This is a genomic window from Gilliamella sp. B2969 (assembly GCF_026536195.1).
In the GTDB taxonomy this organism is placed as follows: domain Bacteria; phylum Pseudomonadota; class Gammaproteobacteria; order Enterobacterales; family Orbaceae; genus Gilliamella.
Genome location: NZ_JAFNOP010000015.1, coordinates 1 through 44,034 on the forward strand (window position 1 = coordinate 1; position 44,034 = coordinate 44,034).

The 44,034-nt window shown below is 37.1% G+C and carries 36 protein-coding genes and 1 pseudogene; 11 read left to right on the forward strand and 26 right to left on the reverse strand.

Annotated elements, in window-relative coordinates:
- The 4 genes from J3U66_RS11975 to rpsL all read right to left on the reverse strand — a co-directional run.
- Nucleotides 1-85, reverse strand: an 85-nt coding sequence (locus J3U66_RS11975; protein ID WP_010312103.1) for a GTP-binding protein, incomplete at its 3' end; no start/stop codon positions are given.
- A 68-nt stretch (nt 86-153) separates the two neighbouring features.
- A complete protein-coding gene (fusA, locus tag J3U66_RS11980) occupies nt 154-2,256 on the reverse strand; it encodes an elongation factor G (RefSeq protein WP_065633264.1) in 2,103 nt (700 codons plus the stop codon).
- Nucleotides 2,257-2,364: 108 nt separating this feature from the next.
- Entirely contained in the window at nt 2,365-2,835 is a 471-nt protein-coding gene (rpsG, locus tag J3U66_RS11985; protein WP_065633265.1) for a 30S ribosomal protein S7, read from the reverse strand.
- A gap of 99 nt (nt 2,836-2,934) precedes the next feature.
- Nucleotides 2,935-3,309 (reverse strand): 30S ribosomal protein S12, encoded by a 375-nt coding sequence (gene rpsL / locus J3U66_RS11990; protein ID WP_034883792.1) that lies wholly within the window; start codon nt 3,307-3,309, stop codon nt 2,935-2,937.
- 432 nt (nt 3,310-3,741) lie between these two features.
- On the opposite strand from rpsL, the gene J3U66_RS11995 reads away from it, so the two are divergent.
- Nucleotides 3,742-4,926, forward strand: coding sequence for a XylR family transcriptional regulator (locus J3U66_RS11995; protein ID WP_267349125.1), 1,185 nt, complete (start codon nt 3,742-3,744; stop codon nt 4,924-4,926).
- Nucleotides 4,927-5,013: 87 nt separating this feature from the next.
- On the opposite strand, the gene J3U66_RS12000 is transcribed toward J3U66_RS11995, so the two are convergent.
- The 12 genes from J3U66_RS12000 to parE form a co-directional block, all read right to left on the reverse strand.
- Nucleotides 5,014-6,252: an MFS transporter gene (locus tag J3U66_RS12000; protein WP_416379745.1), complete on the reverse strand. Its 1,239-nt coding sequence runs from the start codon at nt 6,250-6,252 to the stop codon at nt 5,014-5,016.
- 15 nt (nt 6,253-6,267) lie between these two features.
- Nucleotides 6,268-7,914, reverse strand: a complete 1,647-nt coding sequence (locus J3U66_RS12005) for a family 43 glycosylhydrolase (protein WP_267334520.1) — start codon at nt 7,912-7,914, stop codon at nt 6,268-6,270.
- Nucleotides 7,915-8,320: 406 nt separating this feature from the next.
- Nucleotides 8,321-9,778: a xylulokinase gene (gene xylB, locus J3U66_RS12010; RefSeq protein WP_267334522.1), complete on the reverse strand. Its 1,458-nt coding sequence runs from the start codon at nt 9,776-9,778 to the stop codon at nt 8,321-8,323.
- Between the two features lie 70 nt (nt 9,779-9,848).
- A complete protein-coding gene (gene xylA / locus J3U66_RS12015; RefSeq protein WP_267334524.1) occupies nt 9,849-11,168 on the reverse strand; it encodes a xylose isomerase in 1,320 nt (439 codons plus the stop codon).
- A 317-nt stretch (nt 11,169-11,485) separates the two neighbouring features.
- A complete protein-coding gene (locus tag J3U66_RS12020) occupies nt 11,486-12,796 on the reverse strand; it encodes an NCS2 family permease (protein ID WP_267334526.1) in 1,311 nt (436 codons plus the stop codon).
- A gap of 178 nt (nt 12,797-12,974) precedes the next feature.
- Nucleotides 12,975-14,774: a YbaL family putative K(+) efflux transporter gene (gene ybaL, locus J3U66_RS12025; protein ID WP_416379744.1), complete on the reverse strand. Its 1,800-nt coding sequence runs from the start codon at nt 14,772-14,774 to the stop codon at nt 12,975-12,977.
- Nucleotides 14,775-15,312: 538 nt separating this feature from the next.
- Nucleotides 15,313-15,468: a hypothetical protein gene (locus J3U66_RS12030; RefSeq protein ID WP_267349128.1), complete on the reverse strand. Its 156-nt coding sequence runs from the start codon at nt 15,466-15,468 to the stop codon at nt 15,313-15,315.
- A gap of 59 nt (nt 15,469-15,527) precedes the next feature.
- Nucleotides 15,528-17,090 (reverse strand): TerC family protein, encoded by a 1,563-nt coding sequence (locus J3U66_RS12035; protein WP_416379618.1) that lies wholly within the window; start codon nt 17,088-17,090, stop codon nt 15,528-15,530.
- Between the two features lie 1,134 nt (nt 17,091-18,224).
- Nucleotides 18,225-19,670, reverse strand: a complete 1,446-nt coding sequence (locus J3U66_RS12040) for a TrkH family potassium uptake protein (protein ID WP_267334564.1) — start codon at nt 19,668-19,670, stop codon at nt 18,225-18,227.
- A gap of 14 nt (nt 19,671-19,684) precedes the next feature.
- Nucleotides 19,685-20,539, reverse strand: coding sequence for a co-chaperone DjlA (djlA, locus tag J3U66_RS12045; RefSeq protein WP_267334530.1), 855 nt, complete (start codon nt 20,537-20,539; stop codon nt 19,685-19,687).
- 1 nt (nt 20,540) lies between these two features.
- Nucleotides 20,541-22,769 (reverse strand): DNA topoisomerase IV subunit A, encoded by a 2,229-nt coding sequence (parC, locus tag J3U66_RS12050; RefSeq protein ID WP_267334532.1) that lies wholly within the window; start codon nt 22,767-22,769, stop codon nt 20,541-20,543.
- Nucleotides 22,770-22,796: 27 nt separating this feature from the next.
- Nucleotides 22,797-24,686 carry a DNA topoisomerase IV subunit B gene (gene parE / locus J3U66_RS12055; RefSeq protein WP_267349129.1) on the reverse strand — a complete coding sequence of 630 codons (1,890 nt, stop codon included), beginning with the start codon at nt 24,684-24,686 and terminating at the stop codon, nt 22,797-22,799.
- 234 nt (nt 24,687-24,920) lie between these two features.
- On the opposite strand from parE, the gene J3U66_RS12060 reads away from it, so the two are divergent.
- From J3U66_RS12060 to ubiA, 5 genes are all read left to right on the forward strand, one after another.
- Complete coding sequence (locus tag J3U66_RS12060) at nt 24,921-27,371, forward strand: DMSO/selenate family reductase complex A subunit (protein ID WP_267349130.1); 2,451 nt, start codon at nt 24,921-24,923, stop codon at nt 27,369-27,371.
- 20 nt (nt 27,372-27,391) lie between these two features.
- Complete coding sequence (locus J3U66_RS12065) at nt 27,392-28,006, forward strand: DMSO/selenate family reductase complex B subunit (protein WP_416379621.1); 615 nt, start codon at nt 27,392-27,394, stop codon at nt 28,004-28,006.
- A 1-nt stretch (nt 28,007) separates the two neighbouring features.
- A complete protein-coding gene (locus J3U66_RS12070) occupies nt 28,008-28,847 on the forward strand; it encodes a dimethyl sulfoxide reductase anchor subunit family protein (protein WP_267349132.1) in 840 nt (279 codons plus the stop codon).
- A gap of 68 nt (nt 28,848-28,915) precedes the next feature.
- Nucleotides 28,916-29,482, forward strand: coding sequence for a molecular chaperone TorD family protein (locus tag J3U66_RS12075; protein WP_267349133.1), 567 nt, complete (start codon nt 28,916-28,918; stop codon nt 29,480-29,482).
- 121 nt (nt 29,483-29,603) lie between these two features.
- Nucleotides 29,604-30,443: a 4-hydroxybenzoate octaprenyltransferase gene (gene ubiA, locus J3U66_RS12080; RefSeq protein WP_267334543.1), complete on the forward strand. Its 840-nt coding sequence runs from the start codon at nt 29,604-29,606 to the stop codon at nt 30,441-30,443.
- A gap of 203 nt (nt 30,444-30,646) precedes the next feature.
- On the opposite strand, the gene folP is transcribed toward ubiA, so the two are convergent.
- The 3 genes from folP to rlmE all read right to left on the reverse strand — a co-directional run bounded on the left by folP (nt 30,647) and on the right by rlmE (nt 34,250).
- Nucleotides 30,647-31,483: a dihydropteroate synthase gene (folP, locus tag J3U66_RS12085; RefSeq protein ID WP_267334545.1), complete on the reverse strand. Its 837-nt coding sequence runs from the start codon at nt 31,481-31,483 to the stop codon at nt 30,647-30,649.
- A 182-nt stretch (nt 31,484-31,665) separates the two neighbouring features.
- Nucleotides 31,666-33,546 carry an ATP-dependent zinc metalloprotease FtsH gene (gene ftsH / locus J3U66_RS12090; protein WP_416379619.1) on the reverse strand — a complete coding sequence of 627 codons (1,881 nt, stop codon included), beginning with the start codon at nt 33,544-33,546 and terminating at the stop codon, nt 31,666-31,668.
- Nucleotides 33,547-33,623: 77 nt separating this feature from the next.
- Nucleotides 33,624-34,250, reverse strand: coding sequence for a 23S rRNA (uridine(2552)-2'-O)-methyltransferase RlmE (gene rlmE, locus J3U66_RS12095; protein ID WP_065633282.1), 627 nt, complete (start codon nt 34,248-34,250; stop codon nt 33,624-33,626).
- A 98-nt stretch (nt 34,251-34,348) separates the two neighbouring features.
- On the opposite strand from rlmE, the gene yhbY reads away from it, so the two are divergent.
- Nucleotides 34,349-34,642 carry a ribosome assembly RNA-binding protein YhbY gene (yhbY, locus tag J3U66_RS12100; RefSeq protein WP_065633283.1) on the forward strand — a complete coding sequence of 98 codons (294 nt, stop codon included), beginning with the start codon at nt 34,349-34,351 and terminating at the stop codon, nt 34,640-34,642.
- A 57-nt stretch (nt 34,643-34,699) separates the two neighbouring features.
- Here the strand turns inward: yhbY and greA are convergent, their stop codons facing one another.
- On the reverse strand, nt 34,700-35,176 hold the full coding sequence (gene greA, locus J3U66_RS12105) for a transcription elongation factor GreA (RefSeq protein ID WP_065559646.1): 477 nt from the start codon (nt 35,174-35,176) through the stop codon (nt 34,700-34,702).
- A 247-nt stretch (nt 35,177-35,423) separates the two neighbouring features.
- Here greA and J3U66_RS12110 point away from each other — a divergent pair, with 247 nt between their 5' ends.
- The 3 genes from J3U66_RS12110 to hslO all read left to right on the forward strand — a co-directional run bounded on the left by J3U66_RS12110 (nt 35,424) and on the right by hslO (nt 38,382).
- Nucleotides 35,424-37,013, forward strand: coding sequence for a hypothetical protein (locus J3U66_RS12110; RefSeq protein ID WP_267349134.1), 1,590 nt, complete (start codon nt 35,424-35,426; stop codon nt 37,011-37,013).
- A gap of 105 nt (nt 37,014-37,118) precedes the next feature.
- Nucleotides 37,119-37,517: a ribosome-associated heat shock protein Hsp15 gene (hslR, locus tag J3U66_RS12115; protein WP_141671509.1), complete on the forward strand. Its 399-nt coding sequence runs from the start codon at nt 37,119-37,121 to the stop codon at nt 37,515-37,517.
- A complete protein-coding gene (gene hslO, locus J3U66_RS12120) occupies nt 37,510-38,382 on the forward strand; it encodes an Hsp33 family molecular chaperone HslO (protein WP_267349138.1) in 873 nt (290 codons plus the stop codon). The genes hslR and hslO overlap by 8 nt, the downstream gene beginning before the upstream one ends.
- Before the next feature lie 294 nt (nt 38,383-38,676).
- Here the strand turns inward: hslO and tsaA are convergent, their stop codons facing one another.
- The 4 genes from tsaA to metN all read right to left on the reverse strand — a co-directional run bounded on the left by tsaA (nt 38,677) and on the right by metN (nt 42,220).
- A complete protein-coding gene (gene tsaA, locus J3U66_RS12125) occupies nt 38,677-39,396 on the reverse strand; it encodes a tRNA (N6-threonylcarbamoyladenosine(37)-N6)-methyltransferase TrmO (protein WP_267349135.1) in 720 nt (239 codons plus the stop codon).
- A 124-nt stretch (nt 39,397-39,520) separates the two neighbouring features.
- The gene (locus J3U66_RS12130; RefSeq protein ID WP_267349136.1) at nt 39,521-40,420 is read right to left on the reverse strand and encodes a MetQ/NlpA family lipoprotein; all 900 of its coding nucleotides are present in this window, start codon (nt 40,418-40,420) and stop codon (nt 39,521-39,523) included.
- A gap of 14 nt (nt 40,421-40,434) precedes the next feature.
- Nucleotides 40,435-41,076 (reverse strand): methionine ABC transporter permease, encoded by a 642-nt coding sequence (locus J3U66_RS12135; RefSeq protein WP_416379622.1) that lies wholly within the window; start codon nt 41,074-41,076, stop codon nt 40,435-40,437.
- A gap of 112 nt (nt 41,077-41,188) precedes the next feature.
- Nucleotides 41,189-42,220, reverse strand: a complete 1,032-nt coding sequence (metN, locus tag J3U66_RS12140) for a methionine ABC transporter ATP-binding protein MetN (protein WP_267334560.1) — start codon at nt 42,218-42,220, stop codon at nt 41,189-41,191.
- 115 nt (nt 42,221-42,335) lie between these two features.
- On the opposite strand from metN, the gene gmhB reads away from it, so the two are divergent.
- Nucleotides 42,336-42,872 carry a D-glycero-beta-D-manno-heptose 1,7-bisphosphate 7-phosphatase gene (gene gmhB, locus J3U66_RS12145; RefSeq protein ID WP_267349137.1) on the forward strand — a complete coding sequence of 179 codons (537 nt, stop codon included), beginning with the start codon at nt 42,336-42,338 and terminating at the stop codon, nt 42,870-42,872.
- Nucleotides 42,873-43,166: 294 nt separating this feature from the next.
- Here gmhB and J3U66_RS12945 read toward each other — a convergent pair.
- Nucleotides 43,167-43,340 (reverse strand): annotated as a pseudogene (locus tag J3U66_RS12945) (DUF4184 family protein); the annotation flags it as partial.
- 104 nt (nt 43,341-43,444) lie between these two features.
- A complete protein-coding gene (locus J3U66_RS12950) occupies nt 43,445-43,636 on the reverse strand; it encodes a DUF4184 family protein (RefSeq protein WP_416379746.1) in 192 nt (63 codons plus the stop codon).
- Nucleotides 43,637-44,034: the final 398 nt, after the last annotated feature.

The window sequence follows — 44,034 nt, forward strand, 5'->3', positions numbered from 1 at the left end:
TTAAAGTTGTTTTACCATGGTCAACGTGGCCGATTGTACCAACGTTAACGTGGGGTTTTGTACGTTCAAATTTTTCTTTAGACATCTTAATGTTCCTTTATTTAACCACTTCCCTAATTCAATAGGGAAGTGTTACTTTATTTATATAAATAATTATTTCGCTTTACGAGCTTCAATAATTGCGGTTGCAATATTTGTTGGTGCTTCATTGTACTTCAAGAACTCCATTGAGTAAGAAGCACGACCTTGTGTTTGTGAACGAAGGTCTGTTGCATAACCAAACATTTCTGAAAGTGGAACTTGTGCTTTAACTGTTTTACCAGTTGCAGTATCTTCCATACCTTCGATCATACCACGACGACGGTTTAAGTCACCGATAACGTCACCCATATAATCTTCAGGGGTTTCAACTTCTACTTTCATAATCGGTTCTAAAAGCACAGGTTTAGCTTTCATGAAGCCTTCTTTAAATGCCATTGAACCGGCAATTTTAAATGCCATTTCTGATGAGTCGACATCATGGTAAGAACCATCAAAGATAGTGACTTCAACATCAACAATTGGGTAACCAGCAAGAACACCGTTTTTCATTTGTTCTTGACAGCCTTTATCAACTGCTGGGATGTATTCTTTAGGAACCACACCACCAACAATTTCGTTGTTGAATTTGTAGCCTTCGCCACCCGCTTCCAATGGTTTGATTTTTAACCATACATGACCATATTGACCACGACCACCAGACTGACGAACAAATTTACCTTCTTGTTCAACTTCATTGCGAATTGTTTCACGGTAAGCAACTTGTGGTTTACCAACATTTGCTTCCACTTTAAATTCACGTTTCATACGGTCAACGATGATTTCTAAGTGTAGTTCACCCATACCAGAAATAATGGTTTGACCTGATTCTTCATCAGTGTGTACACGGAATGAAGGATCTTCTTGTGCTAGTCGACCTAAAGCAAGACCCATTTTTTCTTGGTCAGCTTTAGTTTTTGGTTCTACTGCAACAGAAATAACGGGTTCAGGGAACTCCATTCTTTCAAGAATGATAGGTGCGCTTTCAGCACATAGTGTATCACCTGTTGTTACATCTTTAAGACCGATTGCTGCAGCGATGTCGCCAGCGCGAACTTCTTTGATTTCTTCACGTTTGTTAGCGTGCATCTGAACGATACGACCAAAGCGTTCTTTTTTATCTTTAACAGAGTTAAGAACAGTATCACCAGAGTTAACCACACCAGAGTAAACACGGAAGAATGTTAAGTTACCAACAAATGGGTCAGTTGCAATTTTAAATGCTAATGATGAGAATGGTTCATCATCACTTGAATGACGTTCTGCTGGTTCACCATCTGGTAATTCACCTTTAATCGCTGGAACATCAGTCGGTGCTGGTAAATATTCAACAACTGCATCAAGCATGAATTGAACACCTTTATTTTTAAAGGCACTACCACAAGTTACTAAGATGATTTCATTAGCAAGTACGCGTTCACGTAATGCTTTTTTCACTTCTTCTTCAGTTAACTCTTCACCACCAAGGTATTTTTCCATTAACTCTTCGTTTGCTTCAGCTGCGGCTTCCATTAAGTTAGCACGCCATTCTTCGACTTGCTCAACCATGTCAGCAGGCACATCTTCATAAGTAAATGTTACGCCTTGATCAGCATCGTTCCAGTTAATTGCTTTACGTTTAAGTAAATCAACTACACCAGTAAATCCTTCTTCAGCACCGATTGGTAATACTAATGGAACAGGTACTGCTGCTAAACGTGTTTTGATTTGTTCTACAACACGTAAGAAGTTAGCACCCATACGGTCCATTTTGTTTACAAATGCGATACGTGGAACTTTATATTTGTTTGCTTGGCGCCATACTGTTTCTGATTGAGGTTGAACACCACCAACCGCACAGTAAACCATAACTGCACCATCAAGTACACGCATAGAACGTTCAACTTCGATTGTGAAGTCAACGTGTCCCGGGGTGTCGATGATATTGATACGGTGTGGTTCAAATTGTTGTCCCATACCAGACCAGAATGCAGTGGTCGCCGCTGACGTGATAGTAATACCACGTTCTTGTTCTTGTTCCATCCAGTCCATGGTAGCTGCGCCATCATGAACTTCACCAATTTTATGACTTACACCAGTGTAAAACAAAATACGTTCAGTTGTTGTCGTTTTACCTGCGTCAATGTGTGCACTGATACCGATATTGCGGTAGCGTGCTATAGGGGTTGTACGAGCCATATTAATCCTCTATTTAGAATCGTTTGCTTAATAAAATATCATTTAGGTGGACTGACAGTAGATATGTGCTGTCAGTCTATTTTCAAGCCACTTAATATAAATGGTTGATTACCAACGATAGTGTGCAAACGCTCTATTAGCCTCAGCCATACGATGAACATCTTCACGTTTTTTCACAGCGGTACCTTTGTTTTCAAAAGCATCCATAAGTTCATTCGCTAGGCGTAAAGCCATTGATTTATCGCCACGTTTACGTGCAGCATCTACAATCCAACGCATTGCAAGTGCATTTCGACGAACAGGACGCACTTCAACAGGAACTTGGTATGTAGAACCACCAACGCGACGAGACTTAACTTCTACAGTTGGTCTTACGTTATCTAGTGCAACTTCGAAAGCTGCTAAGTGGTCTTTTCCACTACGCTCAGCTAATTTATCAAGAGCTGAATATACGATTGATTCTGCGATAGATTTTTTACCATCTACCATTAAAATATTGACAAATTTTGCCAGTAAATCTGAACCGAATTTCGGATCAGGTAAAATTTTTCTTTGACCGACAACATGACGACGTGGCATTGGAATACTCCGTTTATATGTTATAAATTTTCAGGTTTACCCAAAACTCAAATGAGTTAAATGGAATTTTATAGTTTGGCCTTACTTAACGGAGTACCATTAAGCTTTAGGTCGTTTTACACCGTATTTAGAACGGCTTTGTTTGCGATCTTTAACACCTGCGCAGTCTAATGCACCACGAACAGTATGATAACGAACACCAGGTAAATCTTTAACACGACCACCGCGGATTAAAATCACGCTATGTTCTTGTAAGTTATGACCTTCACCACCGATGTAAGAAGTCACTTCAAAACCGTTGGTTAAACGTACACGGCATACTTTACGTAATGCTGAGTTAGGTTTTTTCGGTGTAGTTGTGTAAACACGTGTACAAACACCGCGTTTTTGCGGGCATGCTTCAAGGGCAGGAACGTTACTTTTCGCTTCCTTTAGGGCTCTTGGTTTGCGTACCAGCTGATTAATTGTTGCCATTAATAAGCTCCTGATTAATTAAAATAAATTTAAAATTGCATTTTAGATACGTAATTAATAACTGTAGACCAAAACCTATGTATATAAGTTTTGGGTCGCAAGATTCTAGACCCCAACAGGCATAATGTCAAGTATTACCACAAGTTGTTTGTCGGGTTTAACACATATTTAATATCAATATTAGCTAGGTATAGTTGAGTATCATCGGTAGGCGGATTATTTTTATCTTAGTAAGATTTTTAGCCACTAAAATAGTCTTTATTATACAGTTAGTTGTAATTGATAGTTTGAGTTTAGGTACACTTGTATTTTATGTGTAATTATTAACATAGTTTTATCGATAAAGATTAAAATTATATTAATCAAATTTTTGCATTAAAAAATGGTAATATTATACTGGATCTTGAATTTACCCTGTATCAAATAACATCGATGAAAAGCGAATCTTACAAAGTTGTTTTACTCTTTAATGCAAACAATATTTATGACCGCCAAATATTAAAGGGCATAGGCGATTATTTGAAATTGCATAATATTCATTGGAATATTTATATTTCAGAAACCCTGCGTTATGATGCAAAAGCCGCTTTTCATTTTGATTGTGATGGGATTATTGCCAATTTTGATGATCCGGATATTGAAGATTTGCTGGCTAAAGAAACCATTCCTATTATTGGTGTTGGCAGCTCTTACCATGATCACGTAAGCTATCCAAACGTACCTTATGTGGCCGCTGATAATTATGCCATTATCGAAAGTGCGTTTAATCATCTATGCGAAAAAGGCATCCATCAATTTGCTTTTTATAGTATACCAACAACGCGATATTGCCGCTGGGCAGCAGTAAGAGAAAAAATATTTGAGCAGATCTTAGCGCAAAAAGGCTACCAAGGGGTTATATATCAAGGTATGACCACCTCGCTGGATAATTGGCAAGAAAGCCTAGATAAACTGTCTAAATGGTTACTCACTTTACCGATTAATACAGGCATTATTGCAGTCAATGACGCCAGGGCGCATCATATTTTGCAAGCTTGTGATAGGGTGGGAATAAAAATACCTGAACAGTTATGTTTGATTGGGATTGATAATGAAGAAGTGATCAATAATTTGTCGATGGTGTCGTTATCGACTGTCAAGCAAGGGACTGAAGAGATGGGATTTAATGCGGCAAGTTTATTAAATAAACAGTTCGCAAAAGGCAAAATTTCAACAGAACCACTCCTTATAGCACCTAAAAAAATTATTGCTCGGCGCTCAACTGATTACCGATCAATACAAGATCCATATGTAATTCAAGCTATGCACTATATCCGCGATTATGCTTGTAAAGGAATTAAAGTTGAGCAAGTTATTTCTGAAATGCAAATATCTCGATCAAACTTAGAACTTCGTTTTAAAGCGTCATTAGGTAAAACAATTCATTGTGTCATTCATGAAGAAAAGTTTAATCGAGCCAAATACCTATTAATTGAATCTTCACTGTCGATTCAAATGATTTCTGAGCAGTGTGGTTACCCCTCTGTACAATACTTTTATTTTTTATTCAAAAAGCTTTATGGAATGACACCTAAAGATTATAGAAATAAGTATGCTGTCAATAAAACTTCATCATGATATCGCGTTAATAAAAATTAGGTTGTATCACTTTATCACCAGAAAAAAATTGCTTGTTACTGACAAAATTTTTCTGGTGTGAATAGACTATTTTTTAACTGAACCAATCAATAATATAGCTATACCCCCCATTGTTGCAAATATCAATGAAACGATAAAAATTGCAGAAAAGCCAAATACTGAAATAACAAAAGCAGCAATAATTGGCGCTAGTGCTTGGGTAATAGTATTGCCTAGATTGTAAATACCTAAAAAGAATGCTATGCGATTTTTATCGGGAATCACTTTTAAATTTAATAAATTGTCGAGTGAATTCCAGATCCCCATACCAATACCAGCAGTGAAGGCATAAATAAGGACACCATTTAGGTTTGGATAAATAAATAAGCTTATTGCACCAATACCTAAAAAGATGGTGGATAGTCCAACAGGTAGTTTTAGAATTTTTAATTTATCGGAGATTGGTCCTGCAATGAACCCCATTAAAATGCCTAATATAAGCATAATCAAATTAATTAGCTGAATTGAATTTTGGGTTGCTTGCGCATCATGGTGGATAAAATCGGTCATGATATATAATAAGTAACCTGCAATAGTAAAATTACTGACACCTTGAAAGAGTTTACCAATTAGCGCTAAGTAGTAGTCTCGTCCAATTGACCACTTAGGGAAAATTGTTAACGCACCACTAAAACTATTTTGCTTTCTGATTGCACGATGGGTGGTTGCTTGATTTAGATTAGCTGGCTCTCGCACTATGATGACAGCAATTAATATACCAATAAATGCCAGCACACCAAAGATAACAAAGCCAAACCGGAAATTACCTAAAAACATTGCAGCAATAATGGTAAAGCCATTATTACCAAGTGCCATTCCCAGCCCACCATAGGCACTCGATGCGGTGCCTTTTCTATCGTCAGCGGCAAAATCTATCCAAGCCACCATGGGCGCAACAATAAAATTCAATGCGATTTGACCAAATAACCAACAGCCCAGTAAAAAAGGTATGCTATCAGCCGTTGACGCTAATATCATAGCAAGCATGAAAGCGATGCCACCACAAATTATCCAAGGTGAGCGATTACCAAATTTTGAGCGTGTTCGATCTGATAAATAGCCTGCAAGCATATTGGATATTGCCGCAATCACCATACCGCAGGCAGAAAATAGGGCTAATAGATGGATCTTGTTGGCTTCATCAATTTGTTGAATTAATGCCGGTAAAAAGAGACTTGATGCAGCAATATATGGACCTAACCACGATGCAGGACCAATGATTAGCCCAGGGATAAGTCGAGTTAATGGAATCGTTATTTTCATAATATATCGCCTTAAATCTCAATCATTATTTATTACATAGTAATAGTCAAAGTCAGCATAAGATTGATGCTGATAGCTATCGACAGAGGCAATAAAATTAAATAAGCCAGTAAATCCACCTATTTCACCCGGCTCGCCATTAACGCCTTCATCAGATAAGTAAAGGACATCCAAATTACTCATGAAAGATAGCCAAGCGTTATCGCGTTTGTAAAATAGTTCAATAATACCTTGTTGATAGACTATTTTGAGTTCAACAACACCATGAGGTATAGCAACACGGTGATTGGTGAACTCGATTCGAACGCCTAACTTTGCTTGTAGAAGGCTAAGAACGGTAGTTTTTAGTTGTTCGCTATAGGTTAAGTGAAAGTAAATCCAATTATTGGCATCATAGTAAAGCCCAACGCCTGCCGTTTGTGAATAATGCTCGGGCTGGAATTCGACTTTGGTTTGAACGTGATAATTAAACGATGTGGTCCTTGTTGCCATGATAGCCGGATTAACTTGAGAAAATAGCGAATTTTGCCCATATATTCTGAGATGACTTGTGCGTTCATAGCTATTGACCCAATTAGTGGTTTGATTTCTATAAGGTGTCATAAAACGTAATGAATATGATCCATCAAACTCATCAATCACATCGTGATTGAGTGGCTTACCAAGTGGTAGTTCAGAGTCGAAATCCATTTTAGCTAAATTAGAACCATCAGCCATGACTAACCAACCGTCGTCAGTCCACTGCATTTTTTGGATTGAAGTTTCGCGTCCAAGTGGATTTAGTAATGTGTTTTTTATCGGTCTGGACATCAGATGAGCAATGTACCAATCGCCATTTTGTGTCTCAACTAGTGAACCATGTCCAGCTTTTTGCATGATTGAGTTAGGATTATACATTTCAAAATGACCCGCATCAGGATCGCCCAATGAAAATAGATGATTAGGCGAAGATGTCACAATGGGTTCTAATGATGGATGAGGTTGGTAAGGGCCAAAAATAGTTTTACTACGCCCAATTTCAATGCCATGTGCATAACCGGTCCCTCCAGCTGCGATTAACAGATAATAATAATCCTGTTTTTTATAAAGTTGTGGTGCTTCGGCGCAGCCTCGTGTGGTGAAACCTTGTGTAAGGCGAACCCAAGGGCTTACTAATTTTTTATGGTCTAAATCGATTTCGGCTATTACGATATGACCCGGTGCTTGATAACCTTGACGTGTTTCCCATTCTAAAATGGTTAAATAATGTTTACCATCCTCATCATGAAACAGTGCAGGATCAAAACCTATTGAGGTGATGTAGATAGGTGCAGACCAAGGACCCTGAATATTATCGGCACACGTTACATAGGTATCGGCATTAAATTCTCGTCCGGCCATATTGATCATGTGAGAGTAAATAAGCCAATATTTTTTGGTGATGCCATCGTACGATAAATGTGGGGCCCATATTCCTGCTGGTGTATGTGTTCCTGATAAATTAATTTCTCCTTGTTTAAACACATAGTCAATAAGTTGCCAATTGGCTAAATCAGTTGATTTAAAAATTTGTATCGCTGGTAGCCAATGAAAAGTCGAGGTTACAAGGTAATAAATATCATCGACACGAATAATCGATGGGTCGGGTGACATACCGGGTATAACGGGATTATTTATTTTTAGCATGTTATTTTTCTCTTATCGTTAAATTATTGATACTAAATGAAAAATATAAGTTGCATAACAGATAAATTAAAACGTGCTTTTCAATATAATTTATCTCTGTTTATTTTGTTATTATCAAATTTGGTTTTAAATTTATGAAATTTGGTTTATGAGATATTTGTCACAATCTGAAAAATATAAAAAAATTGGCAGGTAAATTAAGATTTTTAATTCTAAAAAAGATCTGCTTAGCACAGGTGGTGTGTAACAATCGCCAACCAAGTTGGCAGTAGTTTATTGACACAATAATGTTATGTTAACGCCTTTTTATTGGGAAGAGCGATTTACTTAGGTATTGATATGATTGGTTTTCGATAGTGAAAATAAAGGGGGAAGATAACGTGATTCCTTCCCCTTTGATGAATCATTAACACATGAGTGGTTTTAGTTGCTGATAAATCTGTCTAAAAATAGCGCGTTGTTGTTGATATAACTGATAATTGTCACGATTCGGTTGATGCAGTTGAATTACTTTTGGTGAAGGTAATAATTCGTTTATAGGGGTATCTGGATGGCAAGCAATTTGGGCTAGTTTAGCTGCCCCTAATGCTGGGCCGACTTCACCGCCTTCACAATATTCAATAGGATAACCAGAAATATCACAGATTAATTGTCGCCAGTAGGCACTTTTTGCCCCGCCACCAATTACCATTATTTTATCGGGCGAAATGCCGGTTTTCGCAACGACATCGATACCGTCAGCCAGTGCGTAACTGACACCTAACAATATGGCTTTAGCTAAGTCTACTTTGTTGTGCTGATTAGTTAAGCCAAAAAATACGCCTTTCGCTTCAGGATTATTATGTGGCGTTCTTTCGCCAGATAAATAAGGTAAAAATTGGACGGGAGGTTTAGCATCAGTTTGATCGGTTTGAATTAATGAAATTAGCGTAGGTACATCTTTGATTGATAATAATTGGCAGCCCCAATCAAGGCAAGATGCACAGCTTAACATTACGGACATAAGATGCCAACGATCTGGTAATGCATGACAAAAACTGTGAATGGCCTGTTCTGGTTGACTAACAAAATGATCTGTGACAGCAAAGTAGACGCCCGAGGTGCCAAGTGATAACATCGCTTGCCCTGATTGATAGAGCCCAACACCAATTGCGCCAGCTGCATTATCACCGCCACCAGCAACCACCGGAATGGTATTTATTCCCCAGCTTTTTGCAACTTTATCGTTGACATAACCGGTGATTTGATTACCTTCAAATAGCGTCGGCATATGATGCCTGCTTAGTCCGCAAGCGGCTAATAGATCATCATTCCAATCACGTTTTTCAACATCTAACCACATGGTACCGGCTGAATCTGACATGTCTGATGCCAATTGTCCGGTAATGTTAAGACGTAAATAATCTTTAGGCAGGAGTACTTTATCGATTTTGGCAAAAATGTCTGGCTCATGATTTTTAACCCATTTGATTTTAGGCGCAGTAAAGCCAGCCATCATTAAATTACCGGTAATTTTTCTTGAATTCGGGACTTGCTGTTCTAATTGATGACACTCGGCATCGCAGCGGCCATCATTCCATAAGATGGCTGGTCTTAAAATTTGCAATTGTTTATCTAATAATACTGCGCCATGCATTTGCCCACTTAAACCAATCGCTTTAACGTGTTGTAAATCATGCAGTGAACCAAGCTCATGCATTGCTATATTAGTCGCTTGCCACCATTGATTTGGATCTTGTTCTGACCAAAGCGGAAAAGGGCGAGACACGCTAAGAGGTTGTGTTGTCGATGCGATAATGTTTTGCTGTTCATCCATAAGAATGACTTTTATACCGGAAGTACCTAAATCAATACCAATATACATATATTTCTCCACTACAATGTTTATTAAGGCTACGGGTTTGTAGCCCTAATAAACTTATGTTGCCTAACGATTAGCCAAAAATGAACTTATTGACTAAGTTTTCAAGTTTTTCTTGCTCACCACTACGTGTTTTTGGTTGTAATTTATGTTTTAGACTATACTCTGCAATTTGTTGTAATGACATTTTTCCCTGTAATATATCGTTACCCAGTTGTTTATCCCAACCGGCATAACGATTGGTAACACATTGGTTTAATATTTGGCTTTCGAGCATTTTTGCCGCATTTTTTAATGATAACGCCATAGTATCAATGGCACCAATATGACCATAAAAGACATCGTACTTATCAACGCTTTGACGACGAATTTTGGCGTCAAAATTTAGCCCACCTGTTTTAAAGCCACCGCTTTTTAGGATTTCATACATGACAAGAGTATTTTCTTCGACACTATTTGGAAATTGATCGGTATCCCAACCTAATTGCGGATCGCCTCGATTGGCATCAAGCGAACCAAAAATATCAAGAGAGATAGCTGAGGCAACTTCATGTTGAAAAGAGTGACCAGCAAGAGTGGCATGATTAGCTTCGATGTTAACTTTTATCTCGTTTTCTAGTCCAAATTGTTTTAAGAAGCCATAAATAGTGGCAACATCATAATCATACTGATGTTTGGTGGGCTCTTGAGGTTTAGGTTCGATTAGTAACGCACCTTTGAAACCAATTTTATGTTTGTTTTCAACAACCAATTGCATAAATTTACCCAGTTGTTGTCTTTCTTTACGCAGATCGGTATTTAAAAGTGTTTCATAGCCTTCACGACCTCCCCATAGCACATAATTTTGTCCACCAAGTTTATGTGTGGCATTCATCGCATGGACAACTTGCGTTGCAGCACAAGCAAAAACTTCTGGATCAGGATTAGTTGCTGCACCCGCTGCATATTTCGGATTAGTGAAACAATTTGCTGTACCCCAAAGTAGGTTAACGCCCGTTTGTTGTTGTTTTTCTAGCAAAATGTCAGTCATCGTGGATAAATTATTGATGTATTCTTGAATTGAACTCCCCTCAGGTGAAACATCCACGTCATGAAAAGCATAAAAAGGAACATTCATTTTGTAGAAAAACTCAAAAGCAATCTCGGCTTTTGCTTTAGCATTGATTAAAGGATCACTACTTTTTTGCCAAGGATAATCAAACGAACCAGAACCAAACATATCGGTACCTGCCCAACAAAATGTATGCCAATAGCAGATTGAAAAACGTAAATGTTCAGCCATTGTTTTACCTAAAATTATCTGGTTTGGATCATAATGTCGAAATGCAAAAGGATTATCTGATTGTGTTCCTTCATAGTTGATTCTATCTATTTTGTCGTAATATTGATTCATAATATTCCTCTAAATGATGCCTAATAAGTTAATGAGAGAGTTATCTTTGCTTGTTTTAATTTAGTGTTAAGCACAGTTGTGTTAATACGTTGTAATCAATATGCATTAAATTTGAAACTAACGACAATTATTAAATTTTGTAATTATTTTATGTTTTTTTATTTTTGTGATGCAGATCAAACTCTATAAGCACGTCTAGTGACATGTTTGGTAATGAATGATTTTTTTGACTGAATAATGCGGATTTTTGAAGATTAGCTGGTTGGTAAGTAACTAAGCTATTACTACGGTGTTAATCGTAGCAATAGCTGTTTAAATTAGTGATGATCAATAAAGATAAATTTTAATGCGAACAATAATGCAAAAATAATTACACAAAGATTGAGTTCTTTAAATTTACCTGTACAGGTTTTTAATACCACATAGGAGATAAAACCAAGCGCAACACCTTCAGTAATTGCAAAGGCAAAAGGCATCATCAAAGCGGTAATAAATGCAGGCGTTGCATCGGTTAAATCAGACCAGTTAACTTTGACTAAACTTGAAACCATTAAAATACCGACAAATATGAGTGCGCCAGATGTGGCATAACTTGGTACTAAATGTGCAAGCGGTGATAAAAAGGTCATCAGTAAGAATAAGATTCCAACCACAACAGCTGTTAAGCCAGTCCGTCCACCAACCGAAATACCCGCAGAACTTTCAATATAAGTTAATACTGAAGATGTACCAAATAATCCACCTAGAGATGAGCTAAAGCTATCGATTAATAGTGCTTGACGCATTTTAGGAAAGCGTCCTTTTTCGTCCGAAATGCCTGCTTTGTCGGTTAAGGCTAAAATTGTGCCTGATGAATCAAATAAGCTAACAATCATCACTGAAAAAATCACACCCATAATACCAATGTTGAATGAGCCAGCAAGATCGACATGACCAACAACTGGTGCGACACTCGGTGGCACTGCCGCTACACCTTGATACGTAATATTAGGATCAAGCCATAACGCCAGTAGGGTGACTACAAATATTGAAATTAAAACCGCTGCATGAAAATTGCGCGCTGCTAAAATAATAATAATAAAAAAACCAAGAGAGCCTAATAAGACTTTGAGTGATAAGATATTGCCCATGGTTAAGAGTGTTGCCGGTGAACTCACGACTATGCCCATATTTTGGAAGCCCATAAAGGCAATAAATAGTCCAATACCTGCGCTAATTCCTACTCGTAAACATTGTGGAATATGCTCAATTAACCAATGACGTACTTTAAATAGTGATAAAGCGAAAAAGACTAAAGAACCCCAAAATATCGCGCCCATGCCAATTTGCCAGGAATAGCCCATTGCGCCGCAAATCCCATAAGCAAAAAATACGTTAAGTCCCATCGCGGGGGCTAATGCGATTGGTAAATTGGCAAATAAACCCATTAAAATAGTGGCAACAGCTGTCACCACACAGGTGAGAACAAATACCGCAGAAGTATCCATGCCGGTTGCAGATAAGATAGACGGGTTAACAAAGATGATATAAACCATAGTAAGAAAGGTGGTACAACCAGCAATGATTTCGGTGCCAATGGTGGTTTTTTTCTCTCTCAATTGAAATACTTTTTCGAATATTGAATTCATAAGTTAAGGCCTAATTTTGATTGATAATAGTCAATGTGCATTTAGTGTGTTTTTGCTGTGTTTATCTAAAATTTTTGTAAGCCAAAAATAGAAAAGATGCGAAGTATTCGCTCCACATCTTACAATAAACAGAGTTTTTACTGCGTTATTATTGCCAGTTATTTATTTAGGTCAAGTGTTATTCTATCGGACTACCATTTCCTGCGGCAAGATTAGCATTTACCGGAATATCTATTTTAACTTTTAAATTATTGTTAGTATTTGAAGTTTCCATATCAATCGACATGGTTTGACTAACTTGATATTGATTATTTGTTTCATGTTCTTTATCAATATTAAGAAACTGTAAAAGGTGATTTGCAATCTCTTCTTCACCGGTAACAACTTTGGTTGCACCATGTTCTTCAATATATTCGATTTCATCTTCGTAAAATGCTCGTACATAAATTTCTAAATCAGGATTCACCGTTTTTGCCTGTTGTGATATTTCTGCTGATTTATAGCCATTTGGCGAGGTAATAATTAACCATTTGGCTGATTTGATATGAGCAAAATTGAGGATCCCCGGCTTTATTGCATTACCAAATACCGCAATTAATCCATCATGGCGAATTTTTTCAACTAAAGTTAGTGACGGCTCGATCACAATAAACGGCACGTGATGGGCAATTAATTTTTCGGCAATCATACTACCTAATCTATCATAGCCAATTAAAATAGCATGGTTTTTAACCTCGGGTATTTGTTGGTTAATTTCAATAATGGGATCAATCATTCTATCAACAATGTTTTCAGTGCGTGATAAGTAGTATTCGAGCAAATTAAATATGAAGGGATTTAGCACAATAGATATGATAGAACCAGCTAAAATTAGGCTATGCGCTTCATCAGGAAAGATCTGTAAAGTGATACCTAATGCCGCAAGAATATAAGCAAACTCACCAATTTGCGCCAGACTTGCTGAAATAGTTAAAGCGGTGCGTTTAGAATAACCAAATAATCTGACTATCAAATATGCAGCAAGTGATTTGCCTAAAATGATTATTACAATAACCGACAATACGGCAATAGGATGAATCAGTAATATTTGGGGTTTGAATAACATTCCAACTGAAACAAAAAATAGTACGGCAAAGGCATCTTTTAATGGCAAGATATTTTTAGCGGCCCGATGGCTGAGATCTGATTCAGTTAATACCATTCCGGCAAAAAAAGCGCCCAATGCAAATGAAGCGCCAAACAGTTGTACTGCTGCTAAAGCAATACCTAAAGCAATAGCAAGTACGGTTAGTGTGAACAGCTCTTCAGAACCTGTTGCGGCACTTTTGGCTAATAGCCAAGGAATTGTTCGTCGACCAATTACAATCATGATAGCGATAAAAAGAATTACAAGACCTATAGTTTTGGCGACTTCTTTGACAATATCGATTGTATTATAGTTATCGCTATCACTAAACATGGTAGCAATCGCCGGTAGCAATACTAACGTTAACACCATGACCAAATCTTCCACAATTAGCCATCCCACTGCAATTTTACCGCGACGACTCTCTATCAGATTTCGATCTTCTAGGGCTCTGAGTAATACAACTGTACTTGCAGTAGATAAGCACAGCCCAAACACTAATCCCGTTAAAATCGGCCATCCAATCAAGCTAGACATACCCATTCCAAGTAATGTGGCAACGGTAATTTGAACAATTGCACCGGGAATAGCAATGTTTTTTACTTGCATAAGATCTTTTAATGAAAAGTGTAACCCTACACCAAACATTAATAAAATAATGCCAATTTCTGCTAGTTCTTGCACAATTGATGTATCTGCAACAAATCCAGGTGTTGTGGGGCCAACAATAATACCGGCAATAAGATAACCGACTAGCGGGGAAATACGTAAACGATTAGCGAGTAATCCAAGTAGGGTGGCAAGTACAATGCCGCCGATGATGGCAATGAGTAAAGGCCCGGTGTCATGCATGTATACCTCCTAGCTTTGTAAAGGGTGAGTTTGAAAGTATGGAGTGTGTTAATGTTAACATAACATGATGATTTTTTGAATTAATAGATACAGTTATTCACCAATCACTGTAACAGGTAAATAGTTTGGTTTAAGCTTTATTTACTGTTCTTTGATAGGAATACTTGCTCTCAAATAAAATCGGCAATTTAACTATTTTATGCTTTAAGTCGGACAGTTAAACGATGTAGCTTTGATTGGATAAACAAACGGCGCTTTTTAATCAAGAGTTAACTTAGTTTTAGCCCACTTAGGTGGGCTAATGCATTTTATGCTAACTGTGTTATGCCGGTTTGTTCAGTGTCATTTTAACCTTAAGAATACGGTGACTGTCTACTTTGGTCGTTTCAATCGCTTTAAAAAAGGGGGATTGAGTCTTGCTTGGGTAGGGTGACCAAACCATTTGTGGTTGGTTCGATAGGTAACAAGTGCACTTTCATGAGGAGTTAACTTAGTTTTAGCCCACTTAGGTGGGCTAACTCATTTTATGCTAATTGTGTTATGCCGGTTTGTTCAGTGTAATTTTGACTTTAAGAATACGATGACTGTCTACTTTGGTCGTTTCAATCGCTTTAAAAAAGGGGGATTGAGTCTTGCTTGGGTAGGGGACCAAACCATTTGTGATTGGTTCGATAGGTAACAATTGCACTTTCATGAGGAGTTAACTTAGTTTTAGCCCACTTAGGTGGGCTAACTCATTTTATGCTAATTGTGTTATGCCGGTTTGTTCAGTGTAATTTTGACTTTAAGAATACGGTGACTTTCTACCTCGGCAATTTCAAATTGATAATCGCCAATTTGGATGGTATCGCCAACATTAAGCAAATGCTGCGCTTTTTCCATCAAAAGTCCCGCTAATGTATGATATTCTCTTTTATCATCAATAGGGATTGGGACAAATCGTATCAATTCTTCAACAGGAATATAACCATTGGCTATCCAACTATTATCCTCTAAGCATTGAATATCATGTTTGGCGTCGATTTCCTCTTCTTCGGTTGGAAAGTCCCCCGCGATGGTTTCAATAATATCTGTGACAGTCACAACACCTTGCATTGAACCAAATTCATCAACTACAAAGGCAAAATGGGTTTTAGCTTTTTTAAATTGCTCTAACGCAACTAATAACGAGACTGTTTCTGGAAAAATCAGGGGTTGTTTTATTAGTGCATTAATATCAATCGGCTCTTTGTTTTGTAGCACATCTTTTAAAAGATCATTAACCTGAATAATACCTAATGGTTCATCAATTGAAGCTGTATCAGTCACCACTAATCGAGAATGTGGATTATCGAAAATTTCTTTTAAAATAACTTCACGATTTTCATTAATGTTGATCATATCAACATTTAATCTCGAGGTCATAATACTGCTTACCGAACGCTGTGCAAGTCCGAGTACTCGTTCAACCATACTCAGTTCTTGATGATTAAATACTGATACTTTTTTATTGGCATCAGATACAACATCAACGGTATGCGTGTCTGGATCTTCTTCGGCATCGCCTTTAAGTAAATGTAATATGGCTTCGGCAGTGCGTTCACGTAATGGTTTTTTGTTTAACGCTTTACGGCGATTAAAGATCGCTAATTGATTGAAAAATTCAATCATAATCGAGAAGCCAATTGCGGCGTATAAGTAACCTTTAGGTATTGCAAAACCAAACCCTTCAGCAACTAAACTAAACCCAATCATCAATAGAAAACTTAAACAGAGGATAACGATTGTTGGATGTGAATTAACAAAATTGGCAAGCGGTTTACTGGCGACCATCATGATTCCAATTGCTATACATACTGCAATTATCATGACTGGAATATGTTCTACCATCCCAACAGCAGTAATCACCGAATCGAGCGAAAATACCGCATCAAGTACGACAATTTGTGCAACAACGGTCCAAAAATGAGATGTTTTTTTCGGTTTGCCATCTTCCTGTGAAGCACCTTCAAGTCGTTCATTGAGCTCCATGGTGGCTTTAAATAGTAAAAATATCCCTCCAATTAACATAATTAATTGGCGTGCATTAAAACTTATTCCTGAGATTGAAAATAATGGCGTTGTAAGGGTGACTAACCAGCCGGCAAACATTAGTAAAATAATGCGTGTAATTAATGCAAAAGCAAGTCCCGTGACGCGTGCTTTATCTCGTTGTTGGGGAGGAAGTTTCTCGGCAAGAATGGCAATGAAAACAATGTTATCAATACCAAGGACGATTTCAAGTACAACCAGAGTAGATAAACCAATCCAGATTGTAGGATCCATGATCCATTCCATATGTCAGGTGATTACCTCTAATAAATACAGCACATGCTGCCTAGTAATTCTGTCTGTAATTGACTAAATAATCAATAAAATATTTATAATTTTTGTCAAAATTTAGTAGTTTTGTGATTAAGAGTGGGGCGGTTTTTTACTTTAATGTAGGTGTTTCTTTGAAGTTTTGAACGAGATTGGGTGATTTTGGGGTAGGGTGAGGTTTTTGGTTCAGTGATTTTTTCATAACGATAATGGGGTCCGAGTAAAGAGGAGGTGTTAGGGGATTTTGCAAAAAATCCCCTAACTCGGACGTATTCACTGAAAAGAAAAATCAGCAAAACGACTAACGTCCGAAACCCAAACCAAACAAAAAAATCTAAGGAAAATTGGGGTGTTAGTATAGCGCTTCGAATTCCTAAAATTCTGCATCAATAAGCCAAGACGCTTATTAAAGCTCATATCCGCGCAATTACAACGTGCCGACAACTGAGTGCGGTTAGCATGCCAAACAGGGATGTTTGGCAAGGCGCTGTTTTGTCAGGAACAAATCAGCGGCGGTGCGTAAGACCGCACGAAGGCGGAGGGAAGTCGCAGACCACTTTGTCCTTGTGCTGCGAGGGGTTGTTAGGGGACTTCGCAAAAAATCCCCTAACTCGGACGTGTTTACAGATAAGAAAAATCAGCAAAACGACTAACGTCCGAAACCCAAACCAAACAAAAAAATCTAAGGAAAATGGGGGTTTTAGTATAGAACTCTAAATCTCGAAAATTCTGCATCAATAAGCTAAGACGCTTATTAAAGCTCATATCCGCGCAATTACAACGTGCCGACAACTGAGCGCGGTTAGCATGCCAAACAGGGATGTTTGGCAAGGCGCTGTTTTGTCAGGAACAAATCAGCGGCGGTGCGTAAGACCGCACGAAGGCGGAGGGAAGTCGCAGACCACTTTGTCCTTGTGCTGCGAGGGGTTGTTAGGGGATTTCGCAAAAAATCCCCTAACTCGGACGTGTTCACTAAAAAAGAAAAATCAGCAAAACGACTAATGTCCGAAACCCAAACCAAACAAAAAAATCTCTTTTAAGAAATTAAGAAATTTAAAAAACATATTTGATGGATAAGTAGAAATGATTCCTGACAAAAATCACCAATCCTTAGCTGCGCCAGAACGTTGGCGTAAATAATACTAACAAGGTGAAGATTTCTAATCGGCCAAATAACATATCGACAACCATTACCCATTTAACTAAATCACTAACAGTTGCAAAGTTATCGCTAACACTACCTAACCCAACACCTAAGTTATTTAGGGATGAGGAGACAATGTAAAAAGAATCAGTTGCATCAACGCCTGTGCCCATAATTATAAATAGACTGATTAAAAAGACTAACGCATAGGCAGAAAAGAATCCCCAAACCGCTTCGATGATACGTTCGGGTACGACGCGGTTATTGAGTTTTAAGGTATAAATTGCGTTAGGGTGAATTAAACGCTTTAATTCACGCGATCCTTGCATAAAAAGTAACAATACACGCACTACCTTTAATCCACCACCGGTAGAACCAGCGCAGCCACCGATAAATGATGCAGAGAGTAAGAAAATAGGTAATGAAGACGGCCAAGTATTAATATCATCAACCGTAAAGCCAACGGTTGCGGCTATTGAGACTACTTGTAATATAATTTTATCAATACTTAGATGGCGTTGTGGTTGATAGACATAAATAACAAAAGCACAGATAATAATTAAAATTATAAGAATAAAAAGGAAGGTTCTAAACTCTTGATCTCGCCAATAAACACTGATAGAAAACCCATTTAGTGCCGCAAAATGTAGTGCAAAATTACAACCCGATAAAATTAGAAAAATGGTCACAATATAATTAATGGCCGGGCTATTAAAATAAGCTAGATTATTATCATGAGTTGAAAATCCGCCCATCGAAATCGTCGAGAAACTGTGTGAAATGGCATCAAATACATTCATGCCAGCAAGCCATAAGCAAACAGCACATAAGGTGGTGAGCAAAATGTAAATTGACCACAGTGTTTTTGCTGTTTCGGCAATACGTGGTCGCATTTTACTATCTTTTTGTGGGCCAGGAATTTCGGCCCGATAAAGCTGCATGCCCCCAACCCCTAATAATGGTAAAATGGCTACGGCTAATACGATGATACCCATCCCGCCGAGCCATTGTAGCAACTGACGGTAAAAAAGTAGTGCTTTAGGTAGATGGTCAAGATGCACAATAGTGGTTGCGCCCGTTGTGGTCAAGCTAGAAAACGATTCAAAAAAAGCTGTGGTTAAGTTAAGGTTGATATGGTTGTCAAAAATAAAGGGAAAAGCGCCGATAGTCCCTAATACTAACCAAAATAGTACAACAATAAAAAAACCTTCACGCGTAGTAAGTTCATGGCGATGATTTCGATTAGGAAGCCATAAAACACAACCTAAAACTAATGATGCGAAAAATGAACGGACAAAAATCGCTCCCGCACCGTCACGATAAATTAACGCGACTAATGCCGGTAAAAGCATAAATATCGATAATAAGGCTATTAACAATCCAACGATTCTGATAATTGAACGCCAATGCATCATAATGATAGTCTCTACTTAAATCCTCGGGATGCTTTAATAAGATCATAAGCGGCTTGAATTTCTTGCGCACGTTTTTTAGCCGCTTCTAACATCTCTTTCGGTAAACCTTTTGATACTAGTTTATCTGGATGATGCTCATTCATTAATTTACGATAAGCGCGTTTAATTTCTGAGATCTCAGCTGTTGGCTCAACGCCCAAAATTTTGTAAGCATTTTGCAAATCTGATTGAGTCGAGCGACCTTGGTAACCACCATAATTATTGTTCTGATTATATTGACTATGTTGGTTGTACTGATTTTGAGAATAACTATAACTATTTTGACCAAAATGATAGCTCGCCATCATCATTTTGATATACGCTGCCATTTGCTGACGAGGTATATTGAATTCATCTGCTACAATAAAAAGAATGTCTAACTCTTTATCATCCAATTGACCGTCAACCAGCGCGGCTTGAATGAGTTGTTCACAAAAAATATTTAACACATTACGTCGGTAACGATATTGTGCATAGAGTTCAGCCAAACGTGAACGTAGTGGGTAATCACTAGCTTTACCGCGATTGAATGATTCTTGAGCTAACTGGCGGCTGTTATTATCAAGTTGTAATCTATCCATAAATTGGCGAGCTAGATTGATATCATCTTGGGTCACCACACCTTTAGCTTTACTTAAATGTCCCAATACTTCAAAAACAACGGTTAAATAGAGCGTTGGATTTGCTTGGGTTCGTTGATTGGTTAATTTATTGCAAAATGCTTGATAAAGCATAGGGCCAATAAAAAGACCCAGTATAAACCCCCAACTTGTTTTTAAGACAATGCTTAACACAAAGCCTGTAATAATCGCCCAAATAAAAGACATATTATTCGTTCACCTCAATTCGATCTATTTTTTGTAGCCCGCGAGGTAAAGCACTACCTTTACGCGCGCGTTCTGCGGTAAATTTTTGTAAATCAGCAGGATAAAGCGTTAGTTTGCGTTTACCAACATGTAAGGTTATTGATGTTGTTGGTGTGATTAACATCATATACGCTAAACTATCATCACTACCGGCAAGTGAAATAATTTTATTACCTTTGCCTTTGGCTAATTCGGGTAAATCTTTTACCGGAAAAATTAACATACGCCCAGCTTTAGTGATAGATAACAGTAAGCTTGCTTCATCAGTAATTTCAATAGGTGGTAATACCTGAGCCTGATTAGATAAATTAATGATAGCTTTACCATTACGATTGCGCGCAACTAAATCACTAAATTGACAAATAAAACCATAACCTGCACTTGATGCTAGTAATAATTTTTGATTTTCATTAGCTGACATAAGGACATGTTCAACTATTGCCCCAGCAGGGAGAGCCAATTTTCCGGTAAGCGGTTCGCCTTGACCTCGAGCAGATGGTAATGTATTGGGTTCAATGGCGTAGCTGCGACCAGTAGAATCAATAAAGACAACCGGTTGATTACTTTTACCTTTGGCTGCCGCTTTGAAGCTGTCTCCCGCTTTATAACTTAGCCCAACGGGATCGATATCATGACCTTTTGCCGCTCTTACCCAGCCCATTTCGGACAGCACAATAGTAACGGGTTCGGACGGTGTTAATTCTTGTTCGGTAATCGCTTTCGCTTCGCTACGTTCAACAATTGGCGAACGGCGATCGTCGCCATACTTTTCAGCATCTTGCTGTAACTCTTTTTTGATTAAATTACTGAGTTTTCTTGGTGAGTCAAGTAGAGCTTGTAGTTGATCGCGTTCTTTAGCTAGATCAGCTTGTTCGCCTTTGATGCGCATCTCTTCTAATTTTGCTAAATGACGCAGTTTTAACTCTAAAATCGCTTCTGCTTGTGTTTCACTTAAGGCAAATCGTTTAATCAATTCTTCTTTTGGATCGTCTTCATGTCGAATAATTTCAATAACTTCATCAATATTTAAAAAAGCTATTAATAAACCATCTAAAATATGAAGGCGTTTTAAAACCTTGTCTAAACGATAGTTTAAACGTCTGGTTACGGTATTACGGCGATACTCTAGCCATTCGGTAAGAATTTCAACTAAGCCTTTCACTGCTGGGCGGTTATCAAGCCCAATCATGTTCATATTAACACGATAGCTTTTTTCCAGATCGGTTGTCGCAAATAGATGATTCATCACTTGTTCTAAATCAACGCGATTGGATCGCGGCACAATCACTAGACGCGTTGGATTTTCATGATCTGACTCATCACGTAAATCTTCAATTAACGGCAGTTTTTTCGCTCGCATTTGTGCGGCGATTTGTTCTAATATTTTTGCACCTGAAACTTGGTGTGGTAGATCAGTAATAACAATATCACCGTCTTCTTTTTTCCAAACGGCACGCATGCGAATTGATCCACGTCCAGTTTGATAAATCTTTGCAATATCTTCTGGCGAAGTAATAATCTCGGCTTCAGTTGGAAAATCTGGTCCTTTAATGTGAGCCATCACTTCACTCAGTGTTGCTTTAGGATTATCGGCTAACATAATAGCGGCATTAGCCACTTCACGGATATTATGCGGTGGTATGTCAGTTGCCATCCCTACTGCAATACCGGTGGTACCATTTAATAAAATATTGGGTAATCTAGCTGGTAACATTTTCGGTTCTTGTAATGTACCATCGAAGTTAGGGGTATAATCGACCGTGCCTTGTCCTAACTCGCCTAATAGCAGTTCAGCATATTTCGATAAGCGTGATTCGGTATAACGCATAGCGGCAAAGGATTTGGGATCATCTGGCGCCCCCCAGTTACCTTGTCCGTCAACTAAAGGATAACGGTAGGAAAATGGCTGAGCCATTAATACCATCGCTTCATAACAGGCACTATCACCATGTGGGTGATATTTACCTAAAACGTCACCAACGGTACGTGCTGACTTTTTAAATTTAGCTTGAGCATTAAGCCCTAATTCTGACATGGCATAAACAATACGGCGTTGTACCGGTTTTAAACCGTCACCAATAAACGGCAGTGCACGGTCCATAATGACATACATCGAGTAGTTTAAATAAGCGCTTTCAGTAAAGGTACGTAGCGATTGAACTTCTACTCCGTCATGAGTTATCTCACTCATTATTGTTCCTCTAAATCATTCTTTATGTTAGACATCAAGTTGGACTTGATCACCTTTTTCTTGTAACCATTCACGGCGATCTTCTGAGCGTTTTTTCGCAAGTAGCATATCCATTAATGCCATGGTTTCTTCGGAATTATCTAATGATAATTGAACTAAACGGCGAGTATTGGGATCCATCGTTGTTTCACGTAGTTGCAGTGGATTCATTTCACCTAAACCTTTAAAACGTTGGACATTCGGCTTGCCTTTTTTACGTTTTAACTGATCTAAAATTCCTTCTTTTTCTTCTTCATCCAAGGCATAGTGAACCTCTTTACCAAGATCGATACGATAGAGTGGCGGCATGGCAACAAAGACATGCCCATGTTCGACCATGGCTTTAAAATGGCGAACAAAAAGCGCACATAGCAGCGTAGCTATATGTAATCCATCGGAATCGGCGTCAGCTAAAATACAGATTTTACCATATCGTAATTGACTTAAATCATCACTGTCAGGATCAATACCAATAGCGACCGAGATATCATGGATTTCTTGAGAGCCAAGCACTTCATCTGATGAGACTTCCCAAGTATTTAATATTTTACCTTTTAACGGCATTATCGCTTGATACTCACGATCGCGAGCCTGTTTTGCTGAACCGCCCGCAGAATCCCCTTCCACTAAAAAGAGTTCGGTTCGGCTTAAGTCTTGTGACGAGCAGTCCGCTAATTTGCCTGGAAGGGCTGGACCACTGGTCAGCTTTTTACGGATAACTTTTTTTGATGCTCGTAGGCGTTTTTGCGCACTTGAAATGACCATTTCAGCCAGTAATTCAGCGACTTGTACATGCTGATTTAACCAAAGGCTAAAGGCATCTTTAACAATCGCTGAAACAAACGCCGCACTTTGTCGTGATGACAACCGCTCTTTGGTTTGACCGGCAAACTGGGGCTCTTGCATTTTGACCGACAGTACATAAGCGCAGCGTTCCCAAATATCATCAGCTGTGAGTTTTATTCCTCGCGGTAATAAATTGCGGAATTCACAAAATTCACGCATCGCATCGAGCAGACCTTGGCGTAAACCATTTACATGGGTACCGCCTAGTACCGTTGGAATTAAGTTAACGTAACTTTCTGTTAACAGTTCACCGCCTTCAGGCATCCAAAGTAGTGCCCATTCAACTGCTTCGGTTTCACCATTATGGCTACCAGTAAAGGGTTCTTCTGGTAAAAGCGTGTAACCACTAACTGATTCCATTAGGTAATCTTTTAAACCGTCTTGATAGCACCAGCGTTGTTCGGTATTGTTGATCTTATCTTTAAAAATGATTTCAAGACCGGGGCAAAGTACAGCTTTGGCCTTCAATAGGTGCGTTAAACGTGGTACTGAAAATCTTGGTGAGTCGAAATATTTTTCGTCAGGCCAAAAATGAACTTTGGTTCCCGTATTACGACGACCACATGTACCAATAACATGTAAATCTTCAACTTTATTGCCATTTTCAAACGCGATTTGATACACTTGCCCATCACGGTTAACGGTAACTTCTACACGCTTTGATAAAGCATTAACTACCGAAATACCTACCCCATGTAAACCACCAGAAAATTGGTAATTTTTATTAGAGAATTTTCCCCCTGCATGTAAGCGGCACAGTAATAGTTCAATCGCCGGAACGCCTTCTTCTGGGTGAATATCAACCGGCATTCCTCGTCCATCATCAATCACTTCTAATGAGTTATCTTCATAAAGTGTGACTTTAACTTGTTTGGCATGCCCCGCTATTGCTTCATCAACACTGTTATCAATGACCTCTTGCCCTAAATGGTTTGGGCGAGTAGTATCCGTGTACATCCCTGGTCGGTGACGGACAGGATCAAGTCCTTTTAGGACTTCTATATCAACGGCATTATATGTGGATTGTGACATAATTTTTCTATTTATCCGGATAAATGGGAGTATTATACCAATCTTTCATTAAGATGTATGAAATTAAATTTATGCTTACTTGAAAATAGGTTTTTTAAAGCTGCGTTATTTGATAATAATTCTTATTATATTAATTTATTTGAAGTTAATTAGTTATTTTTCTATTTCTCAGTTTTTTTATTGTACTTTTAGTATTATGATAGATAAATCCCACACAAAAATTAAGGGAATAAGATGAGCAAGTCAGAAAAAAAGATTACTCGGCGTGATTTTTTGCAAAAATCGCTCGCTGTCGGGAGCGTTACTGCGCTCGCAAATAGTTTTCAATTACCATTTGCCTATGCCGAACCTAATCCGACAACTCAAAATAGTCTAGCACCAAATCCTACTAATGATGAGAAGATTTTTTATAGTGCTTGTTTAGTTAATTGTGGTAGCCGATGTCCATTAAAAGTCCATGTAAAAAATGATATTATTACTAAAATTTCGTCGGAAGACGGTATTGACGAACCTGCCTTTGGATTGCATCAAATTCGTCCTTGCTTGCGAGGTCGGGCTGTTCGTTGGCGAACCTACGATCCTGAGCGTTTAAAATATCCCATGCTCCGTATTGGTAAACGAGGTGAAGGTAAATTTAAACGCATTTCATGGGACGAAGCCATTAATCTTCTTGCAGATAAGCTTAAATATACCATCAACCAATATGGTAATGAGGCTATCTATTATCAATATGGCACAGGCACGACGGGTGCCAATCTTTCTGGACGAAATGTCTGTAAGCGATTTTTAAGCAGTATTGGCGGCTTTCTTAATTATCATGGTGATTACTCAAGTGGGCAGATAACCGCCATTCAACCTTATATTTATGGTAATGCTAAAGATTCATTATTGGATCAAATAAAGCATTCTGATGTAGTTGTGATGTTTGGTCATAATGTTGCCGAAACGCGAATGTCGGGCGGTGGGCAAGTTACAGAGCTGTTTAATGCATTAGCGCAAAGCAACGCTCGAGTAATTATTATCGATCCAAGGCGTAGTGAAAGTGTGGTTGGTTATAATGCAGAGTGGATCCCGATTATTCCCGGTACTGATGCCGCGTTAGTCGCTGCAATTATTTATGCACTATTAGAGGAAGATAAAATTGATGAGGCAATGCTTAATCGATATTGTGTGGGTTGGAATGCTGACACTTTGCCTGATTCTGCACCGCCTTTTAGTGATTATAAATCGTATATTTTAGGTTTGGGGGATGATAGAACCGCTAAAACACCTGAATGGGCAGCGAAAAAGACCGGTATTCCAGCTGCAAAAATTCGGCAACTGGCGCTTGATATTATCAATGCTAAAGCAGCTTGGATCTCTCAAGGTTGGGGGGCTCAACGCTGGCAAAATGGCGAGCATACAGCTCGTGCAATTATGTTATTACCAATTATTACGGGTCAATTTGGTAAACGTGGTACTAATATTGGAACATGGGGAGGGAGTGTGACTTATCCTGTTCCAGGTTTAAACCTTTTAAATCCGATTAAAACCAGTATTCCTTTCTTTTTATGGACGAAAGCTATTGCAGATCCAGATAGCATGACAGCTAAAAATGCCTACATACTGGGTAAAGATAAACTCGATGTAGGTATCAAATTCTTATGGAGTTATGCCAGTAATGTAATTGGCAATCAGCATGCTGATCTCAATCAAACTCATCAAATTTTACAAGATGAATCAAAATGTGAATTCATTTTAGTGTGGGATACCCATATGACTGCATCGGCACGATATGCTGATTTATTGCTACCTGATGTATCATCGGTTGAAAGCAATGATCTTATCAATAATTCTTATGCAACGGGTGCTTATCACTATTTTATTCGAATGCAGCGGGCTATTAAGCCATTATGGGAAAATCGCCCTGCATATGAGGTTTTGACTGAATTGGCTGAAAAAATGGGCGTTAAAGATAAATTTACGCAAGGGCGAACTCAAGATGAGTGGATAGCTTATAGCTATGAAAGAATGCGCAAGCAAAATCCTGATTTACCCCCTTTTGCTGACACTAATGGGATGGGTGTGATTGACCGTAAATTAGCTGATAGTGATGCACAAATCGCGTTAAAAGATTTTCGAGATGATCCGATTAATCAGCCATTAAATACGCCGTCCGGTAAAATAGAAATCTATTCTGAAGCATTAGCTAAGATAGCCGGTCAGTGGGAGTTTGATGAGCAGGATATGCTTTACCCCATTCCAGCTTATCTACCCGCTATTGAGGGGAGTGAAGATATAGCAATGCGGCAAAAATATCCGTTACAAATGATAGGATTTCATATTAAAGGCCATTGTCACTCTAGTTATAGTAATTTACCTCAATTACGCGAAGCTGTAGCAAGCAGTATATGGATTAATCCACTAGATGCAGAGCAACGGCAAATTAAGCACGGTCAACTTGTAGAAGTTTTCAATGATCGAGGACGACTTTATATTCCCGCTAAAGTTACACCAAGAATATTACCTGGCGTGATTGCTATTCCGCAAGGATTATGGGCTAAAACTAATGCAGCCGGCATTGATATTGGTGGTTGTGTGAATCGCTTAACTTCTATGCGGCCTTCAGTTCTGGCTAAATCTAATCCACAGCACACCAATTTGGTTGAGATTAAACCATTGTCGGTGATGTCATCGACATCATAGGTAATAGGGGGATGAGCAAAATGCAATTTGGATTTTATATTAACTCGGCCAAGTGTACTGGCTGTAAAACCTGCCAATTAAGTTGTAAAGATGAAAAAGATAATGCGCTCGGTGTTCATTATCGCCGCGTATATGAATATGGCGGTGGTTCATGGCAGCAAGTTGATGGTATTTGGCAAAATGATACTTTTACCTATTATTTATCCATCTCATGTAATCATTGTGAGCAACCAACTTGCGTGCAAGGTTGCCCAACCGGTGCGATGCATAAACGCAAGGAAGATGGTTTAGTTGTGGTTAATCAAGATGTGTGCATAGGGTGCCGCTATTGTGAAATGCGCTGTCCATATGGTGCACCTCAGTATGATCACCAAAAACGGGTGATGTCAAAATGTGATGGTTGTTATGAACGTGTGGCCGAGGGGCTAAAACCAGTATGTGTAGAGTCTTGTCCACAACGTGCATTAGATTTTGACCAAATCGATAAATTACGTGAGCGCTATGGTGAAGAACGTAATATTGCTCCATTACCTGATGCTCAGTTAACAAAACCTAATATCGTGATTAAACCACATGCCCAAGCTAAAGCTTCGGGTGATACTTTGGGTAAAATACTCAATCCAGAGGAGGTGTAATATGCATGAATTACCGCTAGTGTTTTTTACGGTGTTTGGGCAACTATCCGCTGGCATGGTGTTTTTAAGTAGCTTATATTATCTAGTTAATCATACAAAAGATAAATTATCTATTATTCAAAAAATTAATGTTATCAGCCTGATTTTTATGGCGATAGGCATGATCATTGCTTCTTTCCATTTAGGGCATCCTTTACGCGCTTTAAATGTGATTTTTGGTATTGGTCGCTCGCCGATGAGTAACGAAATTTTTACCTTTGGCGTATTATTTGGTGTCACCTTTGCTTCAGTAGTATTAAATTATTTTTCGTGTTATCCAACTGACGATAAGTTCAAATTCTTTAGAGTTATTTGCTGGAAGGTAAATAAGATTCCTTATGTCAATGGCCTACTATCAGCCGTTTTGATTTTATTGAGCTTAGTGTTTGTTTGGACCATTGTTTTAACCTATATGTTACCAACAGTTAAAACATGGGACACGTATTACACTGCCTTGCAAATGTATACTGCTATGTTTGCTTTAGGTGGGATTGCAAGCGCTATGTTAGGTTTAAAACGGTTGGGCAGCGTTGTTTTTTTGATGGCTGGATTGTTAATCGTATTGTTAAAAATACCTTATGCTAATTTAATGGCAACTATTACGCCAGAACTCACCGCTCAGCAAAGTGGTTGGATGATTGGTGAATGTGCTTTAATCTTAGTTGCTTTGTTGTTAGTGATTATCAATATTTGGCGAGCAAACTATGCAATGATCTTATCGATTATCGCTTTTACTTGTGTTTTTGTTGCTGAAATTTGTGGGCGCATTGTATTTTATAATTTATGGGTAATTCCATTATAATAAGTAACAAACAGTTTTACTCATCAAGATGAAAAAATCGTCTAACGATAATTAAGGGATAGAATAATTTGGATAAGTTAGTATGCGCAACGGTGGCAAAAGTGTTAGGTGCTTTTTTTTATTATTCGCCAAATAGCCAGATTGTACAGCCACTGATTAATCCTTTATTACATATTGATAAACTTATTGATTGGCAAAATCGATCATTAATTAGTCTACAATGCCAAACATTAATGACAGAGATAAGTAATACAGATCTTGATTATCAATTTTCGTTGTTATTTGAAGGGCAGGGTGATATGCCTGCACCCCCTTGGGGATCCGTTTATTTAGATCAAGAACAGTTATTAATGGGCGAATCACAAGAGCGTTATCGTCAGTTTTTACAGCAACACGGGATAACTCTTAATACCGGTATGAATGAGCCGGAAGATCAGTTTGGATTAATGTTAATGGCATTTGCGTTATTACTCGAAAAAAATCAAATATCAATTGCCAAGCAATTAATTAATGAACATTTACTGACCTGGTCATCAAACTATTTAGAATGCTTGAAAAATAATGACATTAGCCAATTTTATCAATCGTTAGCCGTCATTGCTCAGCAATATTTGTTAATGCTATCGACGTTATAGTAGGTTTTGAATTCCTTTTAACTTTTTACTTTGCTTAAGTTTTATAGACGTTGTCGCAACTTTGCAGCTTTTAAGGGAAACGGTATAATCCTGCTATTACTTTTCAGATAAACCCCAAATTATGTTAGCTTATTTACAACTGATGCGGTTAGACCGACCAATTGGTACCTTATTATTACTATGGCCCACGCTTTGGGCAATTTGGCTGACTGGTCAGCCTTATACTTATACCTCATTAGTGTTTGTTTTAGGGGTAATTGTTATGCGTGCAGCTGGCTGTGTGGTAAATGATTATGCCGATCGTAATTTTGATGCACATGTCGAACGAACCCAGAATCGCCCATTGGCACGGGGTGCATTAACTGCTAAAAATGCATTATGGACACTAGTGTTACTTTTAGCAATAGCACTTGGTTTATTGCTAACTTTAAACAAATTGACTTGGTTAATTGCCTGTTTTGCTTTATTAACCGCTATGATTTACCCTTTCATGAAGCGTTATACTCATCTTCCTCAAGTTATTTTGGGGCTAGCATTTAGTTGGAGCATTCCAATGGTGTACGCGGCAACCATTGAGCAATTTCCATTAACTTGCTGGTTACTTTGTTTAGCGAATATTAGCTGGACAGTCGCTTATGATACTGAGTATGCTATGGTCGATCGAAATGATGATATAAAAATTGGTATTAAATCAACGGCAATTCTATTTGGTTGTTATGACAAATTAATGATTGGTGTGTTACAAATGATCGCCATAATCTGTTTATTGATTGTTGGGTTAATCAATCATTTATCGTTTATATACTATAGCGCGTTAGCATTAGCCTCGATGTTATTTATTTATCAACAAACATTAATCAAGCAACGCCAACGCAATAACTGTTTTAAAGCATTTATGAATAATAATTCTGTAGGGTTGTTGGTTTTTGTCGGGATTTTTTGCAGTGAGTGGTTTGTTTGATTTTTATCCATAAATATGGATATTCCCATAAACTTCTGGTCGGAAATTGTTTTTATTTATCAATCAAATTTGTTTCTTAAATTTCTTAACTTCTTAAAAGAAGTTAAACCGTGATTAAAAATTTTAAGGAAATGGATGCGTTTTTGCATCCCCCAAAAATCTCTTGATTTTACATTTTACATCTACTACAAAATAAACATTTTTCATTTTTGTTCCGCTAATGTCGCTTGTACAATTCGTAATGCATCAAATGTCTCTTTAACATCATGGACACGAATAATGTGTGCACCTTTCATTGCAGCAATGACAGCACAAGTTACACTACCTAGCATACGCTGTTGTGGTGGTACATTTAATACTTGTCCAATCATGGATTTCCGTGACATGCCTACCAATAAAGGGAGGTCAAAATGGTGGAATTTTTCTAATGTTGCTAAGAGTCGATAATTATGAGCCAAGGTTTTACCAAAACCAAAGCCAGGATCGAGAATGATTTTTTGTCGATCAATTCCTGCTTGTATGCAACGATCAATATGTTGAGCAAAAAAGTCATCCACTACTTGATAGATATCTTGTTCATAATGTGGTGCATTTTGCATAGTTTTTGGATCGCCTTGCATGTGCATAATACAAACGGGTAATCCTGTTTGGGACGCAGCTTCAATTGCGCCAGGTTCGGTTAGTGCACGGATATCATTGATTAAGTGTGCACCTGCTTTTGCCGATTCGGTTATGACTTGTGGTTTTGAGGTATCAACCGAAATCCAAACATCAAAATAACGGGCAACTTTTTCAACTAAAGGAATCACTCTATTGAGTTCTTCTTCAACCGAGACTTCAGCCGCCCCTGGTCGAGTTGATTCTCCACCAATATCAATGAATGTGGCACCGGCTTGGATCATGTTATCGACACGACGCATTGCATCATCAAGATTGTTGTAATTGCCGCCATCAGAAAACGAATCTGGTGTCATATTTACAATACCCATCACTTGTGGATAAGAGAGCTCCATTACTTGATTTTGAAAACGTATTTCCATGGTTATAGCCTTATTCGATTTTTATTGATAATGTTTTTATGCGATATTAAAAACGCTTGAGCGCAATTGTTGCATGTATTTTATGCAGATTATGATGTTATTCTTGCCCTATTTATAAGAGAGTTATTTTAATATTATCGATAAAAAACGCGCCGTAGCGCGTTATATTTTATTAAAGTCAATTAACTTTCTGATTGAGGTGGTATATCGCTTCCTTCATTTGGGATTTGATTTGCTGCTTTTTCGTCACTTTCTGTCCAATCATCAGGCGCAGTGATAGGTCGACGAGCAATTAAATCTGCAACTTGTTTAGCACCAATAGTTTCGTACTTCATTAACGCATCTTTCATGGCGTGAAGTACATCCATATTTTCAGTCAGTATTTTACGTGCCCGTTCAAAATTACGGTCGATAATTTTTTTGACTTCTTCATCAATGATACGTGCTGTTTCATCTGAAATATCTTTAGGACGACCATAAGATGAGTTATCATCCATTTCATAAAATAATGGACCTAAGCGATCAGAAAAGCCCCACTGAGTAACCATCGCTCTGGCGTATTGCGTCGCGACTTTTATATCATTAGATGCACCGGTTGATACTTTATCAACACCGTAAATAAGTTCTTCAGCAAGCCGACCACCATAAAGTGTTGCAATGTCACCCTCTAATTTTTCACGGCTTTCACTAACGCGATCACCTTCAGGTAAAAAGAACGTAACCCCTAATGCGCGTCCACGTGGAATAATGGTCACTTTGTGAATCGGATCATGATCAGGCATTAAATAACCAATAATTGCATGACCAGCTTCGTGATAAGCAGTAGAAATAAGCTGTTCTTTGGTCATGGTTAATGAACGTCGTTCAGTACCCATGTTAATTTTATCTTTAGCTTCTTCAAACTCGTCCATGGTGACTAAGCGCTTATTACGACGAGCGGCAAATAGTGCAGCTTCGTTTACAAGGTTTGCTAGTTCAGCGCCAGAATAACCAGGTGTACCACGTGCAAGAACGGATAAATTGACATCAGAACCAAGTGGAACTTTACGTACATGAACGGCTAAAATTTGTTCACGGCCTTTCATGTCCGGTAAACCAATTTGTACTTGGCGGTCAAAACGACCTGGGCGAAGTAATGCTGGATCTAAAATATCAACACGGTTGGTTGCCGCAATAATGATGATGCCACTATTCGCTTCGAAACCATCCATTTCAACTAACATTTGGTTAAGGGTTTGTTCACGTTCGTCATGCCCACCCATTGACCCTGCGCCACGTTTACGCCCGACAGCATCAATTTCGTCAATAAAAATGATACAAGGCGAATGTTTACGAGCTTGTTCGAATAGATCGCGGACACGAGATGCACCGACACCAACAAACATTTCGACAAAGTCAGAACCCGATATACTAAAGAAAGGTACATTGGCTTCACCCGCGATAGCTTTGGCAAGTAGCGTTTTACCAGTACCTGGTGGTCCAACCATCAAAATCCCTTTTGGGATGCGTCCACCTAGTTTTTGATATTTGCCAGGATCGCGTAAAAAATCCACGACTTCGGTGACTTCTTGCTTCGCTTCTTCACTACCCGCAACATCGGTAAACTTAGTTTTGACTTGATCTGGAGTGAGCATTTTGGCTTTACTTTTGCCAACAGACATTGGCCCGCCTTTGCCGCCACCCTGCATTTGGCGCATGATAAAAATCCAGAAGCCAATTAATAGAATAATTGGAAACCAAGAGATTAAAATATTAACTAATAAACTCGGTTTTTCATCAGGGCTACCATAAACAGCAACTTTGTTTAATACCAAATCATCCATTAATTTTTCATCAAAATAAGGGATATAGGTGACATAACTGCCGTTACCTTTAGTGGTGGCAACAATTTCACGCCCGTTAATATGCACCTCTTGAAGTTTGCCACTGGTGATGTCTGAGTTGAATTGGGTATAATTGACTTGAGGACCACTATTGGATATTGAGCTGAATTGATTAAATACAGCAATCAATACTACCGCAATGACTCCCCAGATCAGCAAATTCTTTACCATGTCGTTCAAAAGAAAAACCTCTCATAAAAATTAACAGTTACGACTAAAATTAACTTAGCAATGGTACTACAAAATTATACAACTGGCTACTTCATACCCATTGCAACGATATAAACTTCTCGGGATCTTGCCCGTGAAGCTTCAGGTTTACGGATTTTGACTGTTTTAAACATTGAGCGTACCTGTTTTAGGTACTCTTCAAAACCTTCACCTTGGAATACTTTGACAATAAAATTACCATTAGGTGCAAGCACGTCTCGACACATATCAAGCGCGAGTTCAACTAAATACATAGCTCTAGGAATATCAACAGCGGGTTGACCACTCATATTGGGGGCCATATCTGACATCACAACTTGAACTTTTTGATCACCAACGCGTTCAAGCAGTGCTTTTAATACTGCTTCATCACGAAAATCACCTTGCAAAAAATCAACGCCAACAATCGGATCCATGGGTAATAAATCACATGCAATAATGCGACCTTTATTACCAATTAAAGATGCTACGTATTGTGACCAACCACCAGGTGCTGCACCTAAATCAACAACGGTTATCCCGGGTTTAAATAGTTTGTCACTTTTTTGAATTTCTTCTAATTTGAACCATGCCCGAGATCGTAATCCCTTTTTTTGGGCTTGTTGTACAAAGCGATCTTTGAAATGTTCATTAAGCCAGCGTGTCGAACTTGCCGAGCGTTTTTTATTACTCACCGCTAATAAATCCTTAGTGTAAGAAGGTTTCTTCAATTGATTACTCATATATATAAGGGTAGAATAGCAAAATTACAACTTAATGTGATAAAAAATTAATGAATTTATCAAATAAACAAAAACAGTACTTAAAAAGTGAATCCCATCATTTAAAACCTGTTGTGATGATTGGTGCTAATGGGTTTACCGAAGGTGTTCTTGCTGAAATTGAAAGCGCTTTAAATTTTCATGAATTAATTAAGATTAAAGTATCAGCTGAAGATCGTGACAGTAAAAAATTAATTTGCGATGCAATTATTCGTGAAACCAAAGCACTAGCTGTACAACAAGTCGGGTCTATTTTTACCATTTTTAGACCAAGTGATGAAAAGAAAATCACTTTACCTAAATAAAATAAAAACAGGGCAGTAAGCCCTGTTTTTATTGTTAACTTTTATGTTTTTTTGATATTAGATATATTCAACTTTTACTATATCAAATTCTACATCACCGCCTGGTGTTTTAATTTGGACTGTGTCACCATCTTCTTTGCCAATTAAACCTCTGGCAATAGGTGAGTTGACCGAAATCAGATTTTGCCTATAGTCAGCTTCATCATCACCGACAATGCGATAAGTTGTTTCTTCGTCGGTATCAACATTGATTACTGTTACTGTGGCACCAAAAATTATACGTCCGGTGTTTTTCACTTTGGTAATATCAATAATTTGTGCTTGTGATAACTTGCCTTCAATTTCTTGAATACGTCCTTCACAAAAGCCTTGTTGTTCTCTGGCTGCATGGTATTCGGCGTTTTCTTTTAAATCCCCGTGCGCTCTTGCTTCGGCTATAGCTGCTGTAATTTGTGGTCGTTTAACATTTTTCAGCTCTTCCAATTCCGCGCGTAATAATTCGGCTCCCTTTACCGTCATTGGGATTTGTTTCATCTTTGCTCTCCCGTTTTACTGATAATAAAAAAAATAACAAGCCCAACGCTTAATCAAAAGCGTGGCAGGTGGTGATTGTAGTTGTATATGTTATTTTAAAAGACACCAATGTCTATCGCTATATATTAACTGTAAAACCGATCTGACCACAAATCATTTATATCGAAATCAGGTGCTATTTTGGCTAAAATCGGTTATCGTAATGTAATTATTAATATTTTAATTAACCATTTAGTCTATTTATGTTATGCGACGATTAAGATTATCTATAATTATTGTCTTGTCTATTATTTGGTTTGTGTTGTTATTACCTTATTTCTTAATGCAGACTTCTTTTGGTGCGAATTTAATTGGGCAACAATTATCTAAATTAAGTCCTTATACTATTTCTATTGGCAAGGTAAGTCATTCATTTTCAAATTTTTATGAGCTGTCTTTTGATGATGTTGTGATTAGTAATGAAAAGCAGCAATTGGTTAATGTTCCAAAATTAGTTGTTGGATTTGATAAAGATAACCTATGGCAGTTAAATCATTTCAATTATATTACTGTTTTTGAAGGTGTGATTGATTATTCACAAACAGCTAAAGATTATAATTTTACTGCAAACACGCTAAAATTAGTGGATACCAAAATCAATATTCCCCTTAATAATAACCAAGATAAATTATCATTAAACCAGTTAAATGGTGGCATTAAATCATTTAATTCGCAAGGTGAGGGAGACTATCAGTTTGATTTGACGGCACAGCAAGTTATGTTAAATCAACAGACAATGGATAAGGTACTTATTCAAGGCTTTCATCGAAATAATATTATTACTGTTACCAATTTAGGTGGTAATGTTGATAATGGTTTTTTTGTTAGTAAATTGAAAATAATGGCGGATAATAGCTGGGATATTGAACAGTTGAAGATTAATAAGATTCATTTTAAATCGATGGATGACCACTATTCTACAATACTGCCTAAGTTAGTTATTCGCCAATTAACTATGTTCGATAGTAGTATTCAAATTCCAGGGTTAACTATTGATAAAGGGAATATTGATGCAACTAACCTACGCTATGATCAACAATGGATAGTAGATGATAGTGATGTTACTTTGAGTGCAGAGAGTGTAGTTTGGCATGATGAGGTATTTTCATCGGCATTGTTACAATTACAGTTTAAAAATAATCAAGTTGAAATTCAAAAAGCGATGGCAAATTGGAATGAAGGTAATCTTGATTTTACTGGTAGTTGGAGTAATAACGCCTTACATTTAGAAAAATTATTATTAGCTGGGGTCAATTACCAAGTACCGCCAAAATCAGACGGATTTTTATTACCCGATCTATTTAGCCGAGTAGAAGTGGATCAATTAACCATTTTACCTGGTATGTTAATTGATAAAAATTCAGATTTTCCATTTGTTTTTATCAATTTTGAAATGTCAGGCTCTAATGTAGTCTTAGTTCAAGATAGAAAATTAGGTATTTATGCTGGAACCTTATTTTGTAAAGCTGAACTGGGCTCTATTAATGAAATTGATATTAAATATCCCGATCTTGTTGTTAAATTTGATGCTCAAAATCAAACTTTAGTCAGTTTTAGTTCGTTAGTGAGTGGCGGTATGGTTGAAGCAATAGCGACAATAGATCCAACGCAAACTGAATTTGTCTCGTTACATTTAACTGCCTATAATATCTCCAGTTTACTATTAAAAGAGTGGAAATTAATAGAAGAACCACCTAAATCCATTAATTATAGTGCAGATTTACACGGTAGTATTTCACCATTTAAATTATCTGGCACTCTATTGTCTAATGAAAACGAGTTTATTATTAATCCATAATATTGATTTAAGTAAAAACATCCTTATATACCCTGTAAAGATATTTGATATCTGACTAGTGTTTAGTATCAGATTGACTTGATGAAAAATGTATATGAGGATGTAATGAATCCAGTTAGATTAGATAAATGGTTGTGGGCTGCAAGGTTTTATAAAACTCGTTCATTAGCTCGAGAAATGGTTGACGGTGGTAAAGTTCATTATAATGGACAGCGCACTAAACCAAGTAAAATTATTGAAGTGGGTGCAATTTTAACTCTTCGACAAGGTTCTGATCAAAAGACCATCCAAGTATTAGCCATTACTGAACAGCGTAGATCTGCTACAGAGGCACAATTACTTTATCAAGAAACGCAAGAAAGTATTACTAAACGCGAAACCATAGCACAAGCACGTAAACTTAACGCATTAACTATGCCACATCCGGATCGGAAACCGGATAAAAAAGAGCGACGTAACTTGATTAAATTTAAATATGATAGACAACTAGGCGAAAATAACTAATATGGATACTCTTAATCGATTTTTATTTGATAATCACGCTATTCGAGGTGAAATCACCCATCTTGAACAGACATACCAGGCAATTTTAGATAATCACACTTATCCCGTTGCTGTACAAAAAGTCTTAGGTGAATTACTGGTGATAACCAGTTTGTTAACAGCTACACTAAAATTTGAGGGTGATATCGCTGTACAATTACAAGGTGATGGTCCTTTATCTTTAGCGGTTGTAAATGGTAATGATCAGCAACAACTTCGAGGAGTTGCGCGTGTAAAGTCGGATATTGCCAATAATGCAACACTTAAAGAAATGGTTGGTAATGGTTATATTGTTATTACCATTACACCCAAAAATGGTGAACGTTATCAAGGTATTGTAGGATTAGAAAGCGATACGCTTATTGGTTGTATTGAAAACTATTTCATGCAGTCTGAGCAGTTACCAACACGTTTATTTGTCAAAACAGGCGTTTATAATAATAAACCTGTTGCTGCTGGTATTTTATTGCAGATATTGCCAGGAAATGAAAATACATCTGATTCTTTCGAGCATCTATGTACCTTAACTCAAACGATTACTAGTGATGAGTTATTTGAACTGTCTACTGAAGAAATTTTATATCGTTTATATAATCAAGAGCAAGTTCGATTATTTGAGACTCATAACGTGACATTTAAATGTGGTTGTTCTCGTGAACGTTGTGAAGATAGCTTAATGACTTTGCCTGCCAATGAAATAGATCAGATGCTAAACGAAGATGGTGGCAAAATTGATATTCATTGTGATTATTGTGGGAAACATTACATATTTGATACGATTGATATTGCTCAAATCAGAGCTAAACAGCATACCAATTATCATTGATTTTTCTTTCTAAAAGGACCACTAAAATTTGTTAAAATTTTAGTGGTAAGGTGAAATATAGGGAAATTAAACCCACTGCTAATTTACCAGACTCGTATAAATATGTCAGTTTCTTTTATCGGTTTTGATAGATATTTTTGTAAAGAATCTTTACAAAACTATTTATAACAATAATACCTAAAAATATCTTATTAATTGTTTTTAATATCAATAAGTTAGGAAGAACATTTTTTACTTAATAAACTATACGTGTTTCTAGTATAGAATTTATAATAATAACGGCAGTAATGCGATTTATGTTTTGTTGTTTTTTTCTATATCAATATCTTCAACTATGGCATGTTTATCAGAAATTCTACACTTAATATTAAAGTGATAAAGTCTAAATCCATAATCCTGCTCTTTCAAACTTTTTTGTTTATATGCTGGCCTTGGATCTTGAGCAATAACTTGAGTAATTAATGCTGCCAAATTAGGGTAGGTAAGTTGATGTGATTTAAGTAATTGCAGTGCTTGTTGTGAAAATTCAACGGTTAACGTTTTATCTGGCATCGATTGTGCATAACCGGCAATTGCCTCGGGATAACTATCACAATAAGGTAAGTAGGGTTTGATATCGATAACAGGTGTTCCATCTACTAAATCAACACTACCTAATTTTAAAATGACTTGTTTGTTTTTTATAACGATATCTTTCAACGCTACTGCTGACAAACCAATATGGTTGGGTCTAAATGGAGAACGCGTTGCAAACACCCCTAACGTTTTATTTCCGCCTAAACGCGGTGGGCGCACTGTTAAACGCCATTTGTCTAATTCAATTTGATGAAATTGAAATAAAAGCCAAAGATGAGAAAACTGTTCTAATCCTTTAATTGCATCAGGGTTATTGTAAGGTGGTAACAAATGCAGTTCACCTTGACCTTCAGTCACTAAATTAGGTTGCCGAGGTACAGCAAATTTTTCACTATAAGGTGAATGGATAATGCCTATTGGGTTGATTATTTGTTTCATATTAATTGAGTTAACAGGTAAAACTCATGAATAAAATACATTATAAAATAGTTATTATGACATATTAAAAACATCCACCGACGTTAAGCCGGTGGAAAAACATCATAATATTTTAGCTATGATTTTACCAACCACGAATTGCGCCGCCATTAAACACTTGATTAGCCTTTTGGGCTACGGCATCTGTTTGGTAAGCTTTAACAAAGTTTTTGACATTGTCATTATCTTTATCTACTTCACGTGATACGATGATATTTACATAAGGTGATTCTTTATCTTCAACAAAAATACCATCTTTGCTTGGTGTTAAATTAGCTTGTCCTGCAAAAGCATTATTAATAATGGCAAGGTCAACTTGTGCATCATCTAATGAACGCGGTAACATTGGTGCTTCAAGTTCAACAATTTTATAATTATACGGGTTGCTAGTAATATCAAGTACTGTTGGTAGTAATCCTTTTGATTTATCCACCGTAATCATGCCTTCATGTTGTAATAACAATAATGCACGGCCTAAATTAGTTGGATCGTTAGGAATGGCTATTGTTGAGCTAGCTGGAATAAAGAAGGTTTCGTCACGCGGTGAGGTTACTTTCACACCGGCACCAGTTTCAGCTGATTTATCAATTGGTTTTAATTTATGTGAATAGCTGGCAATTGGATAAACAAATGAGTTGCCGACTACTGCTAATTTATAACCACGTTCTTTCATTTGTTCATCTAAATAAGGTTTATGTTGGAATGCGTTAACATCAATTAAGCCATCATTTAGTGCTTGGTTTGGCGTGACATAGTCATTAAAAATAACCAGTTCTACATCCAAGTTATAAAGATCTTTAGCTTGTTGTTTAGCAACTTCTGCAACTTCTTGTTCTGGGCCTGAAATCACACCAACTTTAATCGTGTTAGTTTTTACAGGCTCTGCCGGTTTAGTTTCTTCTGTTTTTGATTGTTTATTATCACAACCCGTTAAAAAAAATGCACTCACCAAAGTAGTGATAAGTGCTAGCTTCTTAATAGACATAATTTTCTCCAAAATTAATGATGAGTAACACGTTTTACAATAGCATTGCCAATAAATTGAATAATAAATACGATAATAATTAATATTATCAAAACCGTGTTCATTATAGCAGGCTTATAACCATTGTAACCATATTGTATTGCTAGTTGACCTAGTCCCCCTGCACCAACCGCACCGGCCATAGCAATATAGCCAGTTAGGGTAATTAATGTAATTGTCATACTATTAACAATGACAGGTAATGATTCGGGTAATAAAACTTTATAAATTATTTGTAGTGGTGTTGCCCCCATTGAACGTGCTGCTTCGATTAATCCTTTTGGTACATCTAATAAGGCATTTTCGATCATTCGTGCAATTAGAGGTGACACACCAATACTCAGTGGTACGACTGCTGCTTGTTTACCAATAAAAGTTCCCATAAGAAATGTCGTGAAAGGAATAATCCAGACAATCAAAATAATAAATGGTATGGAACGAAATACATTAGTAATGAATGAAAGAGCGTTATTTGCTAAGTAACAATCTAAAATTTGCCCTTTGCGTGTGGTATAAAGTAATATGCCTATTGGTAAGCCAATCACTGTTCCCCAAAAACCTGACAAAATAACCATGTATAGGGTTTCATCGGTCGCTTGTGCCATTTTGAATAACATGGCTTCATTAAAGCCATTAAAAGAAGAGCAAAAAGTCACAAAGTTTGCCCAAAAATCGTGTTCAGCTAAAAATCGAAATAATGATTCAAAAGGTTTAAACGAAGGAATAAAATTAAACATAACCGAGCACCTCTACTTTGGTGTTATTGTTCTCTAAAAATTGTATTGCTGATGCTGTGCTTTTCGGTTTCCCTTTCATTTCTGTCAACATTAATCCAAACTTAACACCGCCAGCATAATCCATTTGAGCACTGATAATGTTACTATCAATATCAAATTCTTTAGCAATTTGTGATAACAGTGGCAAATCAACTGAAACACCAGTAAATTCTAAACTTACTAATGGATTTAAACCTTCTTTATATTCAGGTGATAGCCTTGCTAAATAGTCCTCAGGGATAGTTAAGTGTAAAGTTGATTGTATAAATTGCCTTGCAATATCAGTTTTAGCATGTGAAAACATTTCACCAACCGATGATTGTTCTACTAATTTACCATTACTGATAACGGCAACTTGATCACAAATTTGTTTTACCACATCCATTTCATGAGTGATTAATAAGATGGTTAAACCGAGTTTTTGGTTGATATCTTTTAATAAAGCTAAAATTGAGCGTGTTGTTTCTGGATCTAATGCGCTAGTTGCTTCATCACATAGTAATACCTTTGGATCACTGGCTAACGCTCTAGCAATAGCAACGCGTTGTTTTTGTCCACCAGACAAATTAGCCGGATAGACATGAGCTTTCTCGCTTAATCCGACTAATTCAATCAGTTCGGTCACTTTTTGCTTTATTTGCGCTTTTGGTGTTTTATTTAGTTCTAATGGAAAAGCAATATTATCAAAAACGGTACGTGAAGAAAGCAGGTTGAAGTGCTGAAAAATCATACTGATTTTTCGACGTACTTCAATTAGCTTACGGTTAGAAAGGTGAGTAATTTCTTGATTATCAAAAAATATTTTACCACTAGTCGGTTTTTCGAGTAGGTTTACGCATCGAATAAGTGTACTTTTCCCCGCTCCTGATTTGCCAATAACGCCATAGATTTGCCCTTGCGGAACATGAAGGGAAATATCGTTTAAAGCATGAATTGGGGTCTTATTATGCTCAAATATTTTCGAAATATGCTGTAATTGTATCATAATATATATAGACAAAGGGTAGATAGCTGAATATTAAGACGTCTAGACATCTAAGTCAATCAATAATATGCTATATGCATTGGTGTAAAGCCTAAGTAAAAGGAAAAAAGTAAACATGAAACCTGCTATTTTTATGGATCGAGATGGTACCATTAATGTCGATTATAATTATGTTCATACCATTGATAAATTTGATTTTATTGATGGAGTTATAGAGGCCATGCAAGAGCTCAAAAAAATGGGTTTTTTGTTGGTGATTACGACCAATCAATCAGGTATAGCTAGAAATATCTTTACGGAAGAACAGTTTAATACATTAACAGAATGGATGGATTGGTCATTACAAGATCGTGGTGTAGATTTGGATGGAATCTATTATTGTCCTCACGATCCATTGATTGATAAATGTGAATGTCGTAAGCCGAGTCCTGGTATGATTCAAACGGCAGCCAAGGAATTAAATATCGATATTGCAAGTTCATATATGGTTGGGGACAGAGTATCTGATTTATTGTCGGGTAAAAAGGCAGGCGTTAAAAAAACAGTTTTAGTCAAAACCGGTGATGCTATTACTGAAGAAGCATTAGCACAAGCTGATTGGGTAATTGACAGCTTGGCTGATTTACCCAATAAAATAAAAGCAGAATCATAATTATCTAAAAATACTATCCTAATACGGTGTTTAAAATTAATGCCGTATAATTTTCACGATAAGCGGTGATAAAATTAATCCCAAAAATAGCGCATTGATAAAATTCACCGCACTTTGAGCAAAGCAATGAATAGTATTGATGGAAAAAAGAGAAAAACAATTTAAAAAAATCAAAAATACTGAACCCAAATATAGGAAGCTAATTTTATTTTTCTTATCAATCAAGACAGGTAACCTAAGAATAAAGAGGCATATTAAGCTTAATCCGATCAGAGCACTTTTATGTTGCAATAATTAATAGATTGGAATATCTGTATTTTTTAGTGAAATTATCTGTCGTAAAAAAGGAAAGTGTTTCACAAAAAAGCCAGTCAAGTGAGTAAAACTATCCAAACCCACATGAGATAGTGCACCTATTAATACAGAAGTTAAGACAATAAACCAATGATGGTAGCAATATTCACGCCAATTAAAATTTAGATGATGAGTAAATCATTTATATAGAAAATGCGGCAAATTTTTGATTAATTCATTACGAATAATAAAGTGAAAGATAAAAGCAACAATTATTGTTATTGGTAGATCAAAATAAAAAATACCATAATTAAAGTATGGCTCATATCACTTTTTATTTTCATTCTAAGAAAATATTCAAAATCAGATGACATACTACCTATAATTATGGCTGTCATAGAAAAAATTGAGGTTTTTTGTAAAAAGATAAAACAATTGCAGGATGTGCAAAAGTAAAAGGCATATAAAATATGCTTGAAAAGTTAGACTGAAATAGAAAAATTATAATTATATAATCAATAGTAAATAAAGAAAGTTTGTAAAATTTGTATAGAATTAGTTTATTTTCACAGCGCCATGAGTAAAAAAAACACAAACAGAAAAAAAATAGCAATAAACACTTGCAGGAATTTTTTAAGTGCCTATAATGCGCATCCACTGACACGGCGTTAGTGAAAAACAAACGAAGAACGTGTTAGAGAGCAAGATCAAAAATATTGAAAAAAGATCTTGACGAATAAAAAGGTGTAGCGTAGTATACGCAGCCCTTGAGACAGCAAACTGAAACAACAAAATGTTTAGTTAAATTTAACGCTGTCAGCTCTTTAAAAAGAAGAAACAGACAATCTGTGTGGGCACTTGCGAGACG

What these genes read in the sequence shown, in the direction of transcription:
- xylA (WP_267334524.1), bottom strand. Translation starts at nt 11,168, where the DNA reads ATGAATCAATATTACGACAAAATAGATAGAATCAACTATGAAGGAACA.
- parE (WP_267349129.1), bottom strand. Translation starts at nt 24,686, where the DNA reads ATGTCACAATCCACATATAATGCCGTTGATATAGAAGTCCTAAAAGGA.
- rpsG (WP_065633265.1), bottom strand. Translation starts at nt 2,835, where the DNA reads ATGCCACGTCGTCATGTTGTCGGTCAAAGAAAAATTTTACCTGATCCG.
- gmhB (WP_267349137.1), top strand. Translation starts at nt 42,336, where the DNA reads ATGAAACCTGCTATTTTTATGGATCGAGATGGTACCATTAATGTCGAT.
- parC (WP_267334532.1), bottom strand. Translation starts at nt 22,769, where the DNA reads ATGAGTGAGATAACTCATGACGGAGTAGAAGTTCAATCGCTACGTACC.
- J3U66_RS12135 (WP_416379622.1), bottom strand. Translation starts at nt 41,076, where the DNA reads ATGTTATTCAAAATGGCACAAGCGACCGATGAAACCCTATACATGGTT.
- J3U66_RS12060 (WP_267349130.1), top strand. Translation starts at nt 24,921, where the DNA reads ATGAGCAAGTCAGAAAAAAAGATTACTCGGCGTGATTTTTTGCAAAAA.
- J3U66_RS11995 (WP_267349125.1), top strand. Translation starts at nt 3,742, where the DNA reads ATGAAAAGCGAATCTTACAAAGTTGTTTTACTCTTTAATGCAAACAAT.
- djlA (WP_267334530.1), bottom strand. Translation starts at nt 20,539, where the DNA reads ATGTCTTTTATTTGGGCGATTATTACAGGCTTTGTGTTAAGCATTGTC.
- ubiA (WP_267334543.1), top strand. Translation starts at nt 29,604, where the DNA reads ATGTTAGCTTATTTACAACTGATGCGGTTAGACCGACCAATTGGTACC.
- hslR (WP_141671509.1), top strand. Translation starts at nt 37,119, where the DNA reads ATGAATCCAGTTAGATTAGATAAATGGTTGTGGGCTGCAAGGTTTTAT.
- J3U66_RS12110 (WP_267349134.1), top strand. Translation starts at nt 35,424, where the DNA reads ATGCGACGATTAAGATTATCTATAATTATTGTCTTGTCTATTATTTGG.
- J3U66_RS12040 (WP_267334564.1), bottom strand. Translation starts at nt 19,670, where the DNA reads ATGCATTGGCGTTCAATTATCAGAATCGTTGGATTGTTAATAGCCTTA.
- J3U66_RS12065 (WP_416379621.1), top strand. Translation starts at nt 27,392, where the DNA reads ATGCAATTTGGATTTTATATTAACTCGGCCAAGTGTACTGGCTGTAAA.
- yhbY (WP_065633283.1), top strand. Translation starts at nt 34,349, where the DNA reads ATGAATTTATCAAATAAACAAAAACAGTACTTAAAAAGTGAATCCCAT.
- J3U66_RS12005 (WP_267334520.1), bottom strand. Translation starts at nt 7,914, where the DNA reads ATGCTAAAAATAAATAATCCCGTTATACCCGGTATGTCACCCGACCCA.
- J3U66_RS12030 (WP_267349128.1), bottom strand. Translation starts at nt 15,468, where the DNA reads ATGAAAGTGCAATTGTTACCTATCGAACCAATCACAAATGGTTTGGTC.
- J3U66_RS12070 (WP_267349132.1), top strand. Translation starts at nt 28,008, where the DNA reads ATGCATGAATTACCGCTAGTGTTTTTTACGGTGTTTGGGCAACTATCC.
- tsaA (WP_267349135.1), bottom strand. Translation starts at nt 39,396, where the DNA reads ATGAAACAAATAATCAACCCAATAGGCATTATCCATTCACCTTATAGT.
- rpsL (WP_034883792.1), bottom strand. Translation starts at nt 3,309, where the DNA reads ATGGCAACAATTAATCAGCTGGTACGCAAACCAAGAGCCCTAAAGGAA.
- J3U66_RS12035 (WP_416379618.1), bottom strand. Translation starts at nt 17,090, where the DNA reads ATGGAATGGATCATGGATCCTACAATCTGGATTGGTTTATCTACTCTG.
- folP (WP_267334545.1), bottom strand. Translation starts at nt 31,483, where the DNA reads ATGGAAATACGTTTTCAAAATCAAGTAATGGAGCTCTCTTATCCACAA.
- fusA (WP_065633264.1), bottom strand. Translation starts at nt 2,256, where the DNA reads ATGGCTCGTACAACCCCTATAGCACGCTACCGCAATATCGGTATCAGT.
- metN (WP_267334560.1), bottom strand. Translation starts at nt 42,220, where the DNA reads ATGATACAATTACAGCATATTTCGAAAATATTTGAGCATAATAAGACC.
- J3U66_RS12130 (WP_267349136.1), bottom strand. Translation starts at nt 40,420, where the DNA reads ATGTCTATTAAGAAGCTAGCACTTATCACTACTTTGGTGAGTGCATTT.
- ybaL (WP_416379744.1), bottom strand. Translation starts at nt 14,774, where the DNA reads ATGCATGACACCGGGCCTTTACTCATTGCCATCATCGGCGGCATTGTA.
- xylB (WP_267334522.1), bottom strand. Translation starts at nt 9,778, where the DNA reads ATGTATATTGGTATTGATTTAGGTACTTCCGGTATAAAAGTCATTCTT.
- greA (WP_065559646.1), bottom strand. Translation starts at nt 35,176, where the DNA reads ATGAAACAAATCCCAATGACGGTAAAGGGAGCCGAATTATTACGCGCG.
- J3U66_RS12020 (WP_267334526.1), bottom strand. Translation starts at nt 12,796, where the DNA reads ATGAATTCAATATTCGAAAAAGTATTTCAATTGAGAGAGAAAAAAACC.